This is a genomic window from Peribacillus sedimenti (assembly GCF_046237635.1).
Classification (GTDB): Bacteria; Bacillota; Bacilli; order Bacillales; family DSM-1321; genus Peribacillus; species Peribacillus sedimenti.
Window position 1 is genome coordinate 475,343 of sequence record NZ_CP143547.1, and the last position, 57,671, is coordinate 533,013.

Here is a 57,671-nt window from a genome sequence, read left to right on the forward strand (position 1 = left end):
TTTTTGGGAGCCTGTTTTTCAGGTTGCTGTTCGCTGGCGGCTGCAGTCTCCTTTTTATCAGGCGTTGTCTTTTCAGGTCCTGTCTGATCAGCAGGCGATGTCTTTGGGGCAGGCGCAGTTTCAGCGGCTTGTGGTTCTGCAGCAGCCTTTGGCTTCTCGGTCTCCTCAGGTGCAGAAGAAATAGGAGTGGCCACAACAGAGGTCGCAACTGCCTGTACTGGTTCCTGTGTATCTATGATGGCCTCTGAAGCTGCTGTTTTGACTTGAGGTTTTGGGTTCTCTTTTTGGGCCAAAGCTGTATGAGGCTTTTTAGGTGTGTCTTGATCGAGAGCTTTGTTATGTATAGTCATACTCTCGACCTTAGGGACGGATGCATCTGCGTGTTTTTCTTCATCATTGAATAATGTATAAGTGCTTAAAGAAACGGCAACTACAGCGGCGGACAGTATTCCTGCAACTTTCCTCTTTTTTGCGTTTTTAAGTTTTTCGAATCTTGATGACATCTTTACAACGACCCTTCCGCGTAAATTTTTCTTAATTCATTTCCATTTACCCGTTTTTATGAAAAATATTGTATTTTTTGCAAAATAAAAGTATAAATTTTTAAAAAAAGTTTATTGTTAATGTCTTAAATTAGGGATTCTTGCCTAGGAGAAGGGACAAAAGAGTATTTACAGATTGAAGAAGCGACAGGAAGGCGGCAGTATATAGGAACAGGTTTTTAGAGGGTGTATGATCACGCTGATTCTTTCACAGGCATAATGGGCTGGAGGGAAATGGTTCTAAATTATGGCGCGCAATCATTTATGATGTGCTCAGCACCTCCTATATCATTTGGTAATACTTTTATTCTATTCGTATGAAAGCGGTACCTGCTTAATCCTTACATGGTGTAAAAATAATAGGGGCTGGGTTTCATGTACATTATAAAATAAGGCATGGGAGCGGATTTTGTTTTGTGTAGCATCTGCGTTTCAGCCTCGCTACGTGTTGATCCTGATTTTGAAGGGAAAAGGATTGGAAAGGAAATGTTATGGAATGGAAAAGATGAAGAAAATTAGGTTTCCGGTAATGGCAGACGCGTTATAGATATTGGTATACATGTATAAGGACAAAAAAATACGGCATAACACCGTATTTTCATGATTTGTAACTTTTTTATTTATCAGATATGGCCGTTTGTGACGGACCAATCGGAAAAACTGCCGCTGCCATTGCAGCCTGGGCAATCATAGACGTTGGAGTAGTAATATTCGTTCGGAACATAGGCGTTGAAACCTTTGCCGCGGCAATCAGGGCATAACCCTTGAGCAGCCATGTTGGCCACATGCTTCTCATAGCGTGCAGTGTTCCAGGCCGAAATCGCGCTAAATAATCCCATGATGCTCACCTCACCTGTTTTTTCCTATTTTGCGGAAAAAATATGAAATTTATACATGAATACCTGGAGGCTAAAGGGATGGAAGGTATTCATAGTATAATGTATGTAGGATAAGCCCTTTTTGTGCGTAGGCTAGTGCTAATTTTTCCCGGAAAAGTCCATTGGAGCTTTGCTTGGGAAAGTGCGAGCTGATTTTGTTATATATGCGCAATATGATAAAATACTCAAGCAGAAATGAAACGGCAATTCATAGAAGAGGAAGTAAAATATGAAAAAAACACAACAAGCACCCGTTGCGAAAAATGATTATATAGATGTAGTGTTTGAGGACCTGACTCATGACGGAGCCGGGGTAGCAAAGGTGGATGGATATCCGATTTTTGTGCCGAACGGCCTGCCCGGGGAAAAGGCGAAAATCAAGGTGGTAAAGGTCAATAAAGGCTATGCGTTCGGGCGCCTGGACGAGACATATGAAAAAAGCGAATTCAGGGTGGATATCCCACTCGCGTTTGCACATAAATATGGCGGCTGCCAGATCCAGCATATCAGTTATGAAGGGCAGCTGAAATTTAAGGAAAACCAGGTTCGTCAGGTGCTTGCGAGAATCGGGAAGCTTGAGGATGTAAAGGTGCATCCGATTTTGGGCATGGAAGACCCGTGGCATTACCGCAACAAAGCACAGGTTCCTGTCGGAGAAAAGGATGGCAGGCTGATTGCGGGCTTCTTCAAGCAGAGAAGCCATGAAATCGTAGATACGAACGAAAGCTTAATCCAGCATCCGGCAATCAATGAGGCCATTCAGACTGTTAAGGAGCTGGCGAATGAACTGCACATTCCCACTTATAATGAAGAAACGCATAAAGGTGTCCTGCGTCATATCATGGCGCGCTATGGCAAACAGACGGAAGAGCTTATGGTTGTCCTCATCACGAGGACAGCCGAGCTGCCGCATAAAGAAAAGCTTATAAAGGAAATTACCGAGCGGCTTCCAAAAGTGAAGTCCATTGTCCATAATGTGAACTCAAAGAAAACTAATGTCATCATGGGTGAGAAAACAAATGTGCTGTGGGGCAATGAAGTCATTTATGATTATATAGGTGACATCAAATTTGCCATCTCCGCCTTATCCTTTTACCAGGTCAATCCGGACCAGACCCGCGTTTTATATGGCAAAGCCCTGGAGTATGCGGGATTGACTGGAGAAGAATCAGTGATAGATGCCTATTGCGGAATCGGGACGATTTCGTTATTCCTTGCCCAAAAGGCAAAGAAGGTATTCGGCGTGGAGGTTGTTCCGGAAGCCATCGAGGATGCCAGGCGGAATGCTGAATTAAACGGGATTGCAAATGCGGAATTTGCGGTCGGCGAAGCGGAGGCCGTTATCCCTGAGTGGTACAAGCAGGGAAATAAGGCAGATGTGCTGGTGGTAGACCCGCCGCGTAAAGGCTGTGATGAGGCATTGCTTCGGACCATCATTGAGATGAGGCCGGAGAAGGTCGTATATGTTTCATGCAACCCGGCTACATTGGCCCGGGATTTGCGGATCCTCGAGGATGGCGGGTATAAGACGCTGGAAGTGCAGCCGGTGGACATGTTCCCGCAGACTACGCATGTAGAAGCAGTCGCGTTGATAGAACTAAATGTAACCCAATAATAAACACCTGACATTCAAAATAAACCCATAGCAAAATCAAAATAAAGTTCTGATATGCCTGTGGAAAACATGTGGACAGATGCAGGAATCAAAAGCAGGAAAGAAAGGGTGGGAACAGGATTCCCATCTTTTTTTACGTTGGGATAAAGGAAGGGAAAAAGCCTGGAAAGACTTGATACAGCAGGGATTGAATGAAAGTGTGAGGGGGTTGTTATGAACCCCAAAAGCCTGAAAAAAGAGCGAGAAAAAGCAGGAGAAAAGGCAGGAAGAAAAACAGGAAATACCACGACATTATTTTTATTTATAATAAAGTTGTGGCAGAAAAAAGTGAGAAGAAAATCGAGAAAATGACCGTATTGTGCAGAACTTTATTTCGAATGGAAAAAATTAGGTAGTGTAAGAATGCGGGTTGAGACGGGATGGAGTAACAGGACATTATTTTTACTGAACACTAAAATAGCTTGGTTTTAGCGGGTTTAGCAGATCTTAGTTGACTATTTAATTGTGTTTTTATTCCCTCGGACTCAAAAGTTTGGGGGATTTTTCTTTATAGGTCTAACTCTTACGCAGAAGTTGCCACTTGATGACGTGACTTTGGAACAAATGATAGGTTATTAAAGAAATTGAATTTAGAAATAGCTAAATGAACCCACGAATGGAAAGGGTGTATTTCAGTAGAGTCAAAGAAAAATGAAGAAATTGAATTTAATGAATCTGTAAATAATATTGAAAATCTACTTGAAGAACCAGTTGAACTATCGGAAATTTGTTATACTTAAAAGGTGTTGAATTTTCATAATATTCAGTAATATAACGCATTGTAAGGGTAATCTGCCAATACCCGACAACGATAAGGAGTGGAGTTATGAAACTTCTGCTTACATCTGCTGGCATCAATAACAAAAGTATACATGGCTCGTTGGTTGACATGCTGGACAAGCCGATTGCCGAATCCAACGCCCTATGCATCCCCACCGCTATGTACGGACACCCCTGGGTTGGCCCCGGTGTCAAAGCCTGGGAGTTCATCAGCGGGAATGAAGATAATCCTATGGTCGACCTGGGTTGGAAATCCGTTGGCGTACTGGAGCTCACAGCGCTGCCAAGTTTAAGTGAAGACCGTTGGGTGCCACTGGTACGAGACATGGACGTCCTGCTGGTGGCGGGAGGCGATGCCCTTTACCTGTGCCACTGGATGCGGCAGTCAGGACTGGCAGACCTCTTGCCGTCGTTGCGTGCAGTCTATGTGGGAATGAGTGCCGGGAGCATGGTGATGGCACCTAATATAGGTGAATTCTTTGTTGGCTGGAATCCACCCAACGGTGGTGATAACGGCTTGAGTCTGGTCGAGTTTGCAATGTTCCCGCATCTGGATCACGAGATGCTGCCCTATAACACAATGGCTGCTGCAGAGAGATGGGCCGCCGGGATGAAGGGGCCCGCGTATGCTATTGATGACCAAACCGCCATTAAAGTGGTTGACGGAACGGTCGAAGTTGTCAGTGAAGGGAATTGGAAACTGTTTACGCCATGATCTCGCTATGCTGCTAGCTTCTTGGGACAATCTCGAATGCACCCAGTACTTGGAGATCAATGTTAGGTATTCATCGGGATTCCGTGAAGTACAATTGCGGAGAATAGATGACTTCAATTTTGTTGATGCTTGATGGACTTGTTCGGTGACAATCTAGCAGTGATGTGCTCGAGGTCGTGTTCATAAATTATTTGAACACATACCAGCACCCTATGTGTTGTCACAGACACTTAACACATGTAGAACTTGTTGTAAGACTGGATAAGAGATAAATCAAATAGCAACCCCATACAAATAAAGAGGAAAGTGGATTGTTTTTTGTTGTAGCAAATATTTGAGTATTAGGTTGCAGGTTACGTAGATATGTTAAAATTTTTGTGGTATTTAATAGTCTACACATTTTCTGCATTTTAATAATCTAGGCTACCATATTTTTTAATAGAATTAATAATTGATATAAAACATGTGAGAAAGGGTAAGACTTTATGAAGCTTGTTTCATGGAATTGCAAAAAAGGATTAAATAGTAAAGATAAAAGTAAAAAACTCTTTGAGCTCATTCCTGATATCGCCATCATACAAGAAAGTTTTCATCCTAAAGAATTTAATGATGATATACAATACGAAGATGCAGTTTGGGTAGGTGAAGAGAAGGATAAAGGTTTAGGTCTTTGTGTTCTTTCCTTATCAAAGGATTATCATTTATCTCTTCTTGTAGATAAGGTGAAGCATGAGTGGATTGTACCTATAAAAGTATCAGGAAAGGAAAACTTTACACTCATAGCAGTATGGACAAAACGAATGCATGGTTCTTCTTATGGAAAAGTACTTTTCACCGCTTTACAAGAGTACGAAAGACTTATTCAAAACGGGTCAGTTATTATCATGGGTGATTTTAATCTCGATAAAAGGGTGTCATCTAGTTATACAGGTGTTGGTGGATATACGAAGATGATGGAGATATTTGAGAACTATGGGTTGAAAAGCTGTTATCATTCTATTAGCAGAGAAGAATATGGTTCTGAAAGTCAAGCTACCTACTATCATTATGGCAAAAGTGATAAGCCTTTTCATCTTGATTATTGCTTCGTTTCGCAGGACATTCTACCGAGGATGAATCAATTTTATATTGGTACTGCTAAAGAGTTCCTTCCCTTTAGTGACCATGTTCCCCTTGTGTTTGAATTTACTCTTAGTTTCAACAATATAGTAGAAAAATCCACTGCTAAAAAAATTGTTTCAAAAGATTCAATTACACAAAAATCAATGGTAGAGGAAACTAAGTTTGAAAAGACCATCATTACACCAGAAATATTATTACAAGATTATCTTCTTAAAATTGACGGTGAATTTACCACGATTGAAGAAATAGAAGAAGCAGTTAAGTATATTAAAGCACAGAGAATAATGAGAAAATTATAATAGATATGAAAGTGAGTCTTTGGTGATCATATCTGTATTACGAATGTAAACCACCACCAGCACCCCATGTGTTCTCACAGATACTCAACACATGTAGAAGCCATGATGGTTTTGGAATTGAAGACATCTAATTAAATAATGCTCTTGCTAATTAAATAAACAATTGCCAGTCAGGCCCTGATTTCGTTAAATGCGATTTCGGGGTCTTTTTCCTGTTAATCAGTTGTCAATCCAGTGTTCTCAATTTTCTTTTAAAGTCTTTTTAGCAAAACTTTATTTTAACTCGAACTGTGGAATGCTAGTTGATGAGTGGATCTTAGCAGGACATATTTTGGATGTACAGATTTGTAAAGGTAAAATAACCATTTTCGTTCAGTTTGATAAAAAGTGGCTAAGCATGGTATAAGTGTAAAAGAAGCAGGGGCATCTTGCTTGTTAATTTTGGGATAGGGAACTGGCCTGGTATCCCATGATGAGAGGATTTGAGTTTGAAGATGATAGATAATTTTTGGCGTGATTTACCACGACCTTTTTTTATACTGGCACCAATGGAAGATGTGACGGATGTTGTGTTTCGTCATGTAGTGAGTGAAGCAGCCAGACCTGATGTATTTTTTACAGAGTTTACAAACAGTGAGAGTTATTGTCACCCAGACGGGATCCAGAGTGTGCGCGGGCGCTTGACTTTTACAGAGGATGAACAGCCAATGGTAGCCCATATATGGGGGGATAAGCCTGAAAACTTTCGGCAAATGAGCATTGGTATGGCGGAACTTGGGTTTCGGGGTTTGGATATCAATATGGGCTGTCCTGTACCCAATGTGGCACAGCATGGGAAGGGAAGCGGTCTGATCCGTCGCCCGGATGTTGCAGCAGATTTAATACAAGCAGCAAAAGCAGGCGGACTGCCCGTTAGTGTGAAGACAAGGCTGGGTTACAGTGATATAGACGAATGGCGAGGCTGGTTGACCCACATATTGAAACAAGACATTGCTAATCTTTCCATTCATCTGCGTACAAGAGACGAGATGAGCAAAGTGGATGCTCATTGGGAACTGATCCCGGAAATTAAGGAACTTCGTGACCAGGTGGCACCAGATACACTCTTGACGATCAACGGGGATATCCTTGATCGTCAAACCGGCTTAAAGCTCGCTCATCAATACGGGGTTGATGGGGTTATGATCGGGCGTGGTATTTTCAATAATCCATTTGCCTTTGAAAAGGAGCCGAAAGATCATAGCAGTAAGGAATTGCTTGATCTCTTAAGGCTGCATCTGGATCTTCATGATAAATATACGCTGCGTTCGTTCAAGGCTCTCCATCGCTTTTTTAAGATATATGTCAAAGGATTCCGAGGGGCGAGTGAATTAAGGAATCAATTAATGAGCACAGAGTCAACAGATGAAGTGCGTTCGATGCTCGATCACTTTGAGGCAAGGAACCTTGATGGAATCGGGGAAAAGTAGAAGCGGCCGATTTAATAAAAGCGAACAAGTAGGACGTTAAACTGGACTTTATTTATACCCTAGTCCTGCAATCAAGCCATTAAGAGAAGTCAAGACGGGAAATATTTATTCAACGCGGGAGGGTTTGGTGTCTTTTAGCCAAATTGCTGACTTGTGATAATCAGTTGCCAGCGATCTTACAAAGAAAAGAATGGAGTAGTTTAGGGGGAATAGAATCTGAACTTTGATACTGGTAAGAAGCAGGAAAAAATTAAGGTTTTCCTGCCTCTAATCAAATATCAGGGTGGCAAACCGAGAGCACTCAACCAATACATTACGAAGACAAGGATTAAAAGGAATGACATACGCTAAGACCTTGAGGAATAGAATGATGGAGGATACTCCAATCCATACTTATTCATATTGCAGATAGAATACTCCTTTTAGAATGCATATAAGTACAAGAAAGATAGGAGGTTGTCACAATGAACCAAAACTATGAAAATCATAGAAAATTTGACCCGCTCTACCATGTTGGGATTGCTGTACTTGGACTTATTATGCTCATTTTATCGATTGTGTTTTTCTTTCAACAAATAGCAAGTCAGTGGCTGCTTAGTATGATTTTGTTAGGATTTGGCCTCTTGTTTTTATTTGTAACAGTGAAGCTAAGAGGGTATGCGCTTCAGCTTCAGGATCGAATCATTCGTAACGAGGAAAATTTTCGTTATTATCGTTTAACGGGAAATATAATAGACTCAAAGCTTTCCTTGAAGCAAGTGATTGCACTAAGATTTGCGGATGACCAAGAATATGTTGAATTAGTTGAGCGAGCGATTCAAGAGAACCTTTCCCCGGATGACATCAAAAAGGCTGTTCGGAATTGGCGTGCAGACCATCATCGCGTATAATTGTTAAAGAAACAGCTTCCCTATGGCTGTTTCTTTTTTTGAACAATTTTGTTACCAAAATAAGGTTATGATTACACTGATTAGGAGGCTTGACTATGTTTAATGACATAATGGTAGACGTAAAAGGTCTAATAAAACGATATCGCTCTCACACAGTGGTTAAGGGAGTAACCTTCCAGGTAGAGAAAGGAGAAATATTTGGCCTGCTTGGTCCAAATGGTGCTGGAAAAACAACTACTATTGAAATGTTAGTCGGTCTACGAAAGCCGGATGAAGGAACGGCTACACTCGCAGGTTTTGATGTAAGAAAGGAATTAAACAAAGTAAAAGAAGTCATCGGGGTACAGCTTCAGTCCACCTCCTTATTTGAATTATTGACAGTAAAGGAAATTTTGCAATTGTACGGAAGTTTCTATCCAAGTCATGTAAACATGGATCAATTAATTGAGGATATGCTTCTAACAGAGAAGAAAAATGACCGAATAAAAGGACTTTCCGGTGGACAAAAACAGCGTCTCGCTATTGCCTTAGCTCTTATTCATGACCCGCACATTGTGTTTCTCGATGAGCCAACGACGGGACTTGATCCACAGGCAAGAAGAACCCTATGGGACATCGTGCTGCGTTTAAAGGAGCGCGGGAAAACGGTCATTCTCTCCACGCATTATATGGATGAAGCCCATGTCCTCTGTGACCGCATTGGAATTTTGGACCAAGGAGAGCTGATTGCTCTTGACACGCCAACCAATTTAGTGAAAAAGCTTCAGTCTACAAGCACTGTAGAATTTCGATTAAAAAATCCTCCTGAACAAGAGTGGTTTTTGAAAATAGATGGAGTGAAAGAAGTGTCCATAAAGGATAACTTTGTCCAGTTAAATACAGATGATTTACAGGTTGCTTTAACTTCCTTGATTCAGGCCTCTACGGAACACCAATTTATAATTGAGGACTTACAAACACGCTTAGTGACGTTAGAGGATGTATTCATTCATATGACAGGAAGGAGCATTAGAGAATCATGAGAGCTTACTGGCAATTAACTCTAGCTCAGTTACGGATCTTTGCTCGAAATAAACAGGTTCTATTTTTTACCTTACTCTTTCCGATTATCTTAATGCTAGCTCTTGGATCCTTTGCTGGAAATGGGAATAATTTCTCTTTAACTGTTGGGGTAAACGACTCTGATCAAACAGATGCCTCAATGGACTTAAAAGAACGGTTTTATAAACACGACGGACTAAAAACAATAAAGTACGAAAATGTCAAAAATGGAAAAATAGCTTTGAAAAATGGAGACATACAGCTTTTCATTGAAATACCAAAAGGATACGAAGCAAATATGAAGGTCGGAAAACAGCCATTCTCCCTTCCTGTTTACTATAATGAGAAAAACCTTACCACATCAGAGCTTGGCCTAACTGTTGTGACCGGTATCATTGATCAATATAGTAAAGTTCTTCCCGGCTACAAGCCTCTAATAACGGTTGAAAAAGTGGGCATCGAAGCCGTAAACATCCGTTATGTTGACTTCCTCGTCCCAGGTATTGTCGCCATGATGATCATGAGCAACAACATGAATGGTGTCGCTGGACAGATCGCTGCCTGGCGGGAACGGGGAATCTTGCGGAGAATGCAAGGAACGAGTCTAAAAGCCTCTACCTTCATCGCAGCTCAAATCACAGCTCGCTTATTACTCAATGGAACTCAAGCTCTACTGGTAGTACTTATTGCAAACCTCGTCTTTGGTATTAGCGTCGTTGGTTCCTGGCTTTCCTTGATCTTCTTTATTGTCCTTGGCACCCTTGCATTTATGTCACTTGGGTTTGTTATTGCCGGCATCGCGAAAAACCCCGAAAGTGCAGGGCCAATCGCAGGATTTGTGACGTTTCCCATGCTGTTTCTTGGAGGTGTGTTCTTTCCAATCAGTAATATGCCCGATATTATTCAGCCTATTATAAAAATTCTGCCGATTGCTCATTTGAGTTCTGCATTGAGGGAGACGATGAATCTTGGAACCCCGTTTCTACAATTAGGAACGGATACTCTTGTATTGGGTTGTTGGTTAGTTGCTGGATTTGTGTTGGCTAGTTTTGTGTTTAAATGGGAGTAGATGAGAACTTCTTTTATTTATTGATTCCTTATGCCGAGTTGAAAGTATCTCTCAAGTTTAAAACCATTTTCAATCCCTATGGTTAAGGACTGATTTTTAGGCTTCATAGATTGCTGACTTGCAGGATAGTTCCAATTGAGATAGAAATAAATCATTGGTGGATACGATTATGGTATTATCCGGTGGAAATGTCATCGAAGAAGGAGCAAAGGAAAATAGACATTTCCCCCAAAAAACTAATTCATGTACTTGGAAGATCAGGAAAACGCAACCAACATAATTTTTTCTTAGTCATAACGAAAATGTAATCTCAGATCATTACCAAGGTATCGGTCTGCCGAATGAAAATGGACAAATTTCAGAGAGTTAGAATATTGCATGAAAAAGTGTAGGCTAAGATGATTTTGAAATAAATCAGATTCAGGCTAAAATAAATTTACAACATTACATGAACTGGGCAAATGCGGCGGCTCAATGATTCATTAAACAGAAGCTATCCAATTGCTTTGCTTGGCCCGGAGGCTAATGCGAGTCTATTATCTGAGCTACAGGTCAACGATCAAACGAGTGAGCTGTTCATTTGGGTAATCAAGCATAGAGCCTTGTCATTTGTGGATATTCAGCTATCATGTCAGTAGAATTTAACCGGACCATCCATACAACTATTCTATTAAAAAAAGGCGACTATTAATTTAAATAATGGTCGCCTTTAACTTATTTTCCCACATAGCAGGCAAACCTTTATCATACCTGTCAAAATTGCTTATGACCATTACTAATCAAGTGATATCTGATAATTTTAAATATTAAGGAAATTTTGACTTGCGTGGTTTATAATAAAAGGGATTACGTGATTGGTTGGAGGGAATGTAAATGGTGGCGAAACAAACGTTATTTGTAAATGAATTTACAAACGGCATTTTAGATCCTGCCCAGGGTATGCTTGGCCCTGTTAAAGATGGGGGTCATATTATTGCCAATACGGCGCCAGGCTGTTGGGGACCGATGATAACACCCTGCCTTCACGGCGGCCATGAAGTGACCAAGCCTGTGTATGTTGAAGGGGCTGAAGTTGGTGATGCAGTCGCAATCAAGATTAACAGTATTCAAGTTACGTCAATCGTTACTTCTTCGGGAAATGATAAACCTGTTGAGGGAAGATTCATAGGTGACCCATTTGTAGCGGTTAAATGTACCGAATGTGGAGAAATGCACCCTGAAACAAAAATTGAAGGAACTGGACCTGAATCAATCCGCTGTAAACAATGCGGAGCAGATGTCACTCCATTTGTTTTTACAAACGGCTATACAATCGCGTTTGATCAGGATCGAAAAATAGGGGTTACATTAAATAAAGAAGCTGCTGAAAAGGTCGCAGCAGATGGGAAACACTATATGTCAATTCCTGAAAACTCTGTTCAAAATCCAATTGTAACGTTTGCACCGCACGATTTGGTTGGTACAGTGGCAAGGCTTCGGCCGTTTTTGGGTCAGCTCGGAACCACTCCCTCGAGACCGTTGCCTGATTCACATAACGCTGGCGATTTTGGGCAATTTTTGATCAATGCTCCACATCAATATGGTCTTTCCAGGGAACAATTGGAAGATCGGACGGATGGGCATATGGATATTAACAGAGTCCGTGAAGGAGCTATAGTTATCTGTCCGGTGAAAGTTCCTGGCGGCGGCGTTTATATAGGGGACATGCATGCAATGCAGGGGAATGGTGAGATTGCCGGGCATACTGCAGATGTTGCCGGTATTGTTTCGCTTCAGGTACACGTGATAAAAGGCTTAAAACTTGAAGGGCCAATACTGTTACCAGTAGAAGAAGACTTGCCATATTTATCAAAGCCATTTACGGATGCCGAAAAAGAAAGGGCATTGAATGTAGCAAAACAGTGGGGGGTGGAGAAATTGGAAGAAACGCTTCCAATTTCGATCATCGGTACTGGTGCAAATCTAAATGAGGCAACGGAAATTGGGCTGAAGCGGGCAGCGGACTTATTTGAAATTACTGTCCCTGAGGTGATGAACCGTGCTACGATCACCGGATCGATTGAAATTGGCCGCCACCCTGGGGTTGTTACAATTACCTTCCTGGCCCCAATCGATTATCTGGATAGATTGGGACTTACAGAATTAGCGAAAAACCAATATCTAGACTCGAAATAAGGTGAGTTAACTAAGTGCCTGTCACTGTCTCTCATATGTTGAATGCCTTCATAACAACATTTGAGGTGTGCCGCACATGTTACTCACCTGGAAATGGTACGTATCTGTTAAGGTCAAATAACGCAGGACTACAATAAAGAAAAAGGACTGGTTCAACTCAAATTTTTGGAGAGTTGAACAAGTCCCTGGTTAATTTTAAGTTATGGCATGTGGATTACAGCTTTGATGCCCTATCCATAAAAGGCTGGGGAAGAGGATCAGCGGGCTTTATAATGAAAATCAACATATTATGCAAGCTATTCCTGTCTTCCTCTTGTATTCAATCTGGCATTAAGAATACCATCTCTTATAGATTTTTCAGTGTACATGAAATACGGAGCCTGCACAAATTCCATCAGTGTTAAGATTGTCTTTATACCAGGGACAATAATGTCTTTCCGCTTTTTTGATAAGCCCTTTATTTTTGAACGTTCGTCAATAGATAACGAAGAAATCTCCAATAAAATCTTGTCTACATCATGAATTTGTAATTTGTTTTCTTTTGTATTATTTTTTTTCTGATAAATCCGTCCCAAATTTCGAACGGTACCGCCAATACCGATTATCGGGTATTTTACATTAGATAACCAGGGGAGACTCTGAAATTGTGTAATCAGGTATGTGTTAAGAGTCGCTAACTGTTTGTTGGTAACCTGCGGCTCGGGAGTAAACTCCGTGTTTAATGATACAGCACCGAAAGGAAAACTATGATAGTGTTTCATTTCTTTATTTTCGAACAATGTGATTTCAGTACTTCCCCCGCCGATATCTATCGTTACCCCATCATTTAGATCAATAGAGTCTATTACTCCAACAAACCCATAATAGGCTTCTTCATATTCACTCAATAAAATAAATTCATAGCCAGTTTCCCTTATTATTTCGGCTAAGATCTGTTCTTGGTTTGCAGCCTGTCTAATGACTGCTGTTGCAAATCCTATTACATTTGAAATCGGATAGGAATTGATCACCTTTTGGAATGTATGTAAAGTATCGATAATAAGCCGGGTGCCTTCAGGAGATAATTTCCCTTGCTCGTCTAAGTAAGTGATAAGACGGGCTGCTACTTTTTCTTTCTTGATTTCTTCATAATTCCCGGAGTGATCCTTTTTGTAAATTGCTAACCGAATTGAGTTAGAACCCAGGTCAATTAGTGCCGTCACATTTTCATTCACGATAAATAAACACTCCTTTTCGTTATGATAGTCATACCATTATAAAAAAAACATAGTGATTTTGGAAATAAAATGAAGTCGGAAATTCTAGTATCTCTTAATAGAAAACTAAATGTGTTAAATTTTCAAATAATTAGCACTGCCTGAGTGAGTATTTGGAGGAGAATTGTTATAATAAATGAGCGGATTATAATTAAGGAGATGTGGATGTGTGTGCAAACAGCAGATGAAAGCTCTTTAAAAAATGACTTAGATAATCCCTCCCTCTACAATAATAGAGAATTAAGTTGGCTGCAATTCAACAAAAGAGTATTGGGAGAGTCACTGGATGAACGAAATCCATTATTAGAACGGTTTAAATTTTTATCTATTTTTAGTTCGAATTTTGACGAATTTTTTATGGTTCGTGTTGCGGGCTTACTCGATCAAGTAAAAGCAGGATATAATAAACCGGAGAATAAAGCAGGACTGACCCCGAAAGAACAGTTGTGTGCTATTTCTGAAATGGCCCATGCTCTAGTGAAGGAGCAGGAAGACGCTTATTTAAACAAGTTAACTCCTTTGTTAGCTAAAGAACATGTTACATTTTTGTCCATAGACGACCTATCCCCCAAATCATTAGCTTTCTTGGAGGATTTTTTCAATGAACAAATTTTCCCCGTCTTGACCCCTATGGCTGTTGATGCTTATCGTTCCTTTCCTATGCTATTGAATAAATCACTTAATCTGGCCGTCGTAGTTGAAGAAAAGGTAAAAGAAAAAAAGAAGCTTTTCCCTTTTGACGGGAACCTGGTCATTGTTCAAGTTCCTTCTGGTATCAATCGATTTATTGAACTGCCGCAGCAGGGTGATGAAAGGATATTTGTCCTTTTGGAAGAAGTGATTGCTAGATTCATTGATCAGTTATTTTTAGGTTACCAGGTGAAATCTGTAACGCATTTTCGTATTACCCGTAATGCTGACTTAAATATTCATGAGGATGAGGCAGAAGATTTATTGCAGGAAATTGAAGAAGAATTAAAGAAGCGTAAGTGGGGAGCAGCTGTCCGATTGGAAGTAAAACAACATCGCAGTGATGAGCAAGTAATTAAATATTTAATAGATGAGCTGGAAATTCACAATCAAGATGTTTATTCAGTGCAGGCTCCGCTGGACTTAACCTTTCTCTTTTCGCTTTGCAAAACGATTGAATCTACCCATCAGCATTTACGGACACCAAGCTTTATTCCCCAACCTTCTGTTGATCTAGAAGGAGAAGGTGACATTTTCAATAAAATTCAACAAAAAGATGCCTTGCTTCACCATCCGTACGATTCCTTTGAACCGATTGTTGACTTTATGTCCCGGGCAGCAGATGACAAAGATGTCTTAGCAATTAAACAGACTCTTTATCGGGTTAGTGGAGATTCGCCGATAATTCAGAGTCTTAAGCGTGCCGCTGAGAATGGAAAGCAAGTTACCGTTCTTGTAGAGTTAAAGGCAAGGTTTGACGAAGAAAACAATGTACATTGGGCCAAAGAATTGGAGATGGCGGGATGCCATGTCATTTACGGAATGACACATGTAAAAACGCATAGTAAAATCACCCTTGTGGTAAGACGTGAAAACGGGAAAATTCAAAGATATATACATCTAGGGACAGGAAATTATAATGATGCTACAGCGAAAATATATACGGATATGGGATTACTTACAGCTGATTCTGAAATAGGGATCGATGCCACTAACTTTTTTAATTACTTAAGCGGTTATATGGATAAGCCGGACTACCACCATTTAGCTGTTTCTCCGTACGGTATTAGAGATGCATTTATACAGTTAATTAATGAGGAAATCGATATGCATCAGCAACATGGAAATGGACGCATCATATTAAAGATGAATTCCTTGTCCGATAAAAAGCTTATTATAAAACTCTATGAGGCATCGAATGCAGGGGTGAAAATTGATCTCATCGTACGAGGGATTTGTTGCTTGCGTCCCGGCATTGAAGGTGTCAGTGAAAATATAACTGTTCGAAGTATCATTGGAAGATTTTTGGAACACTCAAGAATCTATTGGTTTCATCATAACGGATACCGAAAAGTTTTCTTATCCTCTGCCGATATGATGACACGCAATATGGAAAATCGTATTGAGATACTGTTCCCCATCCTGAAAGAACATCTGAAAGTTCGCATATTTGATATCTTGACTCTTATGCTAAAAGATAATTGCAAGGCGCGATTACAGGATAGTAAAGGAAAATATCATTATATCAAAAGGGACGATGGTGAAGAGGAAATAAACAGTCAGAGGTTACTCTGTGAAAGGGCGTACGGAAGAAAATTTCCAACTGGCTGATAAATTGAATTCAGATGTACGTTGTAAAAGTAAAGAAGGATACAGCATGTAAATAGAATAATATTTTTACTAGTGTGGGAGATAAAACTCTGCAAGAGAGAATCCCTCCTGTCATGCTCAAATGAGAGAGGTGCATCCTCTCTTTTTTAAATGTCTTTTTAGGAGAACCAAAGCGAAAAACTCAAGCGTCAACTTATTGGGTTATTCATCTGTTCTTAAATCGCTGCATAAAAGATATTCAGTTGAAGTGACTCTAACCATCCATATACCATGACTTAATAATTTTTTAATCGAGTTATAATGTGTTTCACAACTATTTTTTTAGCAAGGTAACTTGAAGCTGTATTCTGCTTAAGATAATCAAGTGCTGTTTCAACCAAAAATCCGGATCAAGCATAAAGTAGCAGATTTAGAGCATAATTCCTGCATCTCGAGCATAAAGCGGTAGATTTAGCGCATAAATTTAGAGTTTCGAGCATAAAACCAGGCTAGTCGAGCATAATTCAGGAAATTTGATCAAAATTGGATACAACTTCGTTAATACCATAATGGTAAGAATTTTTACAGCTTAAAGAGATTTTTTTGAGCTTATTTGGTCAATATGCTGTTCTTATAGGCTATTTTGCTTCATTTCTGATGTAACATCATTATTAGGTTTTGCTTATATCTAGCTTTCAACCGAAATGTCACTTTCCGGACAGCCGCCATTCTTTTGCTTGCAAAGGATTCTTTTTTCGGGGAAAGAAATTGGACCTGCTCGCTTCAAGTATTCTTAAGTCTCCATATTGCCATACACTAGGTTTGTGATGTTTAGACTCAAGCAATCTTTTTGACAATAGTTTATGACAGGTCCATTATAGACCAGTGCATATTTGCAATCTAAGGAGGTAGTTACTTGAGTGCACATACAACTTCAAGCCGTGGAAACAGCTGGGCTTTATTTGCGTTAGCCGTGACTTCCTTCGGTATCGGGATCACGGAATTTATTAGTGTAGGAATCCTTCCAGCGGTAGCGAAGGATTTTGAAATATCTGTTACTATGGCAGGTTTGATGGTTTCATTGTATGCATTGGGGGTAGCTGTCGGGGCACCGATTTTAACGTCATTTACGTCTAAAATCCCTCGCAAAACGCTGCTTTTGTCAGTCATTATTTTATTTACTATAGGGCACGGTATCATCGCTTTTTCTCCTACTTTTAGTGTACTGATTGCTGGCCGCATTCTTTCGGCCTTCGCTCATGGGGTATTTATGGCCATCGCCACTACAATCGCCGCAAGCCTGGTACCAGAGAATCGGCGGGCAAGTGCTATTTCTATTGTGTTCGCAGGCTTTACGGTTGCAACTGCTACCGGCGTACCTTTAGGAACCTTTATTGGTGATCATTTTGGCTGGCGATATCCTTTTATGGGCATCGCGTTGATTGGGGTTATCGCGTTAATCGCAAACAGCATTCTTATTCCGTCTGGTATGCGGCAGAGTGCGTCTGCTTCCGTTAAAGATCAACTAAAACTGGTTACCCATGGTCGTTTGCTGCTGATTTTTCTAATTACCATATTAGGATATGGCGGTACATTTGCTGCTTTTACGTATCTTTCTCCGTTATTGCAAGAAGTAACAGGATTTAAGCCGGATACTGTCAGTATTATTCTATTTGTCTATGGAATTGCCATTGCTATTGGAAATACGGTTGGAGGGAAAGTATCCAATCATAATCCAATTCGTGCCTTATTCTATATGTTTATTGTGTTAGCTGTTATTTTAACTGTCTTAACATTTACGGCACCTTTTAAGATGTTGGCGCTGATTACAGTTATTTTCATGGGGCTTGCTGCCTTCATGAGCGTACCAGCCTTGCAGGTTTATGTGGTCATTTTGGCAGAACGTTATGTTCCAAACGCCGTAGATGTCGCATCAGCTCTTAATATTGCGGCTTTTAATATCGGGATTGCGAGCGGAGCGGCCTTAGGTGGACTGGTGACGGACTCATTAGGATTGATTCATACCGGATGGGTCGGAGCGCTTATGGTAGCAGCGGCCATTGTTCTAACAGGCTGGAATATAGTATTGGAGAAGAAAGAGAAACAGAAAGATAAAAAACGACTTGCCGCTTAGTCTGTGTGCATAGAAACAGCCAAGGTCTTTCACAAAAGCTTGGCTGTTTTTTGTGTTTAAAGAGAGGTGGAAAAGACAATACCGAGTTTACCCTGATAGGTAATGATTCAAAAATGATATCGGAAGAAGATGTTTCAAGCAGCCTGGGCAAGGTGGCAGCCAGATTCTCTGTTGAGATTGCGGAAGTAAAAGAGGTTCTGAAAAAAACGCCGGCAACAGGGAAGAATGATATCGTATCTTGTCCCCAGTATATTTGGGAATATGTATGATTCTTAAATAGAATGGTACTGGATTCTTTTTATTGATCCTGGTTTCTATAATGTAATATCTCTGCGGATTCTTGCTATTATTGACAAGTGCAGCCTTGTTATAGTATAAAAGTATTCGTTGAAGTTTGTATATATCCAAAATGTGTAGGTGCTTAATTCCTATATGCTAATGTATAATGCAATAGGAGATGGCACCTTTGTTATTGCCTGAATACTCGTGGAACTTTTATAAAATGCATTTAGGCATGGAGGATGTTTGGACTGTATCTCCTTAATTTTAGGGTTAATATTTTCTGAATGATGGATTATAGAGCAAGTAATAGATATCGCGCATAAAGGAGGAGAATTCATTGACAGTTACTACAGGGGAAAGAATGGAAGCAGAAATTCACCGGCTGGATGACAGGGGTTCAGGCCAGGCGGTAATTTGGCGTGAAAATGAACATGGTAACTTGCGAAAGTTAAAGCTTACGATCCCGCAGACTCTCCCAGGTGAAAAGGTGGATGTCACGGTTGCCAAGCCGGAAAAAAGACGATGGAAAGCAATGCCGAATGAAATTCTGGAGGTACATCCAGAAAGAACGGCACCGCCATGTCCGCATTTTGAAAAATGTGGCGGATGTGTCTGGCAGCATTGGCAATATGAAGGGCAGTTAAAGCAAAAGACCAACCATGTGAAAGAAGCAATTGAAGCTCAAGGTTTTGATCCAAACCTGGTATTGGATACAATCGGCATGGACGACCCTTGGCATTACCGCAATAAAATGGAGTTTACCTTTGCTCCGGACGGTTCCCTCGGCTTGCATGAGCAGGGGAATTTCCGCAAAGTTATCTCTCTTGAAACGTGCTTAATTGCGGGTAAAGAGATGGTGGAAGCTGCCATGGAAGTGGCGGAGTGGACGAAAAGCCATCAATTATCTGGATATAATAAAGACTTGCATGATGGTTTGCTTCGGCACTTGATGGTCAGACAATCATTTGCAACAGGAGAAATGATGCTGGCAGTATTTGCAACTGAGGCACCAGCCGATCATTTGAAAGAAGCAGCTGACGATTTGGTGCAGCGTATTACCCTGAAGTTCCCTCAAGTTAAAAGCTTGTTATGGCTTGAAAATACGGATTGGGCAGATCGCACTCAATCAGAAAAGAGCCATGTCCTAGCAGGACGGGATTTCATTTATGATGAAATGGATGGTTACCGTTTCCGTCTCTGGTTTGATACCTTTTTCCAAACCAATCCGACACAAGCGCAAAAACTGGTAGATTTAGCTGTTGAAATGGGACAGCCTAAGAAAACGGAGAAAATGATTGATCTTTTCTGTGGTGTTGGCACGTTTTCTCTTCCGTTCGCTAACAGAGTAGCGGAACTGGCAGGGATTGAAATTGTCGAGACGTCTATCGAATCTGCAAAACGCAATGCAGCAGATAACGGAATTGACAACACAACCTTCCTTGCAAAAGATGCAAGGAAAGGAATCGATCAGGTTTTGGAGTCCTTTGGAATCCCAGAGCTACTACTTCTGGATCCGCCTCGATCAGGTGCAGGCGGGAAGGTAATGAGGAGAATAGGGCGTGCAAAACCGGAACGCATTGTATATGTATCTTGTAATCCAGATACATTTGCAGTCGATATAAAGGAACTTGAACAATTTGGGTATACTTTACAAGTTGTACAGCCTGTTGATTTGTTCCCTCACACGGTTCATGTCGAAGCAGTCGCATTGCTTGTTTTAAATGATTAATCGCCAATAGAAATTTACAGCAGATGGCAACGGGGATCTAGATGATAATATTCCTCGCTTTGCCATCTGCATTTTTGCTTGCTTGAATGTGAGAGTTAATTTCGCCCTATAAAGAAGAACCCCCAAGTAAATGAGGGCTTTTTAATCCTATATGTTAATAACCAGTGCTGTAATCGAAAGCAGCCCTGCAATGATTGCTGGCAGACTGCTTTGTACTGGCTGCTTAACCCTAAAATGCAGTGCAATTGCAACGATCATGGTTATCGTCAACCATATTCCTCCGAACAATGCGAAATTAGCGTTCCATACACTAAGTAACATGGAAATCCCGCCAATCAGCTCCACAACAGCAGCTACTTTCCGGAACCAATCTGGTATATGTAAAGGCTCTAAAATGTCCATCACCGGTTTCATGCGAGCAAGAAGGGCGATTCCGAAAAAAGTAAACATAATTCCTAATAAGACTTGCAGTACTATGGATAAAATCGTCATGAATAACATCCTCTATTCTTTTTTTCATCTGACAAGCTGGCAGCAAATTAGCCACCCGGTTTGTATTTGGGCAAATGCCGCTTGAACTATAAGCGTAAAATTTTGCAATTCTACAAAAATTTTATCTTTTACAAGATTCCCTCCTATAATTCTGCTGTTTTTTACCAACCGAACATAATTTTACCACTTATTTCATAATTTTAAACTCCCGAATAAGCAATGTTACAAGAAGATTTATGGCGTTTAGCGGCATCGACCATTAGTTGGCAGGCCACTTAATTCCTGGATAACCGCCTACATCATACGGTTACAGTTCAAAGAATAATTCTGCACAGTCTCCATTATTTGTCTTTCGCAAATATTTGAAGAAATATTCCATATTAGCATAAAATGAAATGACTATAAGTCATTATCTGACTACAGTTCATAAAGAGATGAATATGTTAAGAGAATGAAGCAAAGACGAGTTAAAGCAATTAATATTTTTTACGTCACTTCAATTATTTAAAGAAAAAGGCTTGGAACGGGCGACGGTCGATTAAATTACACAGTCTTGCGGAATTGCAAAAGGGACGTTCTATAATTATTTCCGTAGTAAAGATGAAATTTTACTCCATTAGGCCATTATCAAATAGCCGTAATCAATCGAGTGGTCCGTTCTACATCGAACAGCATCAGTACGAAAGAACAGCTGCCGGCCAAGTTCAAAGAGCTCTTCGTCTATCTCCAGAGGATCGGGAGCTGGCAAAAGTCATTTTCTTTGAAATGCTTCATTCTCCGTTGAGTATGGAGCAGGAGGACAAGCAAGCCATGGAATTCAGGGCTGTACTTTGTCCGATTTTAAAGGAAGGAATCAAAAATCATGAGTTAAAAGGTCAAATGGAGCCGGAGAGCTTGTCATCTCTATTGGTATCCATATACTTTCAAACCGTTATGAATTGGCTGTCATTTCCTGGCCAGGTTCTGGATCCCGTGGCGGTTTTTATGTACCATTTTGAAATGGTTTGGGAAAGGATTGGCTCAAGTCAGAAGGGAGGATCATAACATGCCCAAAATCGCAATTATCGGCGGTGGCATCGGTGGCCTTTGTACGGGCATTGCCTTGCAGCAGAGAGGGTTTGACGTGGCCATTTACGAAAGCGCAAATACATTCCAGCCGCTGGGAGCGGGTCTTGGAGTAGGCGCAAATGCGCTGAAAGCATTAGAGAAGCTGAATGTAAAGAACATAGTGATGAAACACAGCAAGGTTTTAAATAAAATGGTTGTCTTTTCTAATAAAGGAACACCCCTTACAGAAACGGATTCACTGCTGGCAAGCGAGAGGTATGGGACGGACAATGTTACCATACATCGGGCAGATCTGCACCACATCCTAAGGAGTGCTTTAAATCCGGAATCGATTGTTTTGAATAAACGTTGTGTGGACTTCAAACAGGACCAAAACGGTGTCACGGTATTCTTCGAAGATGGAGATACCATCGTGGCAGACGCCGTCGTAGCTGCAGATGGGATCAACTCCCTTTTTCGCAGAAAGTTAGTGCCGAATTCTACTCCGAGATACTCCGGTTATACTTGCTGGAGAGGTGTGGTTTCTGACCCGAATATTGCGATCGACCAGCTTATAGCGACAGAAACCTGGGGGCTATCCGGGCGGTTTGGAATAGTGCCGCTTGAAGAAGGAAAAATCTATTGGTTTGCATGCAAAAGAGCGAAAGCCCGGGATCCGAAAATAGCGGGATATGGCATTAAAGAATTGCTTGCTATTTTTAAGGATTATCACAGCCCGATTCCACAGATTATCGGAGCCACAAGTGAGGATTCGCTCATTCATAATGACATTCTGGATATTAAACCGATTGGCCAATATGCCTTTCAGCGAATTGTCCTGCTGGGCGATGCGGCTCATGCAGCCACACCGAATTTAGGCCAGGGGGCCGGGCAAGCGATGGAAGATGCATATGTATTGGCTAGATGCCTGGAGACAAACGGCAATATAGAAAACGCATTTACATTGTATGAGAGGAAAAGATTAGACCGGACCCACAAAATTATAAAAATGTCCAATCAAGTCGGCCAGGTTGCCCAGCTGGAAAGCAAATGGCTCATTCCTTTAAGAAATGCGGTATTAAAGCTTATTCCACCATCTGTGAATATGAAGCGTTACGAATTTTTGTATGATGTGAATTGGGATTAAACTCCCGATTAATGAGATAAAGACGATTAAAATCAACAAGTTCAAAATCGGTATGCCAATCCCTGAAAAAAAATTATGGGATTGGTTTTTTTAATTGGGTTACCTTTCAGTAACAAGATGCGGAAGAGAATGGCGATTAATGGCGGTTACAAAGAGGGGCGAATAAGCATACTCAGATTTTCGTTTAATTGCAGCACATTAGACAAGTATTGGTAACGCAGAGAAGATGCTAATTTGTATGATCCAGGCCGCCAATATAAGCAAAATTCAGGGAAAGAGCCAGTGAGAAAAAAAGCAAGTCAAGGTATGGACTGATATACAGCCTTTCACAAAAAACGAAAGCATCCAACAATTGGGTGCTTTTTATTATGGCGGAGAATAAAGTATTTGGGATTATGCATCGATCCATAATGATTTTCACAATTAAACAGCTCAAGCAGAATAAGATGAGGGGTCACTCTTGTGTTAAAGACATTTGCAAAAATAGAGTGCCGAAAGAGTTAAGATATGAAAGATTGTGCAGGAAACATTTTCCTTGGTGATTCAAGTAGAGTGCATGGTATATTTTTGTAGGTTAATTTACGCGTTACTAGAAAATTTTTTCACCAGAGGAATAGATATGAAGATACGTATGAAATTCAGCATAAGATTTCTTGTTTTATTCTTAATGACTTTTGCGATGATCGGGACGTTTGTTGGAACTGTTGTTTCTAGTGTGGTAGTAAGCAGAAATAACTTGGAACAAAATTATTTAATTGATAATCAATATTATGCTCAAAAACTGGCTATCACAACAGATTCTCTTTTTGAGTCTATGTTGAAGAGCCTGACTTTAGAGTCAATGGCAAAAGAATATGTAACAGTTGATTCTGCGGAGATACGAAATGATTTGCAGCACTTGTTAAAATCTACCTCTTATTTTAATTCTACTTTATTTGTGGATCAAACAGGGCGTATAGTGTCAGCTGCACCAGAAAGGCAACTCGAGGGCACAACAGTGAAGAGTGTTGGAGTAACGGAAGCATTGACCAAAAAAATGCCCTTAATCTCAAAACCTTATACTGGTCTTACCGGAAAGCTGATCTTATTAATCTCTGTACCTGTTTTTGATGCTAATAAGAATTATAAAGGATTTATCGCCGGCACCATCATGTTACAGGAAGATAACAGTCTGAAGCGGGTGCTGGGTGAACATCCCAAACATGAAAATGACTCGTATGTATTTGTAGTCGACTCTTCAGGAAATGTGATCTATCACCCGGATAGTCGGTGGCTGAATGTGAATGTAAAAGCAAACGAAGTAGTACAGAAAGTGATGCAGGGCAAATCAGGAAGCCAGGAGGTTATGTCACCCGAGGGGATACCGATGCTCGCTGGTTACGCCACTTCTGCTTCGGCCAGCCATTGGGGAATCGTGTCTCAAACCCCTAAGGAATCTGTTATGCAGCCTACTTTCGAAATGGCCAAACAAGTAAGTATAATTGCGATTCCATTTATGATTACTGTTTTCTTCATTTCGCTCTTCATGCTTAATAAAATTGTGAATCCGATCAGGAAGCTGGCGCTCTATGCGAAACAAATAACAATTGACCCATCCATTCAATATCCCCGCATTCCAAACTGGTATTTCGAATTAAAAGATTTAAAACGGGCAATCTTGGTTGCTGTGAATTTTTATCAAAAAAAAATTGCATATGCTGAAACGGAGTCTAATCTGGATCCTTTAACTGGTTTTTATAACCGCCGCTTCCTGGATAGGGCAATTAAAAAGAATCTGAATGACTACTCGATTATTTTATTTGATATCGACCATTTCAAACATGTAAACGACCGATACGGCCATCAAATAGGGGATGAGGTCCTAAAATTCATTTCCAATTTAGTTACGGAAGAAATTCGGGAAACAGACTTGTGCATCCGGCTGGGAGGAGAAGAATTTCTGATTGTGCTTCCTCACACCGATATTGAAATGGCACATACTGTGGCAGAGCGTATACGAAAAAGGACAGAAATGACCATAAGCCCAACCGGAAAACCGATTACAATATCCATGGGTATTGGAAAGGATTTTGATAAAACGCATGATTTTGATGAATTATTACACATAAGCGACCAAGCGTTGTATAAAGCGAAGAAAGAGGGAAGAAATAAGGTCGTGGCCGTTCAAGGTATGTATGACAATAAAGCAGTGGAGATGGTTAAATAATATAGAGGTATTATGCTAGTGGATTAAGGTTCAATAGATATGCATGTTATTACAAAAGGCTGCCGATGGGCAGTCTTTTTTTGAACGAACAGCTTAGACTGCTGAAATAGGCATTGTGAAGGAAACGATATCCACAGTAGTTTTTTATAGAAAGATGTACAAGCGTACATTTATAAATATGGAGCCGGCTTGCAAAAAATAAACATATTTAAAAGTATCGTAAGAGTCACGACAATAGCAGAAAAACTAGATCAAAATCCAGTACACCACTCTGATTTCAAAACCATTTAGTTTTGCATAGCTAAAAAAACCATAAGATATTTTCTTTTTCACCGTTTTTTCACCATCTGTAGTTATTCTAGTCAATGTAGTAAAGATCACAGCAACTTAAAAATGAATCTGGAGGAAAAAAAACATGAAAAAGAAGTTAGTAGGACTTGCAGCAGCAGGAGCGTTGACAGTAGGGATTCTTGCAACAAGCGGAGTTTCGGCATTTGCAGCAACTGACACAGGCAGTACTGGAGCATGGAAGCAAAATCTGGACAGTGCTACCCAGGAAAAAGTAGACAAAATTATGGAGCAGGCAAAAACCAAATTAGCTAAAATAGGTGTAACCCTACCGGAGAGAGGCAAGAAAGGTGATTTTTTTGCCAACCTGGATGCTGCTACAAAGAAGAAAGCGCAGGCCATCATGGATAAGAAAAAAGCGGGAACCATCACGGAAGCCCGGGCTAAAGCACAGCTGGCCAAACTCGGTGTTGAACTTCCTGAAAGAGGGGACCATGCAGATAGGTTTGCCAATCTGGATGCTGCCTCTAAGAAAAAGGCAGAGGCCATCATGGACAAGAAAAAAGACGGAACCATCACAGAAGCCGAGGCAAAAGAACAGTTGGCCAAGCTTGGGGTCGAACTTCCTGAAAGAGGAGACCATGCGGATAGGTTTGCCAATCTGGATGCTGCCTCTAAGAAAAAGGCAGAGGCCATCATGGACAAACTACAAGCAGGAACAATTACGGAAACGGAAGCAAAGGACCAGCTCGCTAAATTGGGTACAGAACTTCCGTCTGAAGATCGGCATCATGATATGTTTGAAAATGTAGATGCGGCCACAAAGAAAAAGGTAGAAGCCATTATGGATGATGTAAAAACTCAGTTGGATGAACTGGGTGTCAAACCTGGAAAGGGTGCAAATCAATAATAAATTTTAAAAAGGCAGGAGCTTGCAATCGGCGGCTTCCTGCCTTTTTTATGTATATAAAATTTTGTACTTCATAAAAGAGAGGGCGTATTGCATTGCGGTAATGTTTTGTCCCAGGGAACACCGCACAATAAATTTTGCGTGTGATGAACTGCATTCACTCCATGTGCAAGTAAAACTATCAAATAGGAGAAAAATGGATTTATGACACGTCTAAGAAATTTCAGAAGATCAAGGGCATTTTGTGCAGTTCGAGCATAAAGTTTGTGGTTCGAGCATAAATCCTGGTCATCGAGCATAAACTGGCGTATTTCGAGCGTAAATCCTGATTTGTCGCTCATAAATCTTAAGATTTAGCGCATAGGGTAATATCTTAAACCGTTTTGCAACCATTCGAATCTGGCTTTTTCGGATATGGATAGAAAAATCAAAGGGTAGATTACTAAATGTTATGGCAAAGAGCCTAATTATCAGAAGATCAAGGGCGTTTTGCGCAGTTCGAGCATAAAGTATGTGGTTCGAGCATAAATCCTGGTCATCGAGCATAAACTGGCGTATTTCGGGCGTAAAACCTCATTTTTCGCTCATAAATCTTAAGATTTAGCGCATAGGGTAATATTTAAGCTGTTTTGGTACCATTCCAATCCGCCTTTTTGGATATGGATAGAAAAATTAAAGGTAGATTACTAATTTTTATGGAAAAGAGCCTAATTTCCAGAAGATCAAGGGCATTTTGTGCAGTTCGAGCATAAATCCTGGTCATCGAGCATAAACTGGCGTATTTCGAGCATAAAACCTGGTTTTTCCTTTCGCTCGTAAATGCTGAAGACTTTCATAGCTCGGTGTACACTATTAACTTCTTTTCATTGATTTGTATTTTTAGGACCTCCCGAATTCCCCCTGAGGTTCATTTTTTTAAAAAAACCACCGGCTGCATCATATCCGCATTCTAAAAATATGAAACTATCTGATGTCCACGATCCTCACTTAATAGCTTCATGGCCCTGCATAATTTTAACAACTTTTTTATAAAAGATTTTCCTTTTCACCAAGTTTTCACCATCGCCTACTAATATGTAATCATCGAGAACGGAAGGAGGAATGAAAATGACAGCTAAATGGATAAAAACTATATTCTGGGGTGGAGTCATCAGTCCATTCGTATTGGGAGTCTACTTTCTATTTGGAGGATATAGTGTCCTGGCAGCCGGGCCGCATGGACATGGTCCGGGAGGCATGGGGCCGAGGGGCGGCTTCGGAGGTGGCCATCATGGAATGCACGGCCCTCATCATGGGGGAGGATTTTCTTGGCTGGGAACCCTGCTATTCGTGATCATCGTGGCCGCTATTGTGGTGTTCCTTGTGAAATGGCTTAGAAAGAAATCAAAAGCTGCTTCTATGCAGCAGTTTATTGATACATCATTGATAGCGTCACGTACACAGCATGTGAGCAACAATGACACAATTTTAGATCAGTGGGAAAAAAATATAACAAACAAAAAGGAGAATGAGTGAGATGGGTATTTTTAAAAGGATTAAAACAATTGCAAAGGCTGATATTAATGGGCTTCTGGACAAGGTGGAAAATCCGATCGCCATGCTGAATGAATATTCAAGAGAAATGGAGCAGGAAATGGCTAAAGCCCAGAAGGCACTTGCCCAGCAGATTTATGTAGAAAGGAAGCAAGCGGATCTTATTCTCGAAACAAAGAGCTTAGTGGACAAGCGAACTCGACAAGCAAAACTTGCAATCAATGAAGGAGAGGATGCGATGGCGAAGCTGGCTGTGCAGGAAAAGTTAACACACGAAAAGCAGCTTGCCGTGTATCAGCAGCAATATGAAACAATAAAAGAACAAACACAAATTCTTAAGGATAAATTAAATGAACTGCAGCAAACCTATAATGAATTACAGCATAAGAAAATTCTATTGGCATCCCGGGCGAATGTAGCTCAATCCATTAAGCAGATCCAGAATGTTACGGCATCGTTCCAGACAGATGCAATCGCAAGAGGGGTTGCACGGGCAGAAGACCAAATCTTATTAATGGAGGCAAGGGTACAGGCTGGCAGCCAATTTGCAAGCCCATGGGCACAGTATGATGCAGCCAATCGAAACTATGTCGATGAAGAGGAAATCAATAAAGAATTGGACAAGCTGAAGGGCGAAAAACAGGCAGGCTGAGTTTAAGGATACGGGAGAGGAAGCATCAGCACTTAGCGTTGGTGCTTCTTTTTCTATATCAATGATAAAGAAAGGAGAATCATTTTGAACCATACACTCCCTATCCTTATTTATCTAGTAATTGCATTGCTGGTTACCAGAATTCCATATCTGGGAGTCTATTTCTCTCTGTTTAATACCCTGAGCCAGGAAGTAGTCCGGGTCCTTTTAGAGGGGGGCATTGCAAATAAAATAAGTTTGAAAACAAGAAGTGACGCCAGAATCGAAAAGTCCCTGTTAAAAAATACTTTTATTGCGTATGCAGGATATACGGGACAGTCGCTCGCAGCCATTGGATTATTTTATTTAGTGGCACATCATGACTACCATTTTATTCTCTACTTATTCATGGGTTTAGTGGGTGTTGCTGTTTTCCTTTGGGTTCGAAACTTTATTGATATCCTATGGGCGTTGTCTTTTGTTGTTTTACTGGCGCTGCCGATTTATTTCGGTTACGGCATAGCGATTATGCATATGAGTATTTTTCTGTCATCCTTCTTTCTTTGCCAATCTATCATCAATGGAATTCAAGTGTGCAGAAAAAGCCTTTCGGAACGCCAAGCCGGATCAGGATATTTGGCCCGCTTTAAAATAATCCCGGCCATGATCTTTGGAGCAGTTCTCGTCGGGCAGTCTCTTTATGCTGGATACTTTATCGTGAAAAACATTATTAGTTTACATTAACCGTCTATATTCGAGAACGGACAGTGAACTCAGTTCATTATATTGAAAGTGTACATGCTCTCTACATGGCTTGAATTGCCTAAAAAGATTCTCAGATAACACATAACGCTAATTGAACGGGAAGCCGTGTAATGGTTTCCCTGTTTTCTTGCTTTTACATATTTTAGATAAAAATATAACAAACTTTGTCGATAACAAATATACAACTGTGTATATCACAAGGAGGATTGAAACATTGAAAATCACTATTGGAAAAAAGTTGTTCTTAGGATTTTTCTCGGTATTACTGATTCTGGCCGCAACTGTAGGTGTCAGCTACTATCAAATTAACTCCATCACTAGCGATTTTAATGGACTGATAGATGATAAGGCGAAGAAATTAATATTAATACAGAAATTGAATGCCACGTTGAAATCTGAGCAGGTTGCACTTAGGGGCTATTTAATCAGTGAAGACCCAGGCGCTCTTGGCGCTTTCACAAAATCTCATGAAGATTTTTTAAGTTCAAGCAAAGAACTGGATAAGATCATCATTACTTCAGAAGGACAGAAGATGCTGCAAAGTGTAATCGATACGGAAAAACAATTTTATGATGTGGGTAATCAGCAAGTACAGCTCAAAAAGGAAAACAAAACGGCTGAATATATACAATTATCCAATGAACAGGGCCGCGAAGTAATCGCCAAGCTGGATCAGGATATAGAAGAATTTCAAATCTTTCAAGAAGGGCTGTTAAATAAAGAAAGCAGTCAAATTGCATCGAACGCAGATTTAGTAAAGATTTGGGTGTTGATTTTAGGAATTGCTGCAATCATAGCTGGTACGGTCATCGCCGCGATCATTGGAAGGATGATTTCCAAACCGGTTGTGAAATTGGCAGATATGGCTGAGAAGATAGCGGAAGGCGACTTAACGATCGAACATGTTGATATAAAGAACAAAGATGAAATTGGCAACCTGGCAACCTCATTTAATCTTATGGCTAATAATCTACGGGATTTAATTGGGCAAGTCCGTATGAATGCTGAGCAGGTGGGTGCTTCTTCAGATGAATTATCAGCTAGTGCTGAAGAAACTAGTGCAGCATCCGTTCAAATCGGAGAAACCATGAAACGGGTTGCCGAGGGTGTAAACCATCAAGTGAGGAGTGTAGATGAAACCTCAGTTACAATTAATGAAATGGCCACTGGTGTACAGCAGATCGCTGACAATTCCTTAGCTGTATCAAATAGCGCGCTAAATGCTGCTGATAAAGCCACTGAAGGTGAGCGAACTATTGACCAGGCCATAGTACAAATGAATTCCATTAATGAAACGTTTAAAGTACTATCCAGCAAAATGCATGGCTTGGGAGAGCGTTCAGAAGAAATCGGAAATATTATTGCCGTAATAACAGGAATATCCGAACAAACCAACCTGTTGGCATTGAATGCTTCCATAGAAGCTGCGAGAGCGGGTGAACATGGCCGAGGTTTTGCAGTTGTGGCGGAAGAGGTAAGGAAACTAGCGGAACAGTCGGCTTTCTCGGCGGAGCAAATTTCAAAGTTAATTTCTGCTATGCAGAATGAAACCCGGGAATCTATTACATCTATGAATAGTGCAACAAATGAAGTGGTATCCGGTATTTAGGTAGTAAATACTGCAGGGAAATCTTTTGCCGCCATTAAAGGGGCAATCAATGTTGTAACTCACCAAATACAAGAAGTATCGGCAGCAGTGCAGGAAATGGCCGGAAGCTCAGAACAGATGGCACAATCTATACGGTCGATTGCCCAGGTTGCGGAATCTACGGCAGCGGGAACACAGGAAGTAGCCGCAGCCGGCCAGCAGCAAGCTTCCTCCATGCAGCAAGTCACAGAATCGGCTAATGATTTATCAAGAATGGCGGATCAACTTCAGAAGCATATTAATAGATTTAAAATTTCATAATTAAATGGGCTAATCTTTTTGATTGATGCCATGACGTATGGGGGAATGGAAGACCTTATTCAAGTCAGTCATTGAATGGTGTTTGCCTGAGATTGTTTTGAGCAGCCTTAATGCATAAATTTTTAAAAATATGCCCTTCAAAAACCTTTGCACTGTAACACTTAGACCGTCTGGAATCTTCGGGCGGTCTTTTTATGATTCCCGCGTGTGCTCCATGAAACATTTTCTCAATCCGATTTTAGCCATAAGTTGCAAGACCGACATTTCTGTAATCCATGAAGTGATTCACCTAAAATTATAGTTTTATGCTCCAAATGTCTATGAAAAGAAACCAAGGATAGTATCCTTGGCAACATACAAATAAATTGTCCAGTAACTCATTTGTCGCTGATGTGTGAATATTTCAACACGAAATATTCACTTTATACTTTTTGCATTATATCTCATTGGGTTATGGTTACTTTTTTGTTTTTCTTGGGTTGAGTATTTTGGGCCATATTATTCCTTATTCCTGGTGATACATCACGATACGCAAGCCGGACAAGTTATACAACGGCATACGACCCCCAAAGATGCTTTCCAGCTATCCCATAAATTTTTCCTATTAGAATTGCTTGGTGAGTGGATGTTATCACTCTGAAAAAATTGTCTGTAGAATTTGTGCATTTTTCTGATATTATTTTATATATAACATGCAGAATGGGTGATTTTGTTTGATTTTGAAAATTCACTCCCAGGATATCGACTTTCATAAATTGATTGAGTACTCCCTTAATTCTATATTGATTGTGGGAAAAGAGGGGGACATTGTTTATTCCAATAAAGCTAGTCTCGAATTACTAAAATTACAGTCCCGCGAGGAAATATTATATAAAAATCTTTACACCTTCCTGCCTGAAAGCAACAAGGATGCCTATAAAATGCGGTTAAAGAGTGTTATTGAAAAACATGAAAATTCGGACCTGATGGAAGGAAAGATGATCAGGGGTGATGGCAAGACCATCGATGTTGAATTAAAGATGGCCCCCATTCAGTTGGGAGAGGAGGTCTATGCCCAAGTCATCTTACAGGATATCACGAACCGTAAGATCGCCGTGAATCTTTTGAATGCCAGGGAAAAATTATCTTCTCTTGGACTTATAGCAGCGGGTATTGCCCATGAGATTAAGAATCCTCTCACATCTGTAAAAGGGTTCCTTCAGTTATTGAAAGAATCGCAATCACATCATTATTTAGATACGATGGAATCCGAACTGGAAAAAGCATTGGCCACCTTAGAAAATTTACTTCAGGTTTCCAAGCCTGATATTATGGACGAACCGTGTGTGGCCGTTGATTTAAGTGAAGAATTAACAACGTTATTGTATTTATTCCAGGAAAAACTGTATAACGTCAAAACGGAGCTGGATCTAAGGGATTCGGGAAAAACAGTGATGGGAAAGAGAAATCTTTTATTAAAGGCTTTCTTTAACGTAATAAAGAACGCCATTGAATCTATTCCCCATAAGGGCAGTATCAGAATAGAACATTATTATAAAAACGGGAGGATCCATATAAAAGTGAGTGATACAGGGCAAGGCGTGCCTGCAGATAAAGTAAAGTTGCTCGGAACTCCGTTTTTTTCCACCAAGCACCAGGGCACTGGCCTGGGACTGACCCAGGTGTATACAGCCATACATGAACATGGAGGGAATGTCTCTGTTGAAAGTGTTGTCGGAGAAGGGACTACCTTCCATATTGAACTTCCTGCAAATACATAAATATATCCCAGCAACATCAATGCTACAGTGCAGACTTATAAAACCTATAATGAAGCCCCTTCTTGAAAGGGGCTTTAAAATATCTATATAACTATGAAAATGAAAGATAATCTTCCAGTGCCTGCTGCAGCGTCGCCTTTGTTTCGGCCTTCTTTCCAAACGAAAATCCGAGCCTTGTGATCTTGCTCACAATTTCAGGGCGAAGTCCGGTAATGACAGGATGACAGCCCATCATATTGGAGCCATCAATGATCTTGATCAGATGGTCGATGACTGCTGTTTCCATCTCCGCGATGCCGGACAAATCCATAATCAGGGTCTGGATGCAAAGCCTGCCGATTTCCGTCAGTACTTTTTCTTCGATGGTGTGTGACCTGTATATATCGATATCTCCGATTAAGGGAAGCACACAAATTTTTGGCGACACAGGAATAATGGGTACAGACAGGTTCTCGACAAGCTTTTTCTGCGATTCGATTAATTGGTCTTTGTAGGCAGAGTAATTTAGAAAAAATCCGTTCAAAAACTGGTCAATCCGATCGTTGACTTTCCGTTCCAATTCAAAAAAATCACTGGTATCCAAAGGATGGCGCTTTTCTTCATCGAACTTCTGAAGATATTGCCACATGGTCCGGCGGATGGCCTGGACCCACTCCAGCTTAAAGGATAACGTAAGGCTATGGGCCGCCCATGAAACGCCTTCTAGTTTAGAAAACTTATCGAGTTCTTCTTCTTTTTCGCCAAGTACAAAGGCGACCAATTGATGTGCATTATTCAACAGGTCTATATTCCCTACTGCCAGAATGTGGTCAATCTTATCCCGCACATTTTTTGCTTCGCTTAACAGTTGTTCTTCAAATTCATCCTTCCGTTCCCTAAAAAGCTCCATAAATTCTTCCTCAAGATTTAGAGCCATTGCTTTCACTCCATTTTTGGTTTTTTAGCAAACTGAGAAAAACAATCCATTCCACTTTTATACAAGGCTCTGTCGAATTACCTTGTTGTTCTCTGCTGACTAAACATCACAAAAAAACAGGTACTTGCAAAAAGGCTGTTCTAATTTTTATTTTCGGTAAGCTATTTGTTATTTCCTGCTTTGTCAATAAGGGACGAAAGTCATATTGTTTTGGACGATGCTTGGCGTAGCAGATGGAGTATAACAAAGAACAAAAAGGTTTAAATGTAAAATTATTGCGGATGGAATGACTTGACTTACTTTTACCCATTCAGGCAGAAGGATGGACTAATGCATATTATTCATTTGGTTTGTAACTGTCCTATATATTTATTAGGGGTGATTACTCAGCTGATTAATGAAATAGTGGGATAGCTTTCAATAAGCTGCTTAATGTGAAGCTTTATTTCCGGCCATTCGCTGTCTAGTATGCTGTAATAAATGGAATCCCTGATGTATCCGTCTGGAAGTATCATATGGTTTCGCAAGATCCCCTCTTTCACAGCACCAATTCTTTCGATAGCCCTCTGAGAGCGCAGGTTGCGGCTGTCCGTTTTTAGTTGAACGCGAATCGCCCCCAAAGTTTCGAAACAATGCTTAAGGAGCAAATATTTACACTCAGTGTTAACAGCGGTTCTCCACATGGCAGGGGTAAGCCAGGTAGAGCCTATCTCAAGACCTCTGTTCTGGATTGAAATATCATATAAGCGCGTGCTTCCGACGATTTTCTGCGATTCCTGCTCAACGATGACATAGGGCAAGGCATTCTTTTGTTCCAGTGCTTTATGTATATATTCCTTAGCGTCTGAAATAGTTTCGATTTTCCCCTGGGTAAAGGTCCATATGTCCGGGTATTCTCCAGCTTCATACAACCCTTCACTATGCTCTAACCCAAGCGGGATTAGCTTGACTCTATTTCCAGTTATGGCAACTGAAGTCCATTCCAATTACACCAACTACCCTTCATTAGCTATTAATTACATATTATTACAATATCATAGTGGCTTTGCTACTACTATAGTGCTGGGAGCTGAGGGTTCATATATTGAACTGCCGGAAACAAGGGATAAGAAGGGGGGAATGATGGAATTAGCGTCCGACGCAGATTAGACAATACAGAATGGTATTGGAGAATATGGAGGAAAAGTCAATGTTTGAAAAGACAAGCTGGAAGCCACCGGCAGCTATAGCCGCCGGCGAATATGTTAAATCAGCCATATAATATTACTGATTTAACAATGAGAAAATTCATATTCCAGTTTAATGCACAAATATTAAACAAACCCTTCTAAGACGATCTTGCCGATTGTCCTATTGCTTTCCAGTAGTTTATGCGCTTCCCGTAGATTAGCTGCTGAAATCGGGCCAATTACTTTAGTTAGCGTTGTTTTCAATTTTTGGTTATCCACTTCGTCGGCAATCCGATTAAGCAGCTGGTGCTGTTCGATCATATCATCCGTTTCATAAAGTGAGCGCGTAAACATAAACTCCCATACGAAGGTTGCACTTTTGGGCTTGAGCAATGTGAGGTCAAGCGGCGAGACCGGATCATCAATTGCGCACACTATGCCTTGGGGAGCTATAGCTTCGCTGATGCCGTGCCAATGTTTTTCCAATGCATTGAGGCAGAAAATGAATGGCACATTTGGGAAACCGATCGTTTGAAGCTGTGGTAAAAGCGGCTCGTGGTGATTGATCGTATAATCGGCACCCATAGATTGAATCCAATCGACAGTTTCCGGCCGGGAAGCTGTCCCGATTACAGTAAGACCCGCTTGTTTTGCGAGCTGGATGGCAATAGACCCTACACCACCGGCTGCCCCGATAATCAATAGGGCCTTTCCTCCGTTGTCCGCAGCATCTTGAGAGATTGACATTCTGGTGAAAAGTGATTCCCACGCTGTGATAGAGGTTAGTGGAAGAGCTGCCGCTTCGGCGAAGCTTAAAGAAGCAGGCTTTCGCCCAACAATTCGTTCATCTACAAGATGGTATTCACTGTTTCCTCCTTGTCTTGCAATGCTGCCAGCATAAAAGACTTCATCCCCAGGCTGGAACAAAGAACAGTCTGGCCCGACTTCTTCCACGATTCCCGCTATATCCCATCCCAACACTTTAGGAGTTTCTTCGACTTTATCTTTAGGTGCCCGGACCTTCGTATCAACCGGGTTGACCGAGATCGCGGAAACTTTGACCAATATGTCGCGTCCCGTCACTGTGGGCTTCTCGATGACTACATCTTCCAAACTTCGCGGATCTTCGATTGGAAGATACCTAGTTAGTCCTACCGCCTTCATTGTATCCATGGTTTAGCCACATCCTTTCCTTACAAGTATATCCTTAGTTAGTGTTGATCTATAATATATTGCTTACCCGAGATGAGAAAGTAGATACATGAAGTGCAAACGATTAAAAGAAGGACGCCAGAGGGGTTTACTTTACACCATCCGATTAAAGTCAATCGACATTTAACCCAGTCACAGAGTCCTGGGTTGCTGTGGAAAAGATAAAAGGGATGGAAAGGGTAGAGCAATGATGGATAGAGAATGAGAGTAACGAGGTGTTCCAGAATTGCGGTCCAGGGAATACAATCACCGGCAGCTTAATAGCAATAATGCAATAAACTTTCGATTTGTCTTGCCGCCATTTCCGGTTCATCGTAGCATTCAGTGCGTCCGTCTTTCATGTATGTAATGATAAATACCGCTTTTTCTCCCGATATTTTAGGAATAGCGTAATGAAAAAGGGACGCTGCTGTGTGAAAAAAAATGTGTTATATCACTTTCTGCATAGTATATCAATTCTTCCAGCATTCTCTTAATTTCCACGCTGGTATCCCCCCTTCTGATATCTTACATGTATTGTATCAAAAAAAACGCTGAACACTTCCAAAATTAACCATTAATTTTCGAGCTTTAAATTACCGTGTTACTCCATACTTTTCAACTATTCGACGCTTTCTCACGAGTTAACACATGGATGCCCGAGCCAGAAACAATACAGGATTTTCATAGGTCAGATTCCCAAGCAATGTTGACACAATGCCTGGGTTCGTTCATGGCCGTAAGCTGAAAAGATGAACTCCCTTTTGTTTAAGCTTGGTAATCCATTATAAAAAAATCTTGAGTAGGAAGAATCGAGTTCTAAAGTTATAAGTGTAATTAGATCGTAGCCATTTTAAATAAGGCATTCTTATAATTTGGTCAAAAATGGAATAGGTTTCACGCGGTGCAGACGTTCATTTTATAAAGAGGAAAATTTCAGAAACAATTGACTGAATAGTCTATTTATTTTAATATAAGGTAACGGACTACATACCATAATTTTACAAAATACTTATGCTGCTTATGTCTTATAACGTTGAAGGAGGGCTGCCATGTTAGAACAGCTTGCAATTAATTCCAATACATACCATGGGTACTCATTGGAGGAGGCGGTGAAAGGAGCAAGCGAGGCTGGTTTCACTCAGATCGAGTTAGCTGCTGTGAAGGAACACACCGCACACGTTTTGCCAGACATGTCTCCCGGAGAACTGCAGGATGTGAAACAATTGCTTTTGGATTACGGAATGAAATGCGTGGGAATAGGCGCGCATAGCAATGTGATGCGTAAGGACGGAGTCGAAAATCTATTAAAAAGCATTGATTTGGCTGTAGAATTCAATTGCAAGTATATTGTAACAGCTACAGGCGATGCTCACGGTGATACCGATGTGATTGAAGATGAAAGGGTATTGGCGGCGAACTTACAACCCATTATTGAGAAGTGTGAGACGCTTAATAAGCTGCTCGTTCTCGAAACTCACGGAAATAACTACCCCACAGGATCTTCTTTAAAAAAACTCTCCAAGATGCTTCATAAACGAGTCAAAATCAATTACGATACAGCCAATGTCATCTTTTATGGCAATGTTTTACCATATGGAGACCTGGAAGCCTCTGTTGATTATGTGGAATTCATCCACTTAAAGGATAAGCTTGGTGTTAATAATGAGTGGAATTTTCCAGCAATAGGCGACGGCAATCTGGACTTTGGCAGAATCTTTGCAACGCTCAAGAAGGGAAATTACAAAGGCCCGATCAGTATTGAGGTCGAATTTACCCCGGCAGGGCCGGCAAATCTTGAGGAAGTAAATGATAGCGTACAAAGGTCTTTCAACTATCTTTCAAGAATAATAGGTTAGAGGAGGAGGCTCTGAAGACAAAACTATGAAGAACGTTGGGCTTGTTGGTCTAGGTTTTATCGGGAAAACTCATTTAGCAGCCTATAATCATATTGAAAATGCCAGGGTCAAGGTCATCTGTACGAAGAATAAAGTAACTGACGAGCAAACAACGGGCCAATGCCAAGCGTCCTTTGTAACTGAATATGATGATTTATTGCGGGATCAAGAAATAGACATCATTGATATCTGCCTGCCTACTCATTTACATGAACAATATATTATTAAAGCTGCGAACGCGGGTAAACATATCATCTGTGAGAAACCATTGACCTTGACGCTCGATTCTGCCAGCAGAATCATGGCAGCAGTCAAACGAAATAATGTTCATTTATTTGTTGCCCATGTGCTTAGGTTTTGGCCGGAATATAAGACGATTAAATCATATAGCCAAAGTGACAAATTAAAAAACATTGAAATCGTTCATGCGAAGCGGCTGGGCCAGGTTCCGGCATGGAGCAGCTGGTTTCAATACCCGGAAAAAAGCGGCGGGGCATTATATGATTTGCATCTTCATGATATCGATTTCGTGTATTACTTACTCGGTGAAGTGAATTCCGTCTATGCTGTGGGAAACAAGAATCGGTACGGGGCCTGGGACCATGTCATGACGACCCTTTCATTCAAGAATGGGGGCAAGGCCTTTGTGGAAGCATCACAGCGGATGCCGGCTGGTTTTCCGTTTACGATGTCTTTTCGCGCACAAACCAGCCGGAGTACACTGGATTTTCATGTAGCTGCTGGTGAAAACATTGAAAATATCAATGAGAGTAATAAATATTTCGTATACTGCTCCTATCAGGACAAGGCTCACATTGAAACAGACGACAGTGACCCGTTTCAAAATGAACTATCATACTTTGTGAATTGTGTAGAGAATAATCAAGATAACGATGTCATTCCATTGATGGATGTTCTATATACACTAAAGGTATTGCAGGCCATCGAAGTTTCACTGAAAACAGGGGACAAAGTTCGAGTTATGCGGTGATGGAACTTCAATATACAAGAGCAGGTATGCCCTATTGAAGCATGTGGCCAGTAATACTCAACAATAGTAGATACATAGAATGGCTGCAGCGATGTAGCATACATTGCATAAGTAATATAAAAAAATGAAAGCGTTTAATTTGTTCCAGGGGTTCCATATTACGATAGATTATTAAATTTATGCGGGGGGTTAGGTTGATGAAAAAGGCTATTTCTTTAGTTTTATTGATGCTATTGATAGTCGTGCCGGTTCTTACCGGATGTGGTGACTCGAAAACATCCAGTGATAATTCCTCAGGTGATGAAAAAGGCAGCAAGAAGCACAAAATCGGGATTCTTGCGCCGGCTGTTACACACGGCTGGGTTGCAGCCGTTGCATACAATGCAGAAGTTCGTGCCAAGGAATTGTCCGATGAGGTGGAGTACAAGATACAGACTAGTAATAATGCGGAAGAAATGACTGCCCAATTGGACGATTTAAAGACGTGGGGCGCAGAAGCGATTGTAGCTTTCCCGCAATGGGAGGGAATGGAGGTTCCGATCCAGCAGGCAAAGGATGAAGGTATTAAAATCGTAAACTTCGATATCAAAATTGATGTGGACGGGGTCTATCGGGTTGCCGGAGACAACAAGGATATGGGTATACAGGGAGCAAAATATATCGTAGACAAAATTGGAAAAGAAGGAACGGTCGTCATGCTGGAAGTTCCATCTTCAGGGTCCGTATCAGAGCTGAGAAAAGAAGGATTCGTAGACACAATGAAGGAAATTGCGCCTGATATGAAGATTAAATCCTATGCCACACAGTTTACGAGAGAAGATGGCTTGAAGGATTTCTCTGACATTCTGACGAAGAACCCAAAGATTGAAGCCGTTTACTCCATGGACGATGAAACATCGATCGGCGTATTGCAAGCCATCAAAGAAGCTGGAAGAACCGATATTAAGGTGGTGACTGGCGGAGGCGGCATGCAGGAGTACTTTAAAATGATGCCGGAAAACAAAGATATTTGGATAGAATCTGCCCTTTATAGCCCGGCTATGGTGAAAGATGCTGTAGATGTGGCGCTGAAACTTTTAAATGGTGAGGATGTTGAGGAAGAGACCATCATTCCAACTACGATCGTAGACAGAGAGAATTATAAGGAATTCCTTGACGAAAAAACACCATATTAATAGTTCGGTATTCTATAAAACAGTGAAGGAGAGGTTATGGCACAAGCTATAGCCTCTCTTTTAGCAAAGGTCTGGATGTGATGCCATGATAGTGGAAATGAAAAATATTAAGAAGTCTTTTGGGAGCAACAGTGTGCTTAAAGATGTATCGATACAGATAAAAGGCGGAGAAATCTGCGCTTTACTGGGGGAGAATGGTGCCGGCAAATCCACATTGATGAACATCCTTGGAGGTGTCCTTCAAATGGATGAAGGGACGATTTCCCTGGATGGAAAACAGGTCGAGTTCGGCAATCCCGCAGAGTCTCAGGAAGCGGGTATTGCTTTTATCCATCAGGAATTGAATCTCATCAATGATTTGCCGATTTTTGAAAACATGTTCCTTGGCAGAGAGTTGAAAACTAAAAGAGGAACACTTGATTTGGAAGCCATGATTCACAAGACGGAGGATTTATTCAAACAAATGAATGTACATTTAAATCCCAAAACGATGGTGCGGGACCTGGATGCCTCCTATAAACAAATTGTGGAAATTTGCCGGGCAATGATGATGAATGCTTCCATCATTATTATGGATGAGCCGACTACCTCCCTGACTGATCAGGAAATTGAACGCGTATTTACAATGATGAGAACGCTGAAGGCTAACAATGTGGGGATTATTTTCATCTCGCACAAGCTGAATGAGGTCATGCAAATCTGCGAAAGATTCATTGTGCTTCGGGATGGCAAGCTTGTGGAGGAAGGGAATGTCAGTGAAGTAACAACTGACGACCTTGCCCGTTTCATGGTGGGTTATGATGTGAGAACCGAACCGCTCTTACGGGAGAAAAAGCTGGGTGATGAGGTACTGAGAGTTGAAGGGCTTACCTCTAATGGCGTTTTCAGAAACATCGGCTTCTCGATAAGGGCAGGCGAAATTCTTGGTGTTACCGGCCTTCTTGGCGATGGGCGGAGCGAGCTGTTCCAATCTATTTTTGGAGCCGGAATCATTTCAGCAGGCAGGATTTTTTTAAATGGCAATGAAGCAGACATCAGCAGTACGACGCAGGCCATTAAGCAGGGTATTGCCTATGTTCCAAGAAACAGAAAAGAAAATGCAATCATCAAGGATATGAATATATTTGAAAACGCCTCGATTGTGACCTGGCCCAGGTTTCGCAAAAGAGGTGTCATTCACAGACAAAAGCATGAAGAAGTTTTTACTAAACATCGCACTGCGCTGAGAATAAAAATGGGAAAGCTTACAGACAGCATCAATAGTCTATCCGGGGGGAACCAGCAAAAGGTTGTCCTGGCCAAATGGCTGGCAGCGGACCCAAAACTGCTTATTTTAGACAATCCCACCCAAGGTGTAGATGTCGGGGCGAAAGAGGATATCTATGATATCATCTTACAGCTTGCTGAACAGAATATTGCAGTCATCGTGCTTTCCAGTGAAGGCCAGGAAATTATCCGCGTATGCGACCGGGCGCTTGTCATGTATCATGGAGCCATTCAGGGAGAACTGGCTGGAAAGGCAATGAACGAGCAAAATATCATGCATCTTGCAACGGGTGGAAAGCTGAATCAAGCAGGGGGAGGTGGAATTTAATAATGCAAATTGAACATGTGAAAAACAATCAAAGCGTATTTGGATGGTTAAGAACAAAATGGGTGCAAGATCCTCTGTTCAGCACCGGAATTGCATTCTTGATCATGGTGATATCCCAGACATTGGTCTTAGGATTCGACTATGATTCTTTTGGCAGCTGGTTTGATTCCTGGGTTAATAACTGGATTAACCTGTTGCGTAACAATGCCGGGGTTGGGATTATTGCGCTGGGTATGACTCTTGTCATCATGACAGGCGGGATTGATTTATCGGTGGGGTCCACATTGGTCGCCACAGGAGCTGTTGGCATGCTGCTTCTCGATACGAGCGCAAAAGGGATTTTAGGCTTGCTGGGTTTGTCCGGAGTGCCAGCCTTCATTGTTACCATCCTGCTGGTGATCCTTTTGGGATATTTGCTGGGCCTATTGATCGGAGTGACTATTACAAAGGGGAATGTACCGCCATTTATTGCAACACTGGGTGCCATGATGATTTTTAGGAGTGTCACCCAGCATTTTATGCAAGGACACAACCCGACCGTTCCAATGGAATTCTTGAAGATATCCAGTTTTAATATTGGCGGGTACATGATTATGCCCATTGTTTACTGGGCTATCATCATTTATATTTTGTACTATATGTCCAAACGCACCGTCTTTGGAAGACAAATCATTGCCGTGGGATCCAACGAAAGATCGGCAAGGCTGTCTGGTGTCAATGTGGAAAAAGTGAAGGTCCGCGTGTATGCGCTGATGGGGGTTCTTGTATCCATTGCCGCTATTCTTCAAGTTTCGCGTATTGGGTCCATGGATTTTGCCAATGCCGGCAGGGGAATCGAAATGGATGCCATCGCTGCTGCTGTAGTAGGCGGGACCAGCATGAGCGGGGGAAGAGGGTTCATCATGGGGACCGTGTTTGGTATGCTCATTATCGCTGTTATGAACAATCTATTGAACTTATTCGGTGTACCGCCTTTCCTAAGGGAAGCATTCAAGGGATTTATTGTGATCTGTGCAGTGCTTTTGCAAAGAAAAGAAAAGCTCTCTTAGAATAATCTAAGATACTATATTACTTTATTCAGTCATGCCTTCCATACCCGGGAGGCTTTTTTGTACTGCGGCAGCAATTTATTTTATCGGGACCATTTAAAGCTTCAATGAAGCTGTCTGGAAATACTGAAAGCTGCTACAAGAACGTTTCTCTAATTTTCTCAGGGCTTTTGGACCTTAATCGCCCCATGACGAACTACCTGTACACAACTCTCTCAGCGGTTTTGGGCCTTCATCAAGTAGGCTTTTTAGGAAGGAAAGTCTGTGTTAACAAGATATATTGATTTTGTAAATAAAGTTTGATGACTTTAACCTTGGGAATAGGAAATCGAAAGTTTATCATTTTAAAACAATTCTGGTCCTATTCTGATTTTTATAAATCATAACCGGAGGATGGGCCTTGGACCTTTATCGAAGCACAATGGATATTAATGAGGGATTTGTTGTTGAAATGTCACAAATAAGAAGAATTTTACTATGGTAGAATAATTATAAAGGAGGATAAAAATGAATATCAGGATTATAAATGGATTTCAATATATCCTTAATGGTTCACTTATGTTATTGGGGCTTTTATTGACGATAGCAATGGTCCGTGAATTATGGGTGATAGCATTTGAGATAATAGGACCAGGCCTTGAAGTTCATAATATGCTACAGGAAGTGCTTGTGTTCTTTCTTTATTTTGCATTCCTGTCTACAATCGTCAAGTATTTTAGAGAGGGGTACCATTTCCCGATAAGATATCTCTTATATATCGGGATTACCGCGACATTACGTTTTATTATAGTTAACCGTACAGATCCAATCGAAAACTTGATCTTATCCCTTGTCATTTTAGTATTGATGATTGCTTATTATTTAGAAATATCATCTGGAAGGGCTCCAGAAAAAAGAGAAAAAAATAAATAATACATATAAGTTACACCTACAAACCTTCCATAAGAACATGAAATTTTTATGTAGGAGCAAAGACCAAAAGCTTGGACACCCAGGCTTTTTTGTTATGCACAATCCGAAAGAAAAGCTCTGCCATATACGATGTCGATACTACCCAGCTTACTCCGGTTATTGCAACAAGTGCAAATGCAATGGACAAAGACATCAAAAGTGCCTTGGAATTGGGATTTATCGCGTATATAACTAAACCTTTTCATGTAGAGGAATTCCTATCAACTATAATGGCGGAGATTTTGCAAAATCGTACTGCAGTACATTGAAAGTGCATGAATGAAACTTTTAGATTCGGAAATATTCTCTAAAAATCATCTTTGAGAAATATTAGTCAATAATACAACTCAGCCTAACTTAAAAAGGATAGAGGCCGCGCATCAAAAAGATAGGATATTTTCCAGTGTGGTGATACATTAAATATAGGTTCTTTATTCCACAAATATTGAAAGGGATGATTGTATTGGTTATCATTCATGCTTATTTGAAGGTAAAGCAGGATCAACAGGCAAAGTTCTTGGAAGCTGCAAAGAACGTCATCGAACACTCTCAAGCAGAAGAGGGCAATAATAGCTACAACTTGTATGAAGACACACAACAGGAAAATGCTTTTGTATTTGTTGAAGAGTGGAGGGACCGGGCAGCCATTGACGAACACGAGCAAACGCAGCATTTTAAGGATTTTATCCGGGTACTTCCAGAACTGCTAGCTGAGGAAATCTCTGTAAAAAAATACGAGGTTTCCAGATAATTCAATTTTGTGCAAGGCTAGAAGAGGGAATGTTTTCGGTCCTCTTCTTTTTTTATGAGCTGCTTGTAATGTAAATGGAACAAGAAATTACAAAAGATATTTTCATCATGCAGGCTAATTACATTAATGGTTTTATCTAATCATAAGTGCAAAATAATAAAATAAGCTTAGAATATCTTGATTTATATGGTAATTGGGCAGTTTTATTCTATTTCACTAAAACAATTAAAAAAATAATAGAAAGAATCTTGCTTTTCAAAATGTAATCGATTACAATAGGTTCAAAGATAATAATCTTGAAGGGAATTATAAGAATGGTAAGGATAATTGATGTTGCAAAAAAGGCAAATGTCTCTACTGCCACTGTGTCGCGGGTGTTAACAAACTCAGGTACAGTTAAGAAAGAAACAACAGATAAAGTCCTGGAGGCAATTGAATCATTAAATTATCAGCCTAATCTTCTGGCCAGGCAGCTTCGCCGGCTGGAAACAAAGACCATCCTTGTGGTAGTTCCCGATATAACGAATACCTTCTTTTCAAAGGTACTCCGCGGAGTAGAGGAAGTGGCCAATCAAAATGGCTATCAAGTCCTTCTTGGCGACGCGAATAACAGTATTGAACATGAAAGCGGATATTTGAATATCCTAAGGCAGAAAAAAGCTGATGGAATGATTCTGTTAACCGCAAATGTCGATGCCCAGATTGTGGAGGAACTGGCGAGCCAGTACCCGGTCGTTCTTGCGTGCGAATATACGGAAGGGTCAAACATTCCTACAGTCTCGATTGATAACATCAGCAGTGCAAGAAAAGCAACAGAACACTTAATCAATCTCGGCCATAAGAGAATCGGCCATATTTCCGGACCGTTCAATAGCGTCCTGGGACGCGACAGGCTGAAAGGGTTCCAGCAAGCAATGGCGCAGCACTGTCTGCCTGTGGAGTCATTTTTGGTGCAGGAAGGAGATTTCTCTTTCGAGAGCGGCTTTAATCTAATGCTGAAGCTTCTCGCTCTGGACCGTACTCCGACTGCCATATTTGCAGCAAATGATGAAATGGCGATCGGTGCTATTAAGGCTGTTAAGTCGAAAGGATTGAAAGTTCCTGACGATGTTTCTGTCGTTGGGTTCGATGATATCAAGTTTGCCTCGATTTATGAACCGGCACTCACAACCATAGGCCAGCCGTCATTTGATATTGGGAAGAAAGCAATGGAATTACTGATAAGATTAATAAACCACGATGAATTAGATAAAGATCAATATATTTTAGAAGATAGGCTGATTATTAGGGATTCATGCAAGGAAAGTTTGTAATCAAGCATTTTTTTTAAAAATAAAATGTAAAGGATTACATTTCTGAATTATTCCATTAATTACAAGTTAAAAAGATTATGTACCAATCACAAATTTTTTTAACGGAAATTGTAATCGATTACATTACTCTTTCAGGAGGTGATGGGTTTCCAGATTAACAGCCTGCTTGAAAAATAAATTTACAATATTGTTAATAATGGAGGGAACAACATGAAATTAGGATATCAAACTAATACATGGGGAGGAGTAGTCGGACACCCTGCTGGAGTTACTTCGGTGAAAGACCTCTATTACCTTGCCAATGGATCTACAGAAGAAGCTTTGAGAGATATTAGTGCTGCCGGATATACAGGTTTTGAACTGTTTGATGGCAACTTAATGGAATATAAAGATAATAAAGACGCGTTTAAAGCATTGCTGGAACAAACTTCGCTTGAGTTTATCGGAGTATATACAGGCGGAAATTTCATCTTCACTGACATTTTAGAAGAAGAACTTATCAAAATTGAAAGTGTGGCTGCCCTTGCATCAGAATTAGGCGCTAAACATCTTGTTGTAGGCGGAGGAGCGGTCCGTGCGAATGGCATTTTGGACAGCGATTACACTGACTTGGGAAATGCTTTAAATAGAGTAGTAGAAATAGCGGAAAAGTATAAACTGATCCCGAGCTATCATCCACATCTGGGAACGAATGTCCAATCTCCGGAACAATTGGACAAATTAATGCCTTTAACCACAATTAATCTATGCCCTGACACTGCGCATATCGAAGCAGGCGGCGGAGATCCAGTTGAAGTAATCAAGAAATATGTAGACCGCATTAAATATGTGCACTTAAAGGATTATGAAGGCGGAGAATTTGTTCCTCTGGGACACGGACATCAAAAATTTGACGAGATGATTACAGTCTTGAATGAAGCAGACTATGATGGATGGATCACTGTGGAGCTTGACAGCTACCATGATCCGAAAAAAGGCGCAGAAATCAGCCGTGAGTTTCTATCAAAATTCGAAACTAGCAGACAAGCCTAGTTTTGAAGGATAAGAGGGGTTGATTATGAAAAAGCTGTTATCGATGTTTACTCTGGCCATTCTTCTTGCAGGTTCAGTGCTGGCTGGCTGCAGTAAAGACAGTTCCAATGGGACAAACAGCCATGAAGCAAAGGTCCAGACGGATATAGCTGGACAATCCAGCACTACTGGTGACATTACAATAAACCCGGAGATACCAGGTAACCAGCAAATATTAAGTAAAGGTCCAAATGGCGAACAGGCGGTTTCCGCCAAAACCCTTAAGCTGACTCAAAAAGAAATTGCAAAAATTAAGGCTGGAAAATACAAAGCTGCAATTGTCATGCATTATGCAGGAAATGATTGGTCAACAGCACAGATTAATGGATTGAAGGCAACCTTTGACCGAATGGGAATTAAAGTCGTTGCTGTTACCGATGCCCAATTCAAGGTAGAAAAACAGGTATCGGATCTGGAAACAGTATTGGCGAAACGCCCTGATTTGATTGTAAGTATTCCAGTCGACCCGGTTTCCACTGCAGATGCCTACAAAAAAGCTGCAAAGGCAGGCATTAAATTGGTATTCATGGATAATCCGCCCGCTGGTTTAAAGGCCGGAAAGGATTATGTAAGCGTTGTCTCCGCAGATAATTATGGCAATGGAGTCGCAGCAGCGGATATCATGGCTAAAAAGCTTGGGAACAAAGGGAAGGTCGGCGTAATTTACCATGCAGCAGATTTCTTTGTAACCAAACAACGTACAGAAGCGTTTGAAAAAACTATTAAAGAAAAATATCCAAATATTAAAATTGTCGCCCGCGGCGGAATTACGGATCCCAATAAGACAGAAATCGTTGCCTCCGGGATGCTGACAAGAAACCCGGATTTAGATGGAATCTTCTCGGTATGGGATGTTCCGGCAGAAGGAGTATTGTCGGCTGCACGGGTATTTGCACGTGATGACCTTGTCATCACAACGATTGACCTGGGGACGAATGTTGCTCTGGAAATAGCCTTAGGCGGAAATGTAAAAGGCCTCGGAGCACAATTGCCATACGATCAGGGTGTAACAGAAGCAATGCTCGCAGGATATTCATTGCTTGGAAAGAAAGCGCCAGGCTATGTTGCAGTTCCATCCTTAAGTGTCACAAAGGATAATGTCCTGAAATCATGGAAAATGGTATACCGCATGGATGCTCCTGGAGTCATTCAGGATGCAGCGAAAAAACACTAAAATACAACAATTTGAGGAGGAAATAAATATGAAAAAGCTTAATGTAGGTATGATTGGCGGAGGATTTATGGGGAAAGCGCACGCGCTGGCTTATGCCGGAATGCCAATGTTCTTTTGGCCGGCTCCAGCTATACCGCACCGCCATACTGTAGTGGATGTAACGGAGGAATTAGCAAAGGACGCAGCAGCCAAATTAGGCTTCGATAACTATTCCACTGACTGGAGAGCAGTGGTCAACGACCCTGAAATTGACATTATAGACATTGTTACACCTAACAACACACATGCTGAAATTGCCATTGCGGCAGCAAAAGCAGGCAAGCATATTATTTCCGAAAAACCATTGGCTTTAGGAGCTGAAGAAGCAAAGACCATGCTTGAGGCGGTAAAGGCTGCAGGCGTAAAACACGCAGTTGCCTTCAACTACAGGAGAACACCGGCCGTTGCTCTTGCCAAGAAATATATCGAAGAAGGAAAAATCGGTGAAATACTTAATTTCCGCGGTACTTATCTGCAGGATTGGTCCGCTGATCCTAATTCACCTCTATCATGGCGTTTCCAAAAGAAAATTGCCGGTTCAGGTGCGTTGGGTGACATCGGAACACACGTGGTAGATTTCGCCCGTTACCTTGTCGGTGAAATTTCTGACGTGAATGCCATGACAAAGACATGGATTCCAGAGCGTCCGCTGCAAACTGGCGGTGTGGACAAGCTTGGTACTGTTAAAAACAGCAATGCTGATGTGCCAAAGGGAAAAGTCGATGTAGATGATGAGTTTGTGACAATGCTGAAATTTGAAAACGGCGCCATCGGCAGCATTGAAGCTACACGCAACGCATGGGGACGCAATAACTTCCTTACATTCGAAATTCACGGAACCAAAGGTTCTCTATACTTTAACTATGAGCGCCGGGATGAACTGCAGGTATGCTTCTCTGATGATCCAAGTGATGCTAAGGGCTTCAGGACAGTATATACTGGGCCGGCTACACCTTATGGAGAAGGGCTATGGCCAATTCCTGCACTCGGAATCGGCTATGGCGAAACGAAGATCATTGAAACGTACGACTTCTTTAAGTCCATTGTCGAAGGCACAGAAGCATCTCCAAACTTTAATGATGGATACCGTATTGAACTGATTGCGGACGCGGTGCTTAAATCCGCTGAAGGCGGCCAATGGGTAAATGTTAATGAAATGGAAAAAGTATTGCAATTGTCATAAATTTTATAAAGGCTGCTCTTTTGGGAGTGGCCTTTTCTAAAAAAGAAGGTGAATTAGTTGGAACAGCCGATTCTTTCTATGAGAAATATCTCAAAAGCCTTTAACGGAATCACTGTGTTGGACTCAGTCGATTTTACAGTAAAGAAGGGTGAAGTTCACGCCTTGATGGGTGGGAATGGTGCAGGAAAATCTACATTAATGAAAACGCTGACAGGTGTGTATGAAGCGGATTCCGGAGAAATTTATATCGAGGGCAAACAAGTATCCATCAAAAATATGCAGGATGCCAGGGATAACTATATATCGATGATTTTCCAGGAGTTCAGTCTGATTCCTAGACTGACAGTTGCGGAAAATATTTTCTTGACGAGGGAATCCAGGAATTCCTTGGGATTATTGAATGATAAAGAATGTATTGAGAAAACCAAGGTGTTATTAGACGAATTGGAAGTGGATATTCATCCAAACGATGTTGTCCAGGATCTTGGAGTCGGCTACTGGCAAATGACGGAAATTGCCAAAGCCCTATCCCAGGAAGCGAAGATTTTAATTATGGATGAACCAACATCATCCCTGACCAAGAAGGAAACGGAGGTTCTCTTCGCTTTTATAGACAAGCTTAAGCGCAAGGGGATTTCGATTATATATATTTCGCATCGGATGGATGAAATATTTAAAGTCTGTGACCGGATTACGATTTTACGGGACGGAAAAAATAAAGTCACGGAAAATTGCTCGGACATCAGTATGGAAACCGTCATCCAGCATATTGTTGGAGCGGAAATGGACAAGGCTTTTGAATGGAAGGAACGTACCTATCCAGCCGGTTCTACTCCTGTCCTTCATGTAAACAACCTCTCGGCCGGTTCCGCTGTAAACGGCGTAAGCTTCAAGGTGTACCCGGGTGAAATACTTGGTGTCGCAGGATTAATGGGAAGCGGGAGATCAGAAACGGCACGCGCCATATTTGGTATTGACGCAATAGATACTGGTGAAATCGAAATTAATGGCAAGAAAAAGACGATCAAGAATCCAGTGGACGCAGTAAATTCGGGGATTGCGCTCATTCCTGAGGACCGGAGGATGCAAGGGCTGGTGCTTGAGCATAGTGTGAAGGACAACATGGCCCTGCCTATACTATCCAAGCTCAAGAAGGGCTTTTTCGTAGATGATCATAAAGCCAATGATATGGCAAACAAGCTTGTGAAAAAGCTGAATATTAAAACGGATAATATTTTCAAGACAGCGGGTCTGTTATCCGGAGGAAACCAGCAGAAAATCGTTTTGGCCAAGTGGCTTGCCAATGATCCGGATATATTGATTCTGGATGAGCCTACCATTGGGGTGGATATAGGCGCAAAGACAGAAATCCTGGAGATCATCCGCGAACTGGCCGACAGCGGAAAAGCGGTCATAGTGATTTCATCTGAACTTCCTGAACTTCTGGCAGTCAGCGACAGAGTGATTGTCATGCATGAAGGAAAAGTGGTGAAGGAGCTAAATAGGAAGGAGATCAATACGGAGGAGGAGCTTCAACATGCAATCCAAGGATATTAAGGTAAGCGGTGCAGCTGCTGCACCAAATTTAAAATATGGAAAGCAGCAATTTGACTGGCGCAACTACATTGTATACTTCGCTTTCATCGGGGTCCTCATCTTTTTCTCCATCGTGCTGAACGGAGAGGGATTCTTAACTTCTACAAATATGCTGAACATTGCCAGACAATCAGCAATGATTACGATCATGGCAGTCGCGATGACATTCGTCATCAGTACAGGAGAGATTGATTTATCAGTCGGTTCCATTACAGCTTTATCTGCGTTAACAGCAGCCCTGGCATTACAGGCAGGCTATGGTTTAATCGGAGGACTTGTTGTAGGCCTTGGAACAGGATTATTGGTAGGACTCATTAATGGTTTGTTAATCACGAAGGCTGCGATTCCTTCCTTCCTCGTAACGCTGGGTATGATGGGAATCGTAAAGGGTGCGGCGATGTGGATTACAAATACAGCGCCGGTGCCAATTGTCCATGATACTTTCAATTTTGTATTCGGATCCGGGGATCTTGGCCCGATTCCAATTCTATTAATCTGGACATTGATCATTGCCGCGGTTGGGCATGTGCTTCTGCGCAAGACCGCTTTTGGCAGACAGACCCTGGCTACAGGCGGAAATGAAAGTGCTGCTAAGTTCTCAGGGATCAAAACGGGAAAAATCAAGCTGCTTGTATTTATAGGAACAGGTTTAATGGCTGGTTTTGCAGGTATTTTATATGCCGGGCGGATGCACGCAGGACGCTTCACTTTCGGTGAAGGTGATGAGCTTTCTGTTATTGCCGCGGTAATCCTGGGCGGAACGGCATTGTCAGGCGGAGTCGGAACAGTCATTGGTACCGTTGTTGGTTCACTAATGATGGGTGTCATTAACAATGGTTTGATCATTATGGGACTTGATGTCAGCCAGCAGCAGATCGTCAGAGGCTTGATCATTATTCTAGCGGTAGCATTCGGAAGAAAAACGCTGAAAAAATAATATAGCTATATCTGCCGATGGGAGGAATAAGTCATATGGATAAAATTAAGGTTGGTATCGTAGGAACAGGCTTTATCGGGCCTACCCATATCGAAGCAGTCAGAAGGCTCGGTTTTGTAGAAGTTGTTGGACTGGCGGGCAGCAGCCGGGAGTCGGCTGAACAAAATGCCAAGGAGCTTGGCATTCCCAAGGCGTACGGCGATTACCGGGACATGCTGGAAGACAGTGAAATTCAGGTCATTCATAACTGCACGCCGAATCATCTTCATTTCAAGATTAATAGGGAGGCCATCCTTGCGGGGAAGCATGTCCTGTCAGAGAAACCATTGGCGGTTACGACCGAGGAGTCTGCAGAGCTGCTTACTTTAGCCAAAAAACACAAGGTAGTCCATGGGGTGAACTTTAATTACCGTCAGTTCCCGATGATCCGCAACCTGGAGTCCATGGTTCGTGACGGACATTTCGGTCAAATAAACCTCATACACGGCAGCTACCTGCAGGATTGGCTGCTTTATGAAACTGACTACAACTGGAGGCTTGACCCAGAGGCCGGTGGAGATACCCGCGCTCTTGCAGATATTGGTTCCCACTGGTGCGACACCGTACAATTCGTAACAGGAAAACGAATTGTGGAAGTGCTTGGCGATCTGGCTACAGTCATACCGGTAAGGAAGAAATCAAAAACGAATGTATCCACGTATGCTTCAGGTGCAGCTGTTGACGACTATGAAGATGTAGAAATTAAGACGGAAGACTATGCTTCGGTCCTGCTTAGATTCGACGACGGGTCGAGGGGCGTATTTACGGTTTCCCAGGTAAGTGCAGGCCGCAAGAACCGATTAAGCTTTGAACTTGATGGAAGCAAGAGTTCCGCGTTTTGGAACCAGGAGGAACCTGAGAAGCTTTGGGTTGGGCATCGAGACAAAGCTAACGAACTCATGCTTGCAGATCCCGCGCTATTCACTAAGGAGGCGAGGACGGCTATCCATCATCCGGGTGGGCATAATGAAGGCTGGCCGGATGCATTGAAAAATATGATGATAAACTTCTATACCTTCATCAGGGATGGCAAGGACCCGCTGATTGATAGACCAAACTTTGCAACATTTGAAGACGGGCATAAATCCATGTGCATTATGGATGCCATTCTAAAGAGCCATCAACAGCAAAGATGGATAAAGGTAGAAAATGAGGAGGAGTGAATATGAAGCTAGGTGTGTTTACGGTTCTCTATCAGAACCTTCCTTTCGAAGAAATGCTGGATAAACTGGCATCCATGGGGGTTGAAGCGGTTGAACTCGGCACAGGGAACTATCCGGGAAACAATCATTGCAATCCAGACGAATTGTTAAGCAGCCCGGAAAAAGTGAAAGCATTCCAGCATGCTTTGGAGAGCAGGGGATTAACGATAAGCGGGCTAAGCTGCCATGGAAATCCTCTCCACCCAAACAAAAAGTTTGCCCAGGATTCCCACGAAACCTGGCGTAAGACGGTGCTTCTCGCCGAGCGACTTGAGGTTCCTGTGGTCAATGGATTCTCCGGCTGTCCGGGAGACCATCAGAACGCAAAATTCCCCAATTGGGTGACATGCTCATGGCCGCCGGAATATGCCGAAGTGCTAGATTGGCAGTGGAATGAATCTGTCATTCCATATTGGAAGGAAGAGGCTAGTTTTGCTGCGTCGCATGGAATCAATCAGATTGCCTTTGAGATGCATCCTGGCTTCGTAGTTTATAATCCTGAAACTCTTTTAAAACTGAGAGAGCATGCTGGAGAAAATATTGGGGCAAACTTTGACCCAAGCCATCTGGTATGGCAGGGCATCGATCCGGTTGAGGCCATTAAAAAGCTGGGACGCGAAAATGCAATCTTCCATTTCCATGCAAAGGATACTTACCTGGACAAGGCTAATATACAAATTAATGGGGTGCTTGATACTAAGCATTACAGCAAGGTGCTGGACCGCTCCTGGACATTCCGTTCTGTCGGATATGGCCATGACGAGAAGACATGGAAGGATATCGTAAGTGCATTGCGTGCCGTAGGGTATGATTATGTGCTTTCCATAGAGCATGAAGACATGCTTGCTTCTATCGATGAGGGACTGAGCAAGGCTATATCCTTATTGCAAGGAATTCTATTTAAAGAAAAAGTATCGGAAATGTGGTGGGCATAAGGCCGCGAAACAAGAATCCTATCAAATGGTAGGGTTCTTTTTTTATCAGATAGGAAGTATAACTTTTTTACTTAGACTGATGTCTGGCTCCAGCGCCGAGCCACTCGAGGTCATAAGCGGCCCCCTATCCTGAAGGCGCGGTTTTCTGCGAGGTACGCCTTATGTATGTCAGGGCTGATCAGGACGCTCCCGCCCCGAAAAAATAATAGAATTAATTTTCAAAAAGTTATTGCGTTTGTTTTTGTAATCGTTTACACTTTCAACTAGATACTATGGACTACTACCGGAAGCACTGAGTGAAAGGAAACAAAAGTAATGGTAAGTATTGTAGATGTTGCGAAAAAGGCCAATGTTTCCACCGCTACTGTTTCCAGGGTGATCAATTCTGGAAAGGTTAAGAAAGAAACGAGCGAAAAAGTTTTAGAAGCGATTCAAAAGTTGAACTATCAGCCTAATATGCTGGCAAGACAGCTTAGAAGATTAGAAACGAAGACCATACTTGTCGTTGTTCCGGATATCACCAATACGTTCTTTTCTGGCATACTGCGAGGAATCGAAGCTATTGCAGCTGAGAATGGGTATCAAGTCCTTTTAGGTGATGCTCAAAATGACATACAAAGGGAAAGCAGCTTCTTGGACATATTGCGCCAGAAAAAAGCGGACGGGATGATCCTGCTGACAGCAAGGATAAACGGAGAGCTCATCGATGAGATTGCAAACGAATATCCGGTCGTGCTTGCGTGCGAATATATTGAGGGTTCGCAAATCCCGACAGTATCGGTTGACAACATCAGCAGTGCCCGAAAAGCTACCGATCATTTGATTGAGCTGGGGCATAAAAGAATCGGTTTTATTTCAGGGCCGTTAAATGTAATTGTAGGCCGTGACCGCTTAAAGGGATTCCAGCAGTCGATGGCCCAGAATGGCCTGCCGATAGACCCGCTGTTAGTACAGGAAGGAGACTTTTCCTACGAAAGCGGCTACAACATGATGCTGAAGCTTCTGGCAATAGAAGAGCTTCCGACAGCCGTATTCGCAGCGAGCGACGATATGGCGATGGGGGCAATAAAAGCTATAAAGTCGAGGGGGCTTAACGTGCCGGAGGATATATCTGTAATAGGTTTCGATGATATAAAATTCGCCTCAATCTTCGAGCCAGCCCTGACAACGATGTCGCAGCCAACATTCGAAATTGGAAGCAAGGCCATGACACTGCTTATCAAGATTATTAATTCTGAATGCGTAAGAGAAAAAACTCAATATATTCTTGCTGACAGACTTGTGCTGCGGGAATCAACAAGAAAATTATCTTAAAGTAATTTTTTTAACAACGTGAAGATATCTGAACGTAAAAATGAAAATGTAATGGATTACATTTGGTTTTGGAAAGATATCTTTTTAATATGCTTGAGATGTAACCGATTACATATCTCTTAAGGGAGGTGGTTTCGTTCACCAGCTATTAACCAAGCACCCAAAAGATAGTATAAAGGGAGGGAAAAAATATGAGACTAGGATATCAAACAAATACCTGGGGCGGTGTTGTAGGCCATCCTGCTGGAGTAACTTCGGTCAAGGACCTGTTCTATCTTGCCAATGGTTCTACAGAAGAAGCTCTGACAGATATCAGCAAAGCCGGATATACAGGTTTTGAGCTTTTTGATGGCAACCTCATGCAATACACAAGCCGAAAAGAAGACTTTCAAGCTTTGATGAACGAGAATTCCTTGAAGTTTATAGGGGTGTACTCAGGAGGGAATTTCATTTTCCCCGATATTTTAGAAGAGGAATTACTAAAAATCGAACAAGTTGCCGCGTTTGCAGCTGAGCTTGGAGCAGAGCATTTGGTGGTTGGAGGCGGGGCTATCCGTGCCAATGGCATTCTTGAAAGCGATTACCAAAGTTTAGGGAAAGCACTTGATAAAGTAGTGGATATTGCAAATAAACATGGTCTTATCCCGAGCTACCATCCGCATATGGGTACGATCGTCCAGTCACCGGAACAGCTGGATAAACTGATGCCGCTAACCACTATCAATCTATGTCCTGATACTGCGCATATCGAGGCTGGTGGGGGAGACCCCGTAGAAGTAATAAAAAAATATAGCGACAGAATTAAATATGTCCATTTCAAAGACTATCATAACGATGAATTTGTGCCGCTGGGTGAAGGTCATCAGCGGTTCGATGAAATGATCCGTCTGCTGGATGAAGCGGGATATGATGGCTGGGTTACCGTTGAATTGGACAGCTACCATAACCCGAAGTTGGGTGCAGAAATAAGCAGGAAGTATCTCGCGAAATATGAATCTATCAAACAAAAATAATTGAATGTTCTTAGATGAACAAGGGGGTCAATATGAGAAAGTTTATACTGATGTTCATTTCCGTTTTCATTTTAGCCAGCCTCGCACTTGCTGGCTGCAGCCAGTCTTCCGGATCCGAAGAAAACAAGGATAAGGAAGTAAAAACAGGCAAACCGGCCGAAACTTCAGGTCCGATTACAATCAACCCTGATCTGCCGGGCGATCAGCAAATTCTGAGTAAGGGGCCGCATGGTGAAGAAGCGGTATCTGCAAAGACACTGCAGCTGACCGAGGAAGAAATTGCAAAGGTTAAAGAAGGAAAGTATAAAGCCGCACTTGTTATGCACTATGCAGGTAATGACTGGGCTACTGCACAGATCAATGGATTAAAGGATACATTTAAAAGGATGGGAATTGAAGTAGTGGCAGTAACCGATGCACAATTCAAGGCTGAAAAACAGGTATCTGATATTGAAACGGTTCTGGCGAAAAAGCCTGACATCATCGTCAGTATCCCTGTTGACCCTGTATCAACTGCAGATGCATATAAAAAAGCAGCAGATGCAGGCGTGAAATTGGTATTCATGGATAACGCTCCAAGCGGGCTTGAGGCTGGAAAAGACTATGTCAGCGTAGTTTCTGCCGATAACTATGGAAACGGTGTACAGGCAGCGGATATCATGGCTGAAAAGCTTGGTAAAAAAGGAAAGATCGGCGTTCTCTTCCACGATGCTGACTTCTTTGTAACAAAGCAGCGTACGGATGCATTCGAAGCAACTCTTAAAGAGAAATATCCTGATATGAAAATTGTTGCCCGTGGCGGCATCACCGATCCAAACCAGGGGGAAAAGGTAGCTTCAGGTATGTTAACGAAAAATCCTGACCTTGATGGAATTTTTGCAGTATGGGATGTGCCGGCTGAAGGTGTGTTATCAGCTGTGAGAACCGGAGGAAAAGATGTTGTTGTCACTACAATCGATTTAGGAACAAATGTTGCCGTTGAAATAGCTTCCGATGGTATCATCAAAGGTCTTGGAGCTCAGCTTCCATATGACCAGGGGATTGCAGAGGCAATTCTGGCAGGACAGTCCCTGTTAGGAAAAGAAACTCCGGCATATGTAGCGGTTCCTGCCTTGAAGGTTACTAAGGATAATATCCTTGATGCCTGGAAGCTGGTATATCATGCAG

General features: G+C 41.6%; 49 protein-coding genes (2 of these 49 running past the window's edge). 42 read left to right on the plus strand and 7 right to left on the minus strand.

Translation table 11 applies throughout. The features are described 5' to 3' along the window. Positions 1-503: the 5' end (the start) of a hypothetical protein gene (locus tag V1500_RS02505; protein WP_409304063.1), read on the minus strand. 526 nt of this gene lie to the left of the window's left edge; only the first 503 of its 1,029 coding nucleotides appear in the window; the start codon lies at positions 501-503; the stop codon falls past the left edge of the window. A gap of 655 nt (positions 504-1,158) precedes the next feature. Further along, positions 1,159-1,338, minus strand: a complete 180-nt coding sequence (locus V1500_RS02510; RefSeq protein ID WP_409304064.1) for a hypothetical protein — start codon at positions 1,336-1,338, stop codon at positions 1,159-1,161. A 311-nt stretch (positions 1,339-1,649) separates the two neighbouring features. On the opposite strand from V1500_RS02510, the gene rlmD (V1500_RS02515) reads away from it, so the two are divergent. From rlmD (V1500_RS02515) to V1500_RS02550, 8 genes are all read left to right on the plus strand, one after another. Beyond that, positions 1,650-3,035, plus strand: coding sequence for a 23S rRNA (uracil(1939)-C(5))-methyltransferase RlmD (rlmD, locus tag V1500_RS02515; RefSeq protein WP_409304065.1), 1,386 nt, complete (start codon positions 1,650-1,652; stop codon positions 3,033-3,035). Positions 3,036-3,900: 865 nt separating this feature from the next. Continuing rightward, complete coding sequence (locus V1500_RS02520; protein WP_409304066.1) at positions 3,901-4,569, plus strand: Type 1 glutamine amidotransferase-like domain-containing protein; 669 nt, start codon at positions 3,901-3,903, stop codon at positions 4,567-4,569. Between the two features lie 485 nt (positions 4,570-5,054). Then, complete coding sequence (locus V1500_RS02525; RefSeq protein ID WP_409304067.1) at positions 5,055-5,990, plus strand: hypothetical protein; 936 nt, start codon at positions 5,055-5,057, stop codon at positions 5,988-5,990. A gap of 494 nt (positions 5,991-6,484) precedes the next feature. Further along, complete coding sequence (locus V1500_RS02530) at positions 6,485-7,459, plus strand: tRNA dihydrouridine synthase (protein ID WP_409305897.1); 975 nt, start codon at positions 6,485-6,487, stop codon at positions 7,457-7,459. Positions 7,460-7,923: 464 nt separating this feature from the next. Then, the gene (locus V1500_RS02535; protein ID WP_409304068.1) at positions 7,924-8,349 is read left to right on the plus strand and encodes a DUF6526 family protein; all 426 of its coding nucleotides are present in this window, start codon (positions 7,924-7,926) and stop codon (positions 8,347-8,349) included. Between the two features lie 95 nt (positions 8,350-8,444). Beyond that, positions 8,445-9,371 carry an ABC transporter ATP-binding protein gene (locus V1500_RS02540; protein ID WP_409304069.1) on the plus strand — a complete coding sequence of 309 codons (927 nt, stop codon included), beginning with the start codon at positions 8,445-8,447 and terminating at the stop codon, positions 9,369-9,371. Further along, the gene (locus V1500_RS02545) at positions 9,368-10,459 is read left to right on the plus strand and encodes an ABC transporter permease (RefSeq protein WP_409304070.1); all 1,092 of its coding nucleotides are present in this window, start codon (positions 9,368-9,370) and stop codon (positions 10,457-10,459) included. The genes V1500_RS02540 and V1500_RS02545 overlap by 4 nt, the downstream gene beginning before the upstream one ends. Before the next feature lie 873 nt (positions 10,460-11,332). Beyond that, positions 11,333-12,634, plus strand: coding sequence for an acetamidase/formamidase family protein (locus V1500_RS02550; protein WP_409304071.1), 1,302 nt, complete (start codon positions 11,333-11,335; stop codon positions 12,632-12,634). 296 nt (positions 12,635-12,930) lie between these two features. On the opposite strand, the gene V1500_RS02555 is transcribed toward V1500_RS02550, so the two are convergent. Further along, positions 12,931-13,848, minus strand: coding sequence for an exopolyphosphatase (locus V1500_RS02555; protein ID WP_409304072.1), 918 nt, complete (start codon positions 13,846-13,848; stop codon positions 12,931-12,933). A gap of 207 nt (positions 13,849-14,055) precedes the next feature. On the opposite strand from V1500_RS02555, the gene V1500_RS02560 reads away from it, so the two are divergent. The 4 genes from V1500_RS02560 to rlmD (V1500_RS02575) all read left to right on the plus strand — a co-directional run bounded on the left by V1500_RS02560 (position 14,056) and on the right by rlmD (V1500_RS02575) (position 20,315). After that, the gene (locus V1500_RS02560) at positions 14,056-16,191 is read left to right on the plus strand and encodes an RNA degradosome polyphosphate kinase (protein ID WP_409304073.1); all 2,136 of its coding nucleotides are present in this window, start codon (positions 14,056-14,058) and stop codon (positions 16,189-16,191) included. An 895-nt stretch (positions 16,192-17,086) separates the two neighbouring features. Next, positions 17,087-18,304, plus strand: a complete 1,218-nt coding sequence (locus V1500_RS02565; RefSeq protein WP_409304074.1) for an MFS transporter — start codon at positions 17,087-17,089, stop codon at positions 18,302-18,304. Positions 18,305-18,417: 113 nt separating this feature from the next. After that, entirely contained in the window at positions 18,418-18,573 is a 156-nt protein-coding gene (locus V1500_RS02570; RefSeq protein ID WP_409304075.1) for a hypothetical protein, read from the plus strand. 374 nt (positions 18,574-18,947) lie between these two features. After that, positions 18,948-20,315 carry a 23S rRNA (uracil(1939)-C(5))-methyltransferase RlmD gene (gene rlmD / locus V1500_RS02575; RefSeq protein WP_409305898.1) on the plus strand — a complete coding sequence of 456 codons (1,368 nt, stop codon included), beginning with the start codon at positions 18,948-18,950 and terminating at the stop codon, positions 20,313-20,315. Positions 20,316-20,462: 147 nt separating this feature from the next. Here rlmD (V1500_RS02575) and V1500_RS02580 read toward each other — a convergent pair whose 3' ends face one another. Next, complete coding sequence (locus V1500_RS02580) at positions 20,463-20,807, minus strand: DoxX family protein (RefSeq protein WP_409304076.1); 345 nt, start codon at positions 20,805-20,807, stop codon at positions 20,463-20,465. Between the two features lie 560 nt (positions 20,808-21,367). Between V1500_RS02580 and V1500_RS02585 the strand changes: the two genes are divergently transcribed. The 11 genes from V1500_RS02585 (at position 21,368) to V1500_RS02635 (ending at position 33,003) form a co-directional block, all read left to right on the plus strand. Next, on the plus strand, positions 21,368-21,427 hold the full coding sequence (locus tag V1500_RS02585; RefSeq protein WP_409305899.1) for a TetR family transcriptional regulator: 60 nt from the start codon (positions 21,368-21,370) through the stop codon (positions 21,425-21,427). After that, positions 21,408-21,851: a hypothetical protein gene (locus V1500_RS02590; RefSeq protein WP_409304077.1), complete on the plus strand. Its 444-nt coding sequence runs from the start codon at positions 21,408-21,410 to the stop codon at positions 21,849-21,851. The genes V1500_RS02585 and V1500_RS02590 overlap by 20 nt, the downstream gene beginning before the upstream one ends. A 1-nt stretch (position 21,852) precedes the next feature. Further along, positions 21,853-23,001 (plus strand): FAD-dependent monooxygenase, encoded by a 1,149-nt coding sequence (locus tag V1500_RS02595; RefSeq protein ID WP_409304078.1) that lies wholly within the window; start codon positions 21,853-21,855, stop codon positions 22,999-23,001. A 619-nt stretch (positions 23,002-23,620) separates the two neighbouring features. Beyond that, positions 23,621-25,207: a sensor domain-containing diguanylate cyclase gene (locus V1500_RS02600; RefSeq protein WP_409304079.1), complete on the plus strand. Its 1,587-nt coding sequence runs from the start codon at positions 23,621-23,623 to the stop codon at positions 25,205-25,207. A gap of 415 nt (positions 25,208-25,622) precedes the next feature. Continuing rightward, positions 25,623-26,405: a hypothetical protein gene (locus V1500_RS02605; protein WP_409304080.1), complete on the plus strand. Its 783-nt coding sequence runs from the start codon at positions 25,623-25,625 to the stop codon at positions 26,403-26,405. Positions 26,406-27,512: 1,107 nt separating this feature from the next. Further along, complete coding sequence (locus V1500_RS02610; RefSeq protein ID WP_409304081.1) at positions 27,513-27,920, plus strand: hypothetical protein; 408 nt, start codon at positions 27,513-27,515, stop codon at positions 27,918-27,920. Position 27,921: 1 nt separating this feature from the next. Continuing rightward, the gene (locus V1500_RS02615) at positions 27,922-28,590 is read left to right on the plus strand and encodes a PspA/IM30 family protein (protein WP_409304082.1); all 669 of its coding nucleotides are present in this window, start codon (positions 27,922-27,924) and stop codon (positions 28,588-28,590) included. Between the two features lie 84 nt (positions 28,591-28,674). Continuing rightward, positions 28,675-29,313 carry a M50 family metallopeptidase gene (locus V1500_RS02620; RefSeq protein ID WP_409304083.1) on the plus strand — a complete coding sequence of 213 codons (639 nt, stop codon included), beginning with the start codon at positions 28,675-28,677 and terminating at the stop codon, positions 29,311-29,313. Positions 29,314-29,548: 235 nt separating this feature from the next. Next, entirely contained in the window at positions 29,549-30,943 is a 1,395-nt protein-coding gene (locus V1500_RS02625; RefSeq protein ID WP_409304084.1) for a methyl-accepting chemotaxis protein, read from the plus strand. 96 nt (positions 30,944-31,039) lie between these two features. Next, positions 31,040-31,243, plus strand: coding sequence for a hypothetical protein (locus V1500_RS02630; protein ID WP_409304085.1), 204 nt, complete (start codon positions 31,040-31,042; stop codon positions 31,241-31,243). 713 nt (positions 31,244-31,956) lie between these two features. Then, complete coding sequence (locus V1500_RS02635; RefSeq protein ID WP_409304086.1) at positions 31,957-33,003, plus strand: ATP-binding protein; 1,047 nt, start codon at positions 31,957-31,959, stop codon at positions 33,001-33,003. 91 nt (positions 33,004-33,094) lie between these two features. On the opposite strand, the gene V1500_RS02640 is transcribed toward V1500_RS02635, so the two are convergent. From V1500_RS02640 to V1500_RS02650, 3 genes are all read right to left on the minus strand, one after another. Next, complete coding sequence (locus V1500_RS02640; RefSeq protein ID WP_409304087.1) at positions 33,095-33,919, minus strand: STAS domain-containing protein; 825 nt, start codon at positions 33,917-33,919, stop codon at positions 33,095-33,097. A gap of 386 nt (positions 33,920-34,305) precedes the next feature. Beyond that, entirely contained in the window at positions 34,306-34,905 is a 600-nt protein-coding gene (locus V1500_RS02645) for a GNAT family N-acetyltransferase (RefSeq protein WP_409304088.1), read from the minus strand. A gap of 327 nt (positions 34,906-35,232) precedes the next feature. Continuing rightward, positions 35,233-36,261 (minus strand): zinc-binding alcohol dehydrogenase family protein, encoded by a 1,029-nt coding sequence (locus V1500_RS02650; RefSeq protein ID WP_409304089.1) that lies wholly within the window; start codon positions 36,259-36,261, stop codon positions 35,233-35,235. 1,070 nt (positions 36,262-37,331) lie between these two features. Here V1500_RS02650 and V1500_RS02655 point away from each other — a divergent pair. The 19 genes from V1500_RS02655 to V1500_RS02745 all read left to right on the plus strand — a co-directional run. Then, positions 37,332-38,138 carry a sugar phosphate isomerase/epimerase family protein gene (locus V1500_RS02655; RefSeq protein ID WP_409304090.1) on the plus strand — a complete coding sequence of 269 codons (807 nt, stop codon included), beginning with the start codon at positions 37,332-37,334 and terminating at the stop codon, positions 38,136-38,138. A gap of 25 nt (positions 38,139-38,163) precedes the next feature. Beyond that, on the plus strand, positions 38,164-39,168 hold the full coding sequence (locus tag V1500_RS02660) for a Gfo/Idh/MocA family protein (protein ID WP_409304091.1): 1,005 nt from the start codon (positions 38,164-38,166) through the stop codon (positions 39,166-39,168). Between the two features lie 197 nt (positions 39,169-39,365). Next, positions 39,366-40,343 carry an ABC transporter substrate-binding protein gene (locus V1500_RS02665; protein ID WP_409304092.1) on the plus strand — a complete coding sequence of 326 codons (978 nt, stop codon included), beginning with the start codon at positions 39,366-39,368 and terminating at the stop codon, positions 40,341-40,343. An 85-nt stretch (positions 40,344-40,428) separates the two neighbouring features. Then, positions 40,429-41,937: a sugar ABC transporter ATP-binding protein gene (locus V1500_RS02670; RefSeq protein ID WP_409304093.1), complete on the plus strand. Its 1,509-nt coding sequence runs from the start codon at positions 40,429-40,431 to the stop codon at positions 41,935-41,937. Between the two features lie 2 nt (positions 41,938-41,939). After that, a complete protein-coding gene (locus V1500_RS02675) occupies positions 41,940-42,986 on the plus strand; it encodes an ABC transporter permease (RefSeq protein ID WP_409304094.1) in 1,047 nt (348 codons plus the stop codon). 507 nt (positions 42,987-43,493) lie between these two features. Continuing rightward, positions 43,494-43,898, plus strand: a complete 405-nt coding sequence (locus tag V1500_RS02680; protein ID WP_409304095.1) for a phosphate-starvation-inducible PsiE family protein — start codon at positions 43,494-43,496, stop codon at positions 43,896-43,898. A gap of 89 nt (positions 43,899-43,987) precedes the next feature. Beyond that, a complete protein-coding gene (locus V1500_RS02685) occupies positions 43,988-44,206 on the plus strand; it encodes a hypothetical protein (protein WP_409304096.1) in 219 nt (72 codons plus the stop codon). A 194-nt stretch (positions 44,207-44,400) separates the two neighbouring features. Further along, positions 44,401-44,688, plus strand: a complete 288-nt coding sequence (locus tag V1500_RS02690; protein WP_409304097.1) for a putative quinol monooxygenase — start codon at positions 44,401-44,403, stop codon at positions 44,686-44,688. A 314-nt stretch (positions 44,689-45,002) separates the two neighbouring features. Next, positions 45,003-46,001 carry a LacI family DNA-binding transcriptional regulator gene (locus tag V1500_RS02695; protein WP_409304098.1) on the plus strand — a complete coding sequence of 333 codons (999 nt, stop codon included), beginning with the start codon at positions 45,003-45,005 and terminating at the stop codon, positions 45,999-46,001. Positions 46,002-46,211: 210 nt separating this feature from the next. Continuing rightward, complete coding sequence (locus tag V1500_RS02700; protein ID WP_409304099.1) at positions 46,212-47,033, plus strand: sugar phosphate isomerase/epimerase family protein; 822 nt, start codon at positions 46,212-46,214, stop codon at positions 47,031-47,033. A 25-nt stretch (positions 47,034-47,058) separates the two neighbouring features. Next, a complete protein-coding gene (locus V1500_RS02705; RefSeq protein ID WP_409304100.1) occupies positions 47,059-48,246 on the plus strand; it encodes a substrate-binding domain-containing protein in 1,188 nt (395 codons plus the stop codon). Between the two features lie 28 nt (positions 48,247-48,274). After that, on the plus strand, positions 48,275-49,468 hold the full coding sequence (locus tag V1500_RS02710) for a Gfo/Idh/MocA family protein (protein ID WP_409304101.1): 1,194 nt from the start codon (positions 48,275-48,277) through the stop codon (positions 49,466-49,468). Positions 49,469-49,525: 57 nt separating this feature from the next. Next, a complete protein-coding gene (locus tag V1500_RS02715) occupies positions 49,526-51,025 on the plus strand; it encodes a sugar ABC transporter ATP-binding protein (RefSeq protein WP_409304102.1) in 1,500 nt (499 codons plus the stop codon). Next, positions 51,006-52,001: an ABC transporter permease gene (locus V1500_RS02720; protein ID WP_409304103.1), complete on the plus strand. Its 996-nt coding sequence runs from the start codon at positions 51,006-51,008 to the stop codon at positions 51,999-52,001. Before V1500_RS02715 ends, V1500_RS02720 begins: the two co-directional genes overlap by 20 nt. A 35-nt stretch (positions 52,002-52,036) precedes the next feature. After that, positions 52,037-53,203 carry a Gfo/Idh/MocA family protein gene (locus V1500_RS02725; RefSeq protein ID WP_409304104.1) on the plus strand — a complete coding sequence of 389 codons (1,167 nt, stop codon included), beginning with the start codon at positions 52,037-52,039 and terminating at the stop codon, positions 53,201-53,203. 2 nt (positions 53,204-53,205) lie between these two features. Next, positions 53,206-54,177, plus strand: coding sequence for a sugar phosphate isomerase/epimerase family protein (locus V1500_RS02730; protein WP_409304105.1), 972 nt, complete (start codon positions 53,206-53,208; stop codon positions 54,175-54,177). 315 nt (positions 54,178-54,492) lie between these two features. Continuing rightward, positions 54,493-55,491, plus strand: coding sequence for a LacI family DNA-binding transcriptional regulator (locus V1500_RS02735; RefSeq protein WP_409304106.1), 999 nt, complete (start codon positions 54,493-54,495; stop codon positions 55,489-55,491). 191 nt (positions 55,492-55,682) lie between these two features. Then, entirely contained in the window at positions 55,683-56,504 is an 822-nt protein-coding gene (locus V1500_RS02740) for a sugar phosphate isomerase/epimerase family protein (RefSeq protein ID WP_409304107.1), read from the plus strand. A 32-nt stretch (positions 56,505-56,536) separates the two neighbouring features. Further along, positions 56,537-57,671, plus strand: partial view of a substrate-binding domain-containing protein gene (locus V1500_RS02745; RefSeq protein ID WP_409304108.1) — the 5' portion only. 35 nt of this gene lie beyond the right edge of the window; the window shows 1,135 of its 1,170 coding nt (coding positions 1-1,135); it begins with the start codon at positions 56,537-56,539; its stop codon lies beyond the right edge, outside the window.

Bases quoted from the DNA above. Each gene is read 5' to 3' on its own strand.
- V1500_RS02675 (WP_409304094.1), top strand. From the start codon at position 41,940: ATGCAAATTGAACATGTGAAAAACAATCAAAGCGTATTTGGATGGTTA.
- V1500_RS02735 (WP_409304106.1), top strand. From the start codon at position 54,493: ATGGTAAGTATTGTAGATGTTGCGAAAAAGGCCAATGTTTCCACCGCT.
- V1500_RS02550 (WP_409304071.1), top strand. From the start codon at position 11,333: ATGGTGGCGAAACAAACGTTATTTGTAAATGAATTTACAAACGGCATT.
- V1500_RS02520 (WP_409304066.1), top strand. From the start codon at position 3,901: ATGAAACTTCTGCTTACATCTGCTGGCATCAATAACAAAAGTATACAT.
- rlmD (WP_409304065.1), top strand. From the start codon at position 1,650: ATGAAAAAAACACAACAAGCACCCGTTGCGAAAAATGATTATATAGAT.
- V1500_RS02740 (WP_409304107.1), top strand. From the start codon at position 55,683: ATGAGACTAGGATATCAAACAAATACCTGGGGCGGTGTTGTAGGCCAT.
- V1500_RS02580 (WP_409304076.1), bottom strand. From the start codon at position 20,807: ATGACGATTTTATCCATAGTACTGCAAGTCTTATTAGGAATTATGTTT.
- V1500_RS02540 (WP_409304069.1), top strand. From the start codon at position 8,445: ATGTTTAATGACATAATGGTAGACGTAAAAGGTCTAATAAAACGATAT.
- V1500_RS02530 (WP_409305897.1), top strand. From the start codon at position 6,485: ATGATAGATAATTTTTGGCGTGATTTACCACGACCTTTTTTTATACTG.
- V1500_RS02670 (WP_409304093.1), top strand. From the start codon at position 40,429: ATGATAGTGGAAATGAAAAATATTAAGAAGTCTTTTGGGAGCAACAGT.
- V1500_RS02610 (WP_409304081.1), top strand. From the start codon at position 27,513: ATGACAGCTAAATGGATAAAAACTATATTCTGGGGTGGAGTCATCAGT.
- V1500_RS02600 (WP_409304079.1), top strand. From the start codon at position 23,621: ATGAAGATACGTATGAAATTCAGCATAAGATTTCTTGTTTTATTCTTA.
- V1500_RS02725 (WP_409304104.1), top strand. From the start codon at position 52,037: ATGGATAAAATTAAGGTTGGTATCGTAGGAACAGGCTTTATCGGGCCT.
- V1500_RS02525 (WP_409304067.1), top strand. From the start codon at position 5,055: ATGAAGCTTGTTTCATGGAATTGCAAAAAAGGATTAAATAGTAAAGAT.
- V1500_RS02650 (WP_409304089.1), bottom strand. From the start codon at position 36,261: ATGGATACAATGAAGGCGGTAGGACTAACTAGGTATCTTCCAATCGAA.
- V1500_RS02640 (WP_409304087.1), bottom strand. From the start codon at position 33,919: ATGGCTCTAAATCTTGAGGAAGAATTTATGGAGCTTTTTAGGGAACGG.
- V1500_RS02710 (WP_409304101.1), top strand. From the start codon at position 48,275: ATGAAAAAGCTTAATGTAGGTATGATTGGCGGAGGATTTATGGGGAAA.
- V1500_RS02695 (WP_409304098.1), top strand. From the start codon at position 45,003: ATGGTAAGGATAATTGATGTTGCAAAAAAGGCAAATGTCTCTACTGCC.
- V1500_RS02720 (WP_409304103.1), top strand. From the start codon at position 51,006: ATGCAATCCAAGGATATTAAGGTAAGCGGTGCAGCTGCTGCACCAAAT.
- V1500_RS02660 (WP_409304091.1), top strand. From the start codon at position 38,164: ATGAAGAACGTTGGGCTTGTTGGTCTAGGTTTTATCGGGAAAACTCAT.
- V1500_RS02630 (WP_409304085.1), top strand. From the start codon at position 31,040: ATGGCCGGAAGCTCAGAACAGATGGCACAATCTATACGGTCGATTGCC.
- V1500_RS02730 (WP_409304105.1), top strand. From the start codon at position 53,206: ATGAAGCTAGGTGTGTTTACGGTTCTCTATCAGAACCTTCCTTTCGAA.
- V1500_RS02535 (WP_409304068.1), top strand. From the start codon at position 7,924: ATGAACCAAAACTATGAAAATCATAGAAAATTTGACCCGCTCTACCAT.
- V1500_RS02615 (WP_409304082.1), top strand. From the start codon at position 27,922: ATGGGTATTTTTAAAAGGATTAAAACAATTGCAAAGGCTGATATTAAT.
- V1500_RS02560 (WP_409304073.1), top strand. From the start codon at position 14,056: ATGTGTGTGCAAACAGCAGATGAAAGCTCTTTAAAAAATGACTTAGAT.
- V1500_RS02705 (WP_409304100.1), top strand. From the start codon at position 47,059: ATGAAAAAGCTGTTATCGATGTTTACTCTGGCCATTCTTCTTGCAGGT.
- V1500_RS02605 (WP_409304080.1), top strand. From the start codon at position 25,623: ATGAAAAAGAAGTTAGTAGGACTTGCAGCAGCAGGAGCGTTGACAGTA.
- V1500_RS02545 (WP_409304070.1), top strand. From the start codon at position 9,368: ATGAGAGCTTACTGGCAATTAACTCTAGCTCAGTTACGGATCTTTGCT.
- V1500_RS02680 (WP_409304095.1), top strand. From the start codon at position 43,494: ATGAATATCAGGATTATAAATGGATTTCAATATATCCTTAATGGTTCA.
- V1500_RS02590 (WP_409304077.1), top strand. From the start codon at position 21,408: ATGAAATTTTACTCCATTAGGCCATTATCAAATAGCCGTAATCAATCG.
- V1500_RS02655 (WP_409304090.1), top strand. From the start codon at position 37,332: ATGTTAGAACAGCTTGCAATTAATTCCAATACATACCATGGGTACTCA.
- rlmD (WP_409305898.1), top strand. From the start codon at position 18,948: ATGGAAGCAGAAATTCACCGGCTGGATGACAGGGGTTCAGGCCAGGCG.
- V1500_RS02700 (WP_409304099.1), top strand. From the start codon at position 46,212: ATGAAATTAGGATATCAAACTAATACATGGGGAGGAGTAGTCGGACAC.
- V1500_RS02665 (WP_409304092.1), top strand. From the start codon at position 39,366: ATGAAAAAGGCTATTTCTTTAGTTTTATTGATGCTATTGATAGTCGTG.
- V1500_RS02510 (WP_409304064.1), bottom strand. From the start codon at position 1,338: ATGAGAAGCATGTGGCCAACATGGCTGCTCAAGGGTTATGCCCTGATT.
- V1500_RS02570 (WP_409304075.1), top strand. From the start codon at position 18,418: ATGATATCGGAAGAAGATGTTTCAAGCAGCCTGGGCAAGGTGGCAGCC.
- V1500_RS02595 (WP_409304078.1), top strand. From the start codon at position 21,853: ATGCCCAAAATCGCAATTATCGGCGGTGGCATCGGTGGCCTTTGTACG.